64 protein-coding genes and 1 pseudogene (1 of these 65 cut by a window edge) are annotated in these 54,437 nt (G+C 59.2%); 32 read left to right on the forward strand and 33 right to left on the reverse strand.

What is annotated here, in order from left to right; genetic code table 11:
• Positions 1–482: the start of a CDC48 family AAA ATPase gene (locus tag MCUTH_RS04625; protein ID WP_066956199.1), read on the reverse strand. 1,939 nt of this gene lie to the left of the window's left edge; the window shows 482 of its 2,421 coding nt (coding positions 1–482); its start codon is at positions 480–482; the stop codon falls past the left edge of the window.
• Positions 483–528: 46 nt separating this feature from the next.
• Between MCUTH_RS04625 and larC the strand changes: the two genes are divergently transcribed.
• Entirely contained in the window at positions 529–1,722 is a 1,194-nt protein-coding gene (larC, locus tag MCUTH_RS04630) for a nickel pincer cofactor biosynthesis protein LarC (RefSeq protein ID WP_066956202.1), read from the forward strand.
• Positions 1,719–2,396: a DNA repair and recombination protein RadB gene (gene radB / locus MCUTH_RS04635; RefSeq protein WP_066956206.1), complete on the forward strand. Its 678-nt coding sequence runs from the start codon at positions 1,719–1,721 to the stop codon at positions 2,394–2,396. Before larC ends, radB begins: the two co-directional genes overlap by 4 nt.
• Here the strand turns inward: radB and dapF are convergent.
• From dapF to MCUTH_RS04665, 6 genes are all read right to left on the reverse strand, one after another.
• Entirely contained in the window at positions 2,383–3,201 is an 819-nt protein-coding gene (gene dapF / locus MCUTH_RS04640; RefSeq protein ID WP_066956950.1) for a diaminopimelate epimerase, read from the reverse strand. The genes radB and dapF overlap by 14 nt on opposite strands.
• A gap of 293 nt (positions 3,202–3,494) precedes the next feature.
• Positions 3,495–4,052 carry a DUF4367 domain-containing protein gene (locus MCUTH_RS11310; protein ID WP_161937571.1) on the reverse strand — a complete coding sequence of 186 codons (558 nt, stop codon included), beginning with the start codon at positions 4,050–4,052 and terminating at the stop codon, positions 3,495–3,497.
• Between the two features lies 1 nt (position 4,053).
• Entirely contained in the window at positions 4,054–4,569 is a 516-nt protein-coding gene (locus tag MCUTH_RS11555) for a hypothetical protein (protein WP_066956212.1), read from the reverse strand.
• Positions 4,570–5,096: 527 nt separating this feature from the next.
• Positions 5,097–5,276 (reverse strand): hypothetical protein, encoded by a 180-nt coding sequence (locus MCUTH_RS11880; protein WP_066956214.1) that lies wholly within the window; start codon positions 5,274–5,276, stop codon positions 5,097–5,099.
• Between the two features lie 110 nt (positions 5,277–5,386).
• Positions 5,387–6,277 carry a hypothetical protein gene (locus tag MCUTH_RS04660; RefSeq protein WP_066956217.1) on the reverse strand — a complete coding sequence of 297 codons (891 nt, stop codon included), beginning with the start codon at positions 6,275–6,277 and terminating at the stop codon, positions 5,387–5,389.
• A 244-nt stretch (positions 6,278–6,521) separates the two neighbouring features.
• A complete protein-coding gene (locus MCUTH_RS04665) occupies positions 6,522–7,655 on the reverse strand; it encodes a hypothetical protein (RefSeq protein ID WP_066956220.1) in 1,134 nt (377 codons plus the stop codon).
• A gap of 317 nt (positions 7,656–7,972) precedes the next feature.
• Here MCUTH_RS04665 and MCUTH_RS11715 point away from each other — a divergent pair, with 317 nt between their 5' ends.
• The 12 genes from MCUTH_RS11715 to MCUTH_RS04720 all read left to right on the forward strand — a co-directional run bounded on the left by MCUTH_RS11715 (position 7,973) and on the right by MCUTH_RS04720 (position 18,873).
• Positions 7,973–8,134, forward strand: a complete 162-nt coding sequence (locus MCUTH_RS11715) for a hypothetical protein (protein WP_161937572.1) — start codon at positions 7,973–7,975, stop codon at positions 8,132–8,134.
• Positions 8,135–8,252: 118 nt separating this feature from the next.
• Positions 8,253–8,681 carry a pre-peptidase C-terminal domain-containing protein gene (locus MCUTH_RS04670; RefSeq protein WP_224732718.1) on the forward strand — a complete coding sequence of 143 codons (429 nt, stop codon included), beginning with the start codon at positions 8,253–8,255 and terminating at the stop codon, positions 8,679–8,681.
• Positions 8,620–9,450 carry a winged helix-turn-helix transcriptional regulator gene (locus tag MCUTH_RS04675; protein ID WP_083524762.1) on the forward strand — a complete coding sequence of 277 codons (831 nt, stop codon included), beginning with the start codon at positions 8,620–8,622 and terminating at the stop codon, positions 9,448–9,450. Before MCUTH_RS04670 ends, MCUTH_RS04675 begins: the two co-directional genes overlap by 62 nt.
• A 475-nt stretch (positions 9,451–9,925) precedes the next feature.
• Positions 9,926–10,336, forward strand: a complete 411-nt coding sequence (locus MCUTH_RS04680; protein ID WP_150468677.1) for a hypothetical protein — start codon at positions 9,926–9,928, stop codon at positions 10,334–10,336.
• 94 nt (positions 10,337–10,430) lie between these two features.
• Positions 10,431–11,432, forward strand: a complete 1,002-nt coding sequence (locus tag MCUTH_RS04685) for an ABC transporter permease subunit (protein ID WP_066956233.1) — start codon at positions 10,431–10,433, stop codon at positions 11,430–11,432.
• Between the two features lie 7 nt (positions 11,433–11,439).
• Positions 11,440–12,441 carry an ABC transporter permease subunit gene (locus tag MCUTH_RS04690; protein WP_224732719.1) on the forward strand — a complete coding sequence of 334 codons (1,002 nt, stop codon included), beginning with the start codon at positions 11,440–11,442 and terminating at the stop codon, positions 12,439–12,441.
• Between the two features lie 194 nt (positions 12,442–12,635).
• On the forward strand, positions 12,636–13,679 hold the full coding sequence (locus MCUTH_RS04695; RefSeq protein ID WP_083524791.1) for an ABC transporter permease: 1,044 nt from the start codon (positions 12,636–12,638) through the stop codon (positions 13,677–13,679).
• Between the two features lie 372 nt (positions 13,680–14,051).
• The gene (locus tag MCUTH_RS04700) at positions 14,052–14,510 is read left to right on the forward strand and encodes a hypothetical protein (RefSeq protein ID WP_066956242.1); all 459 of its coding nucleotides are present in this window, start codon (positions 14,052–14,054) and stop codon (positions 14,508–14,510) included.
• A gap of 74 nt (positions 14,511–14,584) precedes the next feature.
• On the forward strand, positions 14,585–15,514 hold the full coding sequence (locus tag MCUTH_RS04705; protein WP_066956245.1) for a YcdB/YcdC domain-containing protein: 930 nt from the start codon (positions 14,585–14,587) through the stop codon (positions 15,512–15,514).
• A gap of 9 nt (positions 15,515–15,523) precedes the next feature.
• Positions 15,524–16,540, forward strand: a complete 1,017-nt coding sequence (locus MCUTH_RS04710) for an ABC transporter permease (protein ID WP_066956249.1) — start codon at positions 15,524–15,526, stop codon at positions 16,538–16,540.
• 307 nt (positions 16,541–16,847) lie between these two features.
• Positions 16,848–17,840, forward strand: coding sequence for a YcdB/YcdC domain-containing protein (locus MCUTH_RS04715; protein WP_161937573.1), 993 nt, complete (start codon positions 16,848–16,850; stop codon positions 17,838–17,840).
• A gap of 4 nt (positions 17,841–17,844) precedes the next feature.
• Complete coding sequence (locus MCUTH_RS04720; RefSeq protein ID WP_066956254.1) at positions 17,845–18,873, forward strand: ABC transporter permease; 1,029 nt, start codon at positions 17,845–17,847, stop codon at positions 18,871–18,873.
• 134 nt (positions 18,874–19,007) lie between these two features.
• On the opposite strand, the gene MCUTH_RS04725 is transcribed toward MCUTH_RS04720, so the two are convergent.
• From MCUTH_RS04725 to MCUTH_RS04735, 3 genes are all read right to left on the reverse strand, one after another.
• Positions 19,008–19,280 carry a type II toxin-antitoxin system RelE family toxin gene (locus MCUTH_RS04725; protein ID WP_066956257.1) on the reverse strand — a complete coding sequence of 91 codons (273 nt, stop codon included), beginning with the start codon at positions 19,278–19,280 and terminating at the stop codon, positions 19,008–19,010.
• Complete coding sequence (locus MCUTH_RS04730; RefSeq protein ID WP_066956260.1) at positions 19,277–19,510, reverse strand: DUF7557 family protein; 234 nt, start codon at positions 19,508–19,510, stop codon at positions 19,277–19,279. Before MCUTH_RS04730 ends, MCUTH_RS04725 begins: the two co-directional genes overlap by 4 nt.
• A gap of 116 nt (positions 19,511–19,626) precedes the next feature.
• Positions 19,627–20,556 (reverse strand): ribose 1,5-bisphosphate isomerase, encoded by a 930-nt coding sequence (locus MCUTH_RS04735; protein WP_066956263.1) that lies wholly within the window; start codon positions 20,554–20,556, stop codon positions 19,627–19,629.
• 56 nt (positions 20,557–20,612) lie between these two features.
• Between MCUTH_RS04735 and MCUTH_RS04740 the strand changes: the two genes are divergently transcribed.
• Genes MCUTH_RS04740 through MCUTH_RS04780 form a run of 9 tightly spaced genes read left to right on the forward strand, consistent with a single transcriptional unit; the run spans position 20,613 to position 28,776 of the window.
• Positions 20,613–21,485, forward strand: coding sequence for an HAD family hydrolase (locus MCUTH_RS04740; RefSeq protein ID WP_083524764.1), 873 nt, complete (start codon positions 20,613–20,615; stop codon positions 21,483–21,485).
• Between the two features lie 18 nt (positions 21,486–21,503).
• A complete protein-coding gene (atwA, locus tag MCUTH_RS04745; protein WP_066956266.1) occupies positions 21,504–23,114 on the forward strand; it encodes a methyl coenzyme M reductase system, component A2 in 1,611 nt (536 codons plus the stop codon).
• A gap of 10 nt (positions 23,115–23,124) precedes the next feature.
• On the forward strand, positions 23,125–24,651 hold the full coding sequence (gene mmp3 / locus MCUTH_RS04750) for a methyl-coenzyme M reductase-associated protein Mmp3 (RefSeq protein WP_066956269.1): 1,527 nt from the start codon (positions 23,125–23,127) through the stop codon (positions 24,649–24,651).
• Positions 24,651–25,112 carry a methanogenesis marker 6 protein gene (locus MCUTH_RS04755; RefSeq protein ID WP_066956272.1) on the forward strand — a complete coding sequence of 154 codons (462 nt, stop codon included), beginning with the start codon at positions 24,651–24,653 and terminating at the stop codon, positions 25,110–25,112. Before mmp3 ends, MCUTH_RS04755 begins: the two co-directional genes overlap by 1 nt.
• 4 nt (positions 25,113–25,116) lie before the next feature.
• The gene (locus tag MCUTH_RS04760; RefSeq protein ID WP_066956275.1) at positions 25,117–25,569 is read left to right on the forward strand and encodes a methanogenesis marker 5 protein; all 453 of its coding nucleotides are present in this window, start codon (positions 25,117–25,119) and stop codon (positions 25,567–25,569) included.
• Complete coding sequence (locus MCUTH_RS04765) at positions 25,566–26,804, forward strand: methanogenesis marker 15 protein (RefSeq protein ID WP_066956278.1); 1,239 nt, start codon at positions 25,566–25,568, stop codon at positions 26,802–26,804. Before MCUTH_RS04760 ends, MCUTH_RS04765 begins: the two co-directional genes overlap by 4 nt.
• Positions 26,805–27,389 carry a methanogenesis marker 17 protein gene (locus MCUTH_RS04770; protein ID WP_066956280.1) on the forward strand — a complete coding sequence of 195 codons (585 nt, stop codon included), beginning with the start codon at positions 26,805–26,807 and terminating at the stop codon, positions 27,387–27,389.
• A complete protein-coding gene (locus tag MCUTH_RS04775) occupies positions 27,386–28,327 on the forward strand; it encodes a methanogenesis marker 7 protein (protein ID WP_083524765.1) in 942 nt (313 codons plus the stop codon). The genes MCUTH_RS04770 and MCUTH_RS04775 overlap by 4 nt, the downstream gene beginning before the upstream one ends.
• 2 nt (positions 28,328–28,329) lie before the next feature.
• Positions 28,330–28,776, forward strand: coding sequence for a carboxymuconolactone decarboxylase family protein (locus tag MCUTH_RS04780; protein WP_066956283.1), 447 nt, complete (start codon positions 28,330–28,332; stop codon positions 28,774–28,776).
• Between the two features lie 6 nt (positions 28,777–28,782).
• Here MCUTH_RS04780 and MCUTH_RS04785 read toward each other — a convergent pair whose 3' ends face one another.
• Positions 28,783–29,523 carry a DUF1614 domain-containing protein gene (locus MCUTH_RS04785; RefSeq protein ID WP_224732720.1) on the reverse strand — a complete coding sequence of 247 codons (741 nt, stop codon included), beginning with the start codon at positions 29,521–29,523 and terminating at the stop codon, positions 28,783–28,785.
• 356 nt (positions 29,524–29,879) lie between these two features.
• Here MCUTH_RS04785 and MCUTH_RS04790 point away from each other — a divergent pair, with 356 nt between their 5' ends.
• Positions 29,880–30,599 carry an ATP-binding cassette domain-containing protein gene (locus tag MCUTH_RS04790; RefSeq protein WP_066956286.1) on the forward strand — a complete coding sequence of 240 codons (720 nt, stop codon included), beginning with the start codon at positions 29,880–29,882 and terminating at the stop codon, positions 30,597–30,599.
• A 75-nt stretch (positions 30,600–30,674) separates the two neighbouring features.
• Complete coding sequence (locus tag MCUTH_RS04795) at positions 30,675–31,109, forward strand: rhodanese-like domain-containing protein (protein ID WP_066956289.1); 435 nt, start codon at positions 30,675–30,677, stop codon at positions 31,107–31,109.
• A 63-nt stretch (positions 31,110–31,172) separates the two neighbouring features.
• Here MCUTH_RS04795 and groL read toward each other — a convergent pair whose 3' ends face one another.
• Both groL and groES read right to left on the reverse strand, forming a co-directional pair.
• Positions 31,173–32,786, reverse strand: a complete 1,614-nt coding sequence (groL, locus tag MCUTH_RS04800; protein ID WP_066956292.1) for a chaperonin GroEL — start codon at positions 32,784–32,786, stop codon at positions 31,173–31,175.
• Positions 32,787–32,797: 11 nt separating this feature from the next.
• Positions 32,798–33,070: a co-chaperone GroES gene (groES, locus tag MCUTH_RS04805; protein ID WP_066956295.1), complete on the reverse strand. Its 273-nt coding sequence runs from the start codon at positions 33,068–33,070 to the stop codon at positions 32,798–32,800.
• A 147-nt stretch (positions 33,071–33,217) separates the two neighbouring features.
• Here groES and MCUTH_RS04810 point away from each other — a divergent pair, with 147 nt between their 5' ends.
• A complete protein-coding gene (locus MCUTH_RS04810) occupies positions 33,218–33,622 on the forward strand; it encodes a winged helix-turn-helix transcriptional regulator (RefSeq protein WP_066956298.1) in 405 nt (134 codons plus the stop codon).
• A 23-nt stretch (positions 33,623–33,645) separates the two neighbouring features.
• Here the strand turns inward: MCUTH_RS04810 and MCUTH_RS04815 are convergent, their stop codons facing one another.
• The 10 genes from MCUTH_RS04815 to MCUTH_RS04855 all read right to left on the reverse strand — a co-directional run bounded on the left by MCUTH_RS04815 (position 33,646) and on the right by MCUTH_RS04855 (position 40,052).
• Positions 33,646–34,098 carry an RDD family protein gene (locus tag MCUTH_RS04815; RefSeq protein WP_066956300.1) on the reverse strand — a complete coding sequence of 151 codons (453 nt, stop codon included), beginning with the start codon at positions 34,096–34,098 and terminating at the stop codon, positions 33,646–33,648.
• Positions 34,099–34,216: 118 nt separating this feature from the next.
• Positions 34,217–34,963 carry a proteasome assembly chaperone family protein gene (locus tag MCUTH_RS04820; protein WP_066956303.1) on the reverse strand — a complete coding sequence of 249 codons (747 nt, stop codon included), beginning with the start codon at positions 34,961–34,963 and terminating at the stop codon, positions 34,217–34,219.
• On the reverse strand, positions 34,945–35,112 hold the full coding sequence (locus MCUTH_RS11315) for an RNA-protein complex protein Nop10 (protein WP_083524767.1): 168 nt from the start codon (positions 35,110–35,112) through the stop codon (positions 34,945–34,947). Before MCUTH_RS11315 ends, MCUTH_RS04820 begins: the two co-directional genes overlap by 19 nt.
• A 6-nt stretch (positions 35,113–35,118) precedes the next feature.
• Entirely contained in the window at positions 35,119–35,898 is a 780-nt protein-coding gene (locus tag MCUTH_RS04825) for a translation initiation factor IF-2 subunit alpha (protein WP_066956306.1), read from the reverse strand.
• A 7-nt stretch (positions 35,899–35,905) separates the two neighbouring features.
• On the reverse strand, positions 35,906–36,094 hold the full coding sequence (locus MCUTH_RS04830; protein ID WP_066956309.1) for a 30S ribosomal protein S27e: 189 nt from the start codon (positions 36,092–36,094) through the stop codon (positions 35,906–35,908).
• A 6-nt stretch (positions 36,095–36,100) separates the two neighbouring features.
• Positions 36,101–36,379, reverse strand: a complete 279-nt coding sequence (locus MCUTH_RS04835; RefSeq protein ID WP_066956312.1) for a 50S ribosomal protein L44e — start codon at positions 36,377–36,379, stop codon at positions 36,101–36,103.
• A 38-nt stretch (positions 36,380–36,417) separates the two neighbouring features.
• Entirely contained in the window at positions 36,418–37,083 is a 666-nt protein-coding gene (locus tag MCUTH_RS04840) for a hypothetical protein (RefSeq protein ID WP_066956315.1), read from the reverse strand.
• A gap of 3 nt (positions 37,084–37,086) precedes the next feature.
• Complete coding sequence (locus MCUTH_RS04845; RefSeq protein WP_066956318.1) at positions 37,087–38,211, reverse strand: DNA primase small subunit domain-containing protein; 1,125 nt, start codon at positions 38,209–38,211, stop codon at positions 37,087–37,089.
• Positions 38,208–39,782, reverse strand: a complete 1,575-nt coding sequence (locus MCUTH_RS04850) for a tRNA uridine(34) 5-carboxymethylaminomethyl modification radical SAM/GNAT enzyme Elp3 (protein ID WP_066956961.1) — start codon at positions 39,780–39,782, stop codon at positions 38,208–38,210. The genes MCUTH_RS04845 and MCUTH_RS04850 overlap by 4 nt, the downstream gene beginning before the upstream one ends.
• A gap of 3 nt (positions 39,783–39,785) precedes the next feature.
• The gene (locus tag MCUTH_RS04855; protein WP_083524768.1) at positions 39,786–40,052 is read right to left on the reverse strand and encodes a UPF0058 family protein; all 267 of its coding nucleotides are present in this window, start codon (positions 40,050–40,052) and stop codon (positions 39,786–39,788) included.
• A 67-nt stretch (positions 40,053–40,119) separates the two neighbouring features.
• Here MCUTH_RS04855 and MCUTH_RS04860 point away from each other — a divergent pair, with 67 nt between their 5' ends.
• Complete coding sequence (locus tag MCUTH_RS04860) at positions 40,120–40,992, forward strand: ADP-ribosylglycohydrolase family protein (RefSeq protein ID WP_066956321.1); 873 nt, start codon at positions 40,120–40,122, stop codon at positions 40,990–40,992.
• Positions 40,993–40,994: 2 nt separating this feature from the next.
• Here the strand turns inward: MCUTH_RS04860 and MCUTH_RS04865 are convergent, their stop codons facing one another.
• A complete protein-coding gene (locus tag MCUTH_RS04865; protein ID WP_066956324.1) occupies positions 40,995–41,447 on the reverse strand; it encodes a UPF0179 family protein in 453 nt (150 codons plus the stop codon).
• Between the two features lie 4 nt (positions 41,448–41,451).
• Positions 41,452–42,534, reverse strand: coding sequence for an NAD(P)-dependent glycerol-1-phosphate dehydrogenase (locus MCUTH_RS04870; protein WP_066956327.1), 1,083 nt, complete (start codon positions 42,532–42,534; stop codon positions 41,452–41,454).
• Positions 42,535–42,545: 11 nt separating this feature from the next.
• Here MCUTH_RS04870 and MCUTH_RS04875 point away from each other — a divergent pair, with 11 nt between their 5' ends.
• From MCUTH_RS04875 to proS, 3 genes are read left to right on the forward strand one after another with little or no spacing between them, the layout of a single operon-like run.
• A complete protein-coding gene (locus tag MCUTH_RS04875) occupies positions 42,546–43,391 on the forward strand; it encodes a DUF63 family protein (RefSeq protein WP_066956331.1) in 846 nt (281 codons plus the stop codon).
• The gene (locus MCUTH_RS04880; protein WP_066956334.1) at positions 43,384–43,950 is read left to right on the forward strand and encodes a stage II sporulation protein M; all 567 of its coding nucleotides are present in this window, start codon (positions 43,384–43,386) and stop codon (positions 43,948–43,950) included. The genes MCUTH_RS04875 and MCUTH_RS04880 overlap by 8 nt, the downstream gene beginning before the upstream one ends.
• A gap of 35 nt (positions 43,951–43,985) precedes the next feature.
• Complete coding sequence (gene proS / locus MCUTH_RS04885) at positions 43,986–45,419, forward strand: proline--tRNA ligase (protein WP_066956336.1); 1,434 nt, start codon at positions 43,986–43,988, stop codon at positions 45,417–45,419.
• Here proS and MCUTH_RS04890 read toward each other — a convergent pair.
• On the reverse strand, positions 45,413–45,874 hold the full coding sequence (locus MCUTH_RS04890) for a hypothetical protein (protein ID WP_066956339.1): 462 nt from the start codon (positions 45,872–45,874) through the stop codon (positions 45,413–45,415). The two genes, proS and MCUTH_RS04890, sit on opposite strands and share 7 nt — an antisense overlap.
• Before the next feature lie 398 nt (positions 45,875–46,272).
• On the opposite strand from MCUTH_RS04890, the gene MCUTH_RS04895 reads away from it, so the two are divergent.
• Entirely contained in the window at positions 46,273–47,193 is a 921-nt protein-coding gene (locus tag MCUTH_RS04895) for a DUF362 domain-containing protein (RefSeq protein ID WP_066956342.1), read from the forward strand.
• Between the two features lie 3 nt (positions 47,194–47,196).
• Here MCUTH_RS04895 and MCUTH_RS04900 read toward each other — a convergent pair whose 3' ends face one another.
• The gene (locus tag MCUTH_RS04900) at positions 47,197–47,757 is read right to left on the reverse strand and encodes a manganese efflux pump MntP (protein ID WP_066956345.1); all 561 of its coding nucleotides are present in this window, start codon (positions 47,755–47,757) and stop codon (positions 47,197–47,199) included.
• A gap of 96 nt (positions 47,758–47,853) precedes the next feature.
• Here MCUTH_RS04900 and MCUTH_RS11320 point away from each other — a divergent pair, with 96 nt between their 5' ends.
• Positions 47,854–49,791: an agmatine deiminase family protein gene (locus tag MCUTH_RS11320; RefSeq protein WP_083524792.1), complete on the forward strand. Its 1,938-nt coding sequence runs from the start codon at positions 47,854–47,856 to the stop codon at positions 49,789–49,791.
• On the opposite strand, the gene MCUTH_RS04910 is transcribed toward MCUTH_RS11320, so the two are convergent.
• From MCUTH_RS04910 to MCUTH_RS04930, 6 genes and pseudogenes are all read right to left on the reverse strand, one after another.
• Positions 49,751–50,377 carry a TMEM175 family protein gene (locus tag MCUTH_RS04910; RefSeq protein ID WP_083524769.1) on the reverse strand — a complete coding sequence of 209 codons (627 nt, stop codon included), beginning with the start codon at positions 50,375–50,377 and terminating at the stop codon, positions 49,751–49,753. The genes MCUTH_RS11320 and MCUTH_RS04910 overlap by 41 nt on opposite strands.
• Before the next feature lie 48 nt (positions 50,378–50,425).
• On the reverse strand, positions 50,426–50,971 hold the full coding sequence (locus tag MCUTH_RS04915) for a nitroreductase family protein (protein ID WP_224732721.1): 546 nt from the start codon (positions 50,969–50,971) through the stop codon (positions 50,426–50,428).
• Positions 50,964–51,437, reverse strand: a pseudogene (locus MCUTH_RS11935) (SagB/ThcOx family dehydrogenase); the annotation flags it as partial. The pseudogene MCUTH_RS11935 and the gene MCUTH_RS04915, both read right to left, overlap by 8 nt.
• 117 nt (positions 51,438–51,554) lie before the next feature.
• Positions 51,555–51,704, reverse strand: coding sequence for a hypothetical protein (locus tag MCUTH_RS11940; protein ID WP_224732722.1), 150 nt, complete (start codon positions 51,702–51,704; stop codon positions 51,555–51,557).
• A gap of 45 nt (positions 51,705–51,749) precedes the next feature.
• Entirely contained in the window at positions 51,750–53,246 is a 1,497-nt protein-coding gene (locus tag MCUTH_RS04925) for an MFS transporter (RefSeq protein ID WP_066956350.1), read from the reverse strand.
• Positions 53,247–53,521: 275 nt separating this feature from the next.
• Entirely contained in the window at positions 53,522–54,334 is an 813-nt protein-coding gene (locus tag MCUTH_RS04930; RefSeq protein ID WP_066956355.1) for a glucose 1-dehydrogenase, read from the reverse strand.
• Positions 54,335–54,437 lie beyond the last annotated feature (103 nt).

A 54,437-nucleotide genomic window follows, 5' to 3' on the forward strand; every position in this document is an offset into this window, starting at 1 on the left:
TTGGTGATGATCACGGCGTTCTCCGGCTCGACCACCACGGCCTTGAATGCAACCAGCTGGGGCTGCATGAACGGGAGCCCGGCCTGGATCGGCACGGAGTCGTTCTTGACGATCGGGAAGTCGATCAGCTTGTTGACGACGCTGCTGTAGTTGATGGGAAGCTGCTTTGGGAGGTCCTCAGGAGGTGCAAGCACGACCCGTTTCGCCTCGACCTCTTCGTCCAGCGTTTTTACCTTTACGCGGTCTCCGATGCTAGCACCGGTGTTGAGCCGTGTAAAATTATCGATGCGGACCTTACCCTGGTGCCAGTCGTTCACCATGGCACGCCAGACTTTGGCCACAGTGCGACGCTTACCCTCAATAGCGACGAGGTCTCCGGGGCTGAGCCGGAGCTGCAGCATGGTGTCTGGGTCAAGACGTGCCTTGCCCGCCCCCTGATCCTCCGGATACGCGCTATCCACCTTCAAGTATATCTCGGGCATTACCTCTAGTTCTTATATTTCGGGGATTTATAAGTACTGGAGGCGCATGAAAGTACTTCTCTTCGACCCGTTCAACGGAGCCGCGGGCGACATGATCATCGGTTCTCTCCTCGATCTGGGGGCGGACGAGGGGTTTGTTCGGGCGGCGATGCGCTCCGTCGTCGGAGAGCCGACAATCGAGCGGGTGGACCGCTCCGGTATCCAGGCCATCCAGGTGAGGACGAACGCACCGGTGCAGCATCGATCGCTTGACGAGGTGCTCGATATCGTGGCAGGAAGCGACGCCCCTGCGGCCGCACGCGAGATGGCCCGCCGGGTCTTCCTCCGGATACACCGGGCCGAGGAGAGCATCCACGGAGAGGGCGCGCACTTTCATGAGGTGGGTGCGGACGACGCGATCGCCGATGTTCTCGGGGCCTGCACCGCACTCCACTCCCTCGGCGTCGAGAAGGTCGCCGTTCACCCGGTGGCCCTCGGCCGGGGTTTTGCGGTAGGTGCACACGGGACCTTCCCCATTCCGGCCCCTGCAACCGTGGCCATCCTCGCGGAGTCCAATCTCGCGACCGTTCCGGGGAACGAGGAGCGTGAACTCTGCACCCCGACGGGGGCCGCACTCCTTGCCGAATTCTCGACGACCCGGTCACAGGATCTCGGCCCTGCGGCAATCCGGGCGGTCGGCTACGGGGCGGGGAGCAGGAACCCCCCGGGGAGGCCCAACGTCCTGCGCTCGATGATCCTTGAGACGGAGGAAAAGGGCCACGGCGACCGGGTGGATATTCTCGAGACGAACGTGGACGACGTCACCGGGGAGGCCCTCGCCTATACGCTCGGCCGTCTGATGGAGGAGGGGGCTAGGGATGCAAGCGCAAGCCCCATCGTGATGAAGAAGGGCCGGAGCGGACACCTCGTCCGTGTCATCTGCCGTCCCGAAGCGACCGATCGCCTCGTCGGCGTGATGGCCGCAGAACTAGGGACGCTCGGGATACGCTGCATACCGATGGTTCACCGCTCCGTCGCCGAGCGGACCGTCGAGCGAATCACGGTCAGCTTGCGCGGGCAAGAGATCGCGGTAGACGTCAAGTGCGGTTGGTCGGGAGGAAAGATCACCTCCTTCAAGGCGGAGTACGAGCAGGCGGCAGCATACGCGAGGGATCTCGGGATTCCGCTCCGGGAGGTCACGGGAACGGTTGAGGCGGCTGCACGCCGGATCTTTCTCGAGCGGGGTGTGCTTGACCCATGAAGTCCGAGCGTGTCAGCACGGGGTGCCGGCCCCTCGACGACCTGCTGGGCGGCGGGCTCGAGCGGCGGGCCATCACCCAGATCTACGGCGAACCGGCGAGCGGAAAGAGCACCCTCTGTCAGATGGCCACGGTGGCCTCTCTCCGGGCCGGGAACTCGGTCGTCTACATCGATACTGAGGGGTTCTCGGTCGAGCGCTTCTCGCAGATTGCCGGAGCGGATGCAGGGACACTTGCGGACCGGCTCTACCTCTTTGAACCGTTCGATTTTGCCCAGCAGGGGGTGATGATCGCCGATGCGGAAGGGCTGCTCAAGAGAGACGGTCACGCCCCCGTCGACCTCATCGTGATGGACTCGGCGACCGCACTCTACCGGACCGAGCTCGATCTTGGGCGGGAAGCACTGCGCAAACTCCTGCGCCATATCATAAAACTCCTCGGGCTTGCGAAGAAGTACGATATCCCGGTCCTGATCACCAACCAGATCTACGTGGACGTGGAGCGGGAACGGGTGGCGGGTCTTGGGGGGACGGCGCTTGAGCACATCTCAAAGGCCATCGTGAAGCTCGAGAAGAAGGATGGTTCCCGGCGGGCGATGCTTGCAAAGCACCGGTCCCGGCCGGAAGGGCTCTCGTTCGATTTTGTGATCACCGAAGACGGGATCAGAACGATATAACGCCGGTAAAGACCGTCTCGGCGGGGCCTTCCATCGTGACGGTCTCGCCAAACCGGATGACGAGCGGGCCGCCTTTTGTCTCGACCCGCACCGTATCACCGGTCTTTCCGAGGTGGCGGGCGACGGCGGCGGACGCCGTGGCCCCTGTCCCGCAGCTGAACGTCTCGTCCTCGACGCCGCGCTCGAACGTCCGGATCCGGAGCGAGCCGTCGCCCGCCTCTTCGACGAAGTTGACGTTCGCACCCTCAGGGAAGGTGGGGTGGTTCCGGATGACCGGGCCGACGGCGGCGATATCGACGGCGCCGATCTCCTTTACAAAGATGACGGCGTGGGGGACGCCGGTGTTTGCGGCATACACGGTGAAGTTCAGGATCTCCTCTTTATATTCGCCGTCCCCGACGGCGGGGATGGCGCTCCGCTCGAAGGCCGGCGTCGGCATCGTGATCGTCGCCGTGAACTCGTCGTCGGTATAACCCATTTTCACCGGGACTATCCCGGCCCCGGTCTCGACCGAGCAGGACTCTTTGACGTAGCCGGCATCGTAGGCGTACTTCGCGAGGCACCGGATGCCGTTCCCGCACATCGCGGCCTCGCTCTCGTCGGGCTGAAAGAGCCGCATCCTGATATCGGCGGCATCGGATGCCTGGAGGAAGAGGACGCCGTCCCCGCCGATGCCGAACCTGCGGTCGCAGAAGAGCGCTGCAAACGCTCCCTTCATCTCCTCGGGGATGGCTTCCTGTTCGAATTCGTCAATCAGAATAAAGTCGTTGCCGTTTCCCTGCAGTTTGGTAAATCCGATCTCCATCTCCATAGTGTAGCCTCTCTATTGTAGGTATTGGGAGCGGCGGGTGATAAACGGTGGTGCCCGGGTGGAGGATGGGGGATCTTTGAGATGGTCCTCTGCCTTCCCGGCATGAGTGCATCTACGATGTCGGAACAGATGATCGGTTCCTACTCCTCCATGTGCCTCTCGGATATAATGAAACAGCGGACAGCAGAATCAACCCGGAGACCAGGTAACGGATGCCTCTTGCATGGGGCATTCCACAGACCGAAGGTAGCAGGAGAGGTCGAAGGCAAAAAGGGGGACGGCGATGATCAGGCCGATCTTCCAGAACCATCCACCGATGCTGCAATCGCCACCATCTCATCCATCTCCTGTGTGCCGGAAAGGCAGTATGCATAGCGGCTATCACTCCAACGAAGCATGTTTTCCCCATCTCCGGGAGTAAACGTTCCGTTTGTCCCGTCGATCGTCACCCCAACAGAACCTGTGGTTTTCTGCCCCGGGCAGGGGTTGCCCGGGACAGGCACCTGCGTGATACGAAGTTCATCCTCGCCTTTCGCGTAGATCAAGGATATTCGGTTGTCCGGTTCGCCATGCTGTAATGCATACGAAAAAGAGTAGCCACCTGGCAGATACGATGGTACCGGGAGATCCGTACCAAACTTTTCATGCACCTCTTTTAGCGTATACACGATGACGGGTGTTATCGCAAGTGGTGGAGCGGTTGGATCGGTTGTAGGGCCGATAATAGATCCGTTGCTGCCGGAATCGGATTTTTGAGGCTCTTCCCCGTAATCGAGGCATCCTGCAGCAACCAATCCCACAACCAGTAGTACAAAGGTTACTAGAGTAAGCATTTTTGGGTTCATGTCAACTCCTCTTCTCCTGTAAATCATTGTACAACTGATCAATACTTGGATAAAACGTGAAGAAATCAGCAGGACAATCAATTGTAAGTTCATCAGGGCGCTTATTGAACAACGCTAACATTTTTTTGGGCACACGAAGAACCACGATGCCTTCATCATCTCTGATTTCTGAAGGGGAATAGAATGTTGTTATTTCGGCGTCGCATCCTTGATGTGCCGTTAAACTTGATTTCTCAGCCGTTAATTTGACTAGCCGGGGATCAGTGCTTTCGTTATTCTCTAGTATCCACGATTCGGAAAAAACCAGAGTGATCAACTCTGATTCATCAAGGGGATCTGCAATTTTAATGTCGTCGGTGATATAGTCAGGGGTGACGGCGTATCTTGAAGGCTCTGGCCCCTCTACAAGGGAAGTTGTTCGGTTTTCACCTGCACTTACAACAGACACCATCATCACACTCACCAGCAGCACGGCGAGGAGCATGGAAAATGCCTGCATTCCAATTTTTCCGTTCATTTCACATTCCTCCAGGGATTTCCCGGAGGCAGGAGAGGCATACCTTCAAGTACGGGAAGCGCACACATTCCCTTTGCCTCCGGGCGCGCGGGACGTTCACCCATCCGATTCGTTACTGGCCGGGTGAACCTCCGCACCGTTGCAGGCGCCGCCTGCGGCACTCATGATTGAAAACTTAACGTTCCTCCTATATCCCTTTTCTGTCACGATCATCTACACGTCGGGGCATTGCATCCATTTGGCTCTCTTAAATATGCCGCAGCCGTCAAGGACCTGTGCTGAGATGATCGATAGGAGAGACCTGATGCCAGGAGGTCACGCCAGCCGGTATTTGGCGGGTCCGGGGCAGTGTCTCTCCCCGGGGACCTCCTTCATGACCACGTCGTCAGCACCACGTAATACACACTCTCGTACTCTATGAGCGGGTACTGCCCGGTCTCCCGGTCGGGGCCGTAGGCATCGCGGAGCGCCTTGCTCTCTGCGTACGAGACTTGAGCGCCTCCGATGACGCGCTGGTCCCGCGAGCCTCACTCCCACGCCGACGGGTTGTGCTCTTCGCCCCGGATCACTGCATCGAGCGCGGGGTGCTGCTTTAAGTCCTGGTCGGTCAGGTGGATGACGGATGCATTCTCCGGGGGAGCAGCTGGGACCCTCATGACGGGCGGGCATACCAAGAGGGCGGTGCCTCCTGTGTAGGTCTGCTTCATGCCGTTTTTCCTCCAAGTTTTCGTCTTCGGATAACGGGGCGGAACGTGGACAAACTCCAGACCACAGGACCCACGCCGAAGGGGAGGAGCCGCCGCCTGACCCTCCGGCATCAGGCCGCTCCCGTTGCTTTACGGATGAAGACGAGGTGACCCCAGGGGGAGGACGACGCCGGTTGCTCCCCGGGCCGTGACCAGCCGGGTTCCGTATCGATCTTGATACCCGCCAGAACGTGCCACGCGGTGTCGTTCGCGGCGGGCTGTATTCCCACGACCTTCGAAACAGGTGTCAGGTTGAGCGAACCGGTGGCACCCTGGGTAAAGTATCCGCACCCGGTAGTCCAGGCGACGCCTGTCGTGTCGTGAGCGTGAAACCCGACCGGGCGGCCGAACAACCCGGAGAATATGCCGAAGATATCGAAGGTGTTCAGGAGTTTTCCGACAACGTCTCCTGGGGACATCGGGTATCGCGGGGAGGTCTGGGGGCTGGATTGGCTGAAGAATCCACCAAAAGGCTTTAGAGAGTAATATGCCGTGTCCAGGTCATAACTTACGCAAAATCCCGAGTTTCTCCAGCCCTCCTCCGGCGTCATAGCGATGTAAGACCCGAGGCAGAAATACTCGTGACCCGGATCACTGTCGTTAGAGTGCTGCTGGTAAAGTACCGTTGTTGCGATCATCTGTCCGGCGCCCGGGGATACCCGGACGGTCGTGTGGCGTGCGACCTCGACATACTCGTCGGACAAACCGGCCGCATCACGGAGATATTCACGCACCACCAGGGCTTCCTTGCCGGATATCCAGTCCTCCGCCCGGGCCGCAAAACCGTCCGGTGCCGAGGTCGCTCTATCAGTCACCTCGGCGTAGGATACCGTGGCACCGTCGGGGAGGACACAAGTGTAGTATCCGGCGAGCTCTGCGTCAGGGGGGATATTCGGGAAGAAGACCGCTTCATACCGGAAAGACCGATCTATGTTGGAAAGGACGGAGGAAATACCGGGCACGCGGTCTCTCCAGTCAGTTACCTCACGCGGCGAGAGGTTTTCATGAGATAGGTAGAGCGAATCCGTATTCGAACTATTGAAACCGTCATAAGATGAGTTCCCGGGAAGCGCACAGGCTACATCGATCGCTGCAATGCAGACACAAAGTAGCACTATGAAAGACAAGCATTCGATCCGGGTCTGTTCCTTCGGTTCAGACGTCAAAAAAAGAAAAGTTGGTGATGTTGACATAGACTATCCATGGTTAGGTCTGAACGTATCCCCCGCTCCACTTAACCTTACAGAGATGACCCCAGGCGTTCGTTCCGGAAGGAGCGAAATATACGATACCATCAACAATCTTTTCCCAACCGTTTGAGACATCGGCCATCGCTCGGGAGATAACATATGTGCTACCATCTCGCGCGGATGACTGCGAACAGTATGACTGCTGGCCTGGAGTGAATTCGAATGTAGTAGCTGCGCAACTGGCCCACAAGTTAAACTCCTCGTCCCAGTTATACGTGTTGCCATACGGGTGGTGAAGTTCAACACGTGTGTCAGGAATGGCGGTTGACCACTGAAGCACACAACCCCCGGTACCAAGAGAGAGGCCGACTGTCGTATACCCCGTCGTAGTCTGTGGATTATTCTGGCTTACATAAACACCCGGCAAGTGCTGATAATAACCCGGGACGGAATAGTCAGAATCTATTTCCACATTAAACTGGTAGTTTCTATACGGCTCGTAACCAGATATATCAATGCCCGGATCAGTTCTCAAGGTCGTCTTTGTGAAGAAATAATCCTGATTCGAGTTAGTTTCTTGATTATCCCAGTACCATGTCGTTGTAAGGTACGCACGCCCGACACCAGTGTAGGTTCTACTTATCGTCGCGGTATGAATTGGAGTCGGTCCGTATGAAAGAAGCCCAAAACTGCCCTCTTTGAGAGACTCGGCTGTTTTACTCTTCAGCGGCCCATCAATCCAAGCATCTGCATGAGAAGATATTTCCTCCAACGAGGGGTTATCTTCGGATGAAACTACCTCTGCATAGGATACGCTCTCTCCATTTGGAAGAACCCGAAACACGTAAGCAACTACTTTCTCACCTTCAGATATATCAACTTCAGCTGTGCCGATATACCTCGGGGGGACATTCTTAAATTCTTCTTCAAAGGAACTCATTGCTGTTTGAGTCCTAGCGCTGATCAATTCCTTGGGTATTTCAGAATCAACAAGACGTACAGTGTACTTTTCCATGTCATACTGCACATTTTGTTCGGTACCCTGAGACTGCCACACCTCTTCGACGGCCATGACCGGCACCAGCATCGCACTCATCAGCATTACTGCCAGGAGTGTAGAAAATGCCCGCATTCCAATTTTTTCATTCATTTCGTTTTCCTCCGATAGTGTCCCGGAGGCCGGAGAGGCATACCTTCAAGTACGGGAAGAGCACACGTTCCCTTTGCCTCCGGGCGCGCGGGACGTTCACCCATCCGATTCGCTACTGGTCGGGTGGACCTCCGCACTGGTGCAGGCGCCGCCTGCGGCACCTACAAGTGTTCACTGGTCAGTTTTGAGATATACCTTTTCTGGGACAAACACCAACTCGACGTGCGGCTTTTCTGGAAAAGAGCAGGGCTAGCACCCCGGGATCGCTATAGGCAACACCGCCGGCAACGGACCCTTTCCGGGAGGAACCCCGCCCGATGACAAAAGCAGCGCCCGAAGGAGCAGAGATGTTCCAACTGATCCGGTGCAGGGACGCTCTCGGCGTTCACCGCGCGCAGGCCGCCCCGGTACGCCCGTACTGCATCAATCTCTTCGGATATGGCAGCTCCAGGCACGATACGGTCTTGTTAGTCCTCTAACACGTTCGTCTCCGGGAAAAGTGAGCGCAGAGGCGAGAATAGAATTGGTGTTTGTCCCATAAAACTCATAAAACGCGGATCACAATCCTTCTTCATGGCATCAGCAAAGAGAAAACGCATGGCATTTGTCCTGCTGCTCGTCGTTGCCTTCCTTGCCGTGCCTCCCGTGTCGGCAACGGAAGGTGACGGGTACACGATTCGCCCTTCGACGTCGGACGACCCTGTGACGACCCTGCGGCTCTCCGACACCGTCAGTCAGGGCGAGACCAACAGGCACCAGTTCTACGTCGGAAGCGGCGTCGCATATCTCGAAGTGTACCTGAACTGGGGATCGACCTCCGACTCACTGGCGTTGACCGTCTACGCCCCTTCGGGTAGTAAGATCGGCACGTTCCGCGACAACGCCGATGGCGCTGTAAATGGAAAAATTCATATCGACATTGACCCGGATAGTGGTTATATAAGTCAGGGGACCTGGACCTTCGATGTATACGGCGAGAAAGTATCCTCTCAGAGATCATACACCCTCAACCTCTACCAGCACTAGATCGGGCAGGCTTCTCCGGCTGCTCACCCTCTCGGTCCTCTTTTTGGTGCTGCTGGTGTCTGTCGCCGATGCCACTGAATACACGGTCCGGCCCTCGAGAAATGTCGGACAAGAGCCCGGTACCTCTATGTCGGGCGAGAAGGTGCAGGAGATCGACCCCATCCCGCTCTGGCTCTTCCTGTTGCTGTGCATATTTCCCCAGTTGACGGCGGCCCCGATCGAAGCTCTTCTCCCCCTGAAGGCTGTCGGATACTTCGGGTACAGAAGGGTCTGTAGAGAAAATGCTCTGGACAACCCACGGAGGCTTGAGATCCTCAGTTTCATCAAGGCAAACCCGGGGCTGCATTTCAGGGAACTATTGAGGACTATGTCCGTAGCGAGAGGGACGCTTGATTACCACGTCAGGGTAATGGTATCCGGGGGCCTTTTGAAGGCAGTGCCGGAGAAAGGAAGAATTCATTATTTCCCCGCAGATTCACGTTACTCGGCCGAGGAAGAGACCCTTATCATCGCGATGGAGAACGACAGCCTGAGGAGGATCATACTACAGATCCACCTGAATCAGGGTGCACGCACCGAAGAACTCGCAGAGGAGTCGGGCCTCTCCAGGGCTACGATATATACGCACGTCAAGCATCTGGAAGATCTGGGAATTGTACGATCGGAAAGGGCGGGACGGTCCGTGCGGTATGCCCTCACCGACGATTATTCCCGCGTATTGATGATCCACCAGAACAGCAGTCCCGAACCCGCCCGGGTTTCGGTGTAACATGTCGATGGATGGGCCCTCCCGAATGAGTTCGGAGTCCTGAGAGTTGCGGTTGACATGTCTTCTCCACAAGATGCTTTCAGACACTTTTGCCTTCTCGGTTCTGATGAACGAGGCTACAATGCTCGACTTCCGCTGGTGACGGGTAGGTGCGCGCGCTTTGCATGCAACCGGCATCCGGGTACGGCGCCGGAGTAACGGGCTCCGATACCTGTAGGCCCACTTGTTTTTCATGTCTGGGGCCGTCGGGTGCTCGGTTGAGCTGATGATTGTCCTAGAAATAGTATATGGGAGAACGGCGAATCCTCCATCGGTGATACCGCACGCGGTATCCCGCGGGGCCGGGAAACTCGATTGGCGTCGTGCCCCGGCTCCCACAGCGTGCCCGGAGGGCGATAGGGCTATTGGTGCTCGGAAGAGATAGCCATTGTGGTCCTGTGTTCCTTTGGGTACCTTCTAAAACCGAGGAACGAAGATGACACAGAAAAAAGGTCCTTATATCAGGCCTGTACTCATGGCCCTGTTACTCGTGGCCATGGTTGCCGTGCCTGCGGTGAGTGCATATCAGGCGTCAGACTATGCGACGTCTTACAAAGAGACGTTGCCAACCCGGATCCAGTACTACGCTGAAACCGACGTGACCGAGGTAATGGATGAGATCTATATCCAGGCAAGCCTCTGGCATACTGACAGCTCGTCAACCACCAGGGAAGTCAGTATTACTCCTATGGAGGTCTATTACAATGTGGATGACGCCGGTGCATATGGGGTGTATTCCAATCCTGCGCCGGGCGACTACCAGGCCCGAGGATACCGTGCGCTGGTCGAGAACGGTGTCGTATCGAAGAGCTGGTTTAATCAGAACGGCTGGACCCAGGTGAGATAGCCTGACCTCATGCTTCTGGCCTTGGGACCGTTGTTTCCTGTAAACAGCGGTCCCTTTGCCCCTTTGAATGTGAGCATATGAGCGGTGATACCCCATGCACGTAATCCGGAACAACTCCTTGACCGGAGGTGGCCTGCTGACGGTGGTGCGCAAGGAGTTTGCCGACCACCTGACGAACCGGACGTCCCTCGTCCTCGCTGTCCTGCTCCTCGTGGTCTGCGTCCTCCCGTTCCAGCAGGGCCTTGCCGGATATCGATACGCCCAGGAGGCGTACGCCGATCCTGTCATCGACGAATGGGGTTTTCACGAGCCGATGCTTGGCTTGCCGAATGCCGCCGACGTCTACTTCCCCCTCCCGGAGGCCATATCGACCGCCGGGGCGATCCTGGCGATCGCCATGGGGTTCGACCTCGTCTCGCGGGAGCGGCAGACCGGCTCACTGAAGATGCTCCTCGTCCGGCCGATCTTCCGGGACGAGGTCATCACCGGCAAGGCGCTCGGAGGCCTCCTTGCTCTGACGGCGATCATCGCCGCCGGGATTGCCGCCTCGGTGGCGGTCCTCCTCCTTGAAGGGATCGTGCCCGGCCCGGATGATCTGGTCTCGATCCTGCTCTTTTCACTTGCAACGGTTGCGTTTCTGGCGTTCTACTTCGGCCTTGCCCTGGCAATCTCGACGGTGGTTCCGCGGACGGGGAAAGCCTTTTTGTATGCACTGATTGCGTTCTTCATCTTTTCAGCCGTAATTCCGGCGGTGGGGGAGGTTACGAAGGACACCTTTGCCGGGGCTCATCCTCTCCCGGGAGCAAGCCCCTCCGAACGAGAGGAGCATCAGGCCCGGCTCGATCTGATCGAGAGTGTCGTGACGGTCTTTTCTCCGCAGTGGAACTACAAGCTGGTTGCAGCAAGCGCCCTTGAACCACGGCTCACCGCCTATTCATTCCTCGGGGGTTCCTGGGTGTTTCTCCCGGACGACGGGAGCACCCGGCCGATGGATGCCCTCGCGTGGTTCTGGCAGAACGCGCTGGTGCTCTTTCTGGCGCCGCTCGCGCTCTTTGTGCTCGCCTATATAGCGTTCCAGAGGATGGATGTCCGGTGATGCCCCGATGAGAATCGATCTTTCCCGTGTCGCGATCATCGCGCGAAAGGAGTTTGCCGACCACCTCACCGACCGGACGTTCCTCCTGGTGCTCGCGCTCTTCGGCATCCTGACCGTCCTTGCCCTGCATGACGGACTTGCCAGTTACGCGAGTTCATTGCAGTGGTATGCACTTCAGCTGGAGGCGATGAAGGCCGCCGTTCCCCCGTCGATACCGCCAAATTCCCCTTATATCCCGTCGACCATGTATATCCTCCTGGCCCCCAGGGAGAATTTTCTCCTCTTCGGCCCGGTTCTCGCGATCGCCGTGGGGTTCGACCTCATCTCCGGGGAGCGGACGACCCGCTCGCTCCGGATGCTCCTCGTCCGGCCGGTCTTCCGGGACGAGGTCATCACTGGCAAGGCCGTGGGCGGCGCCGCCGTGCTGGCGCTCGCATCCGCCGTGCCGTTCATCCTGGCGCTGGGCGCGATGCTCGTCGCCGGGTTCACCGTCACGCCTTACGCGGCGGTGATGGTGGTGCTCTTCTGGGGGGCCACGGTCCTCTACCTGCTGGCATATTTTGCCGTCGCCGTCGCGTTCTCCGGGTTTGCCGAAGACGGCGGCCGGGCGCTTGCCTGGGCGATGGCGGTCTTCATCCTCTTCTCGACGGCCGTTCCCACCGCGGCCGGGTATGCAGCCGGTCTGGCCGCCGGCCCCCTCCCCGAACCGCTCCCGGAGGACGCCCTGCCGGAGGGGATGCAGAGCTACCTGGAGGAGCAGAGCAGGTACTACGGGACGTACAACGGTGTTAGAAACGCAGTCCTGGCGCTCAGCCCAAACAGCAACTATGAAGGGATGTATGAGACGGTGGTGGAGGTTCTGGTTGACTATCATGGCGAGGACGCGGTGACTCACGCCCCCGGAGAACTGCTGGACCGGCTCTGGCAGAATGTCGTTGCCCTCGTTGCGTTCCCGGCGATCTTCCTTGCCGTAGCCTATGTGCGGTTCATGCGGATCGATCTGCGATGATAATCGGATTTTGGGTGAAAAATGACAGATATCAAACATTCTCCGATAAAGAGATGGTTTATTCGGACGAACTGGTCTCGGTTGCCCGGATTGAGATGCCCGGATGATGGTGCAGCGATCTCGATGCAGACCTCCAGTCCGCGGCGGTGCAGGACTATTACGCTCTCGTCGCTCGCTGCCAGGGGTGGCTTTCCGTGACTTCAGGCTTGTTCGTCGTGCTGCAGAAAGAGTTTGTCGACCAGTTAACCAACCGACGCTTCCTCACTATATTTGCATTGTTCCTGATCATATCCGTGATCGGCGTACACGATGGGGCAGACCAATACAACAATATGCTCGCATCGTACGCACAGCGGATGCAGTCCATCTCTTCCGATACCCAGATACCGGGATATATGCCAGAAATACCCTCGTCCCTGATAATTTTTACAAAGATGACCGATTACTTTGTGATGTTCGGGGTCTTCCTGGGCATCGCCATGGGCTTTGACCTTATATCGAAGGAAAAGGAGACACGATCACTCAGAACTCTTCTCTCCCACCCGGTGTTCAGGGATGAGATTGTGAACGGAAAAGCAATCGCCAGCGCCCTGGTACTGGCGATCGCCCTCGGTGCGACGATAGCAGTATCGGTTGCCATCCTCCTCATTATGGGCATTATTCCGACCGCCGACGAACTCTGTGCAATCCTGCTGTTCGCTGGTATATCTACGATGTTCGTCCTGACCTACTTCTCGCTTGCTCTCATGATGTCCACCGTCGCGCCGGACAGCGGAACAGCCCTCATATCCACCCTTGCAATCTTTCTGCTCCTCTCATCAGCCGTACCAATCTTAGGCTGGACGGCCGCCGAGATGATTGCCGGTTCGCCACCCACTCTTCCTGCCGATGCCCAGGGCTCTCATTACATCTCTAAAAACATCGATTCCAGTGAATTTGAGCAGTATGAGCGAGAAATGCAGTCTTACTGGGAGGGACGGGCTGCCGCATCATCTCTGATCAATTTGCTCTCTCCGAACGTCAATTACCAAAAAACTGCACTTGCTGTTACCGATCCGAAGATTGCCGTGACCATGGATAACAATCCATACTCCTTCGTTGAAGGGCCTCCGGAGACACAACCCGGCCTGGATGAAATTCTCGACAGGATCTGGGCAAATGTTGTTGCACTCATTGCTCTGCCATGTGTATTCTTCTCTGCCGCGTATGTTACGTTCATGCGGATGGACATCCGGTGACGGCAGAGATGGGCCCAACCTAGGATGCGCGCACCTCGCCTACCGCCGGTCTCCGGAGGGGATGCCGGAGCACCAGACTTCGTTGCCGGGAGAGCCATCCTTTTTTCCGATCCGAAACCTTCGGGTGCCCCGACGTTCTGATGATTGTCCTAGAAATGGTATATAGGATAACGGCTAAGTCTCCATCGGCGATACCGCATGCGGTGTCCCGCCGGGGGCCGGGAACCCCGATCGCCATCGTATCCCGGCTCCCAAAAGCGTGCCCAGAGGGCAAAAGCGTGCCCAGAGGGCAATAGGGCTGTTAGCGCTCGAAAGAGATAGCCGTTACGGTTCCGTGGTCCTCCCGGGTATGCACAAAGGAGGAATGGAACCATGAAAACGAAATCTCTTTCCGGAATCAGCGCCCTCATCGTGGCGCTGCTGGTCGTCGGCGCGATCTTCGTGCCGGCGGTGAGTGCAACGACTTCGGAGAACGCACAGGATGGCACTGCTGATACAACTACCCTGAATCAGGTTGACAGGAGAGGCGATGATTTCCTGGACTGTTATGGATGGCTCACCAAGGAGACAAACTGGATCCGATATGGTGGATGGGCGTGGTGCAGTTATCCGGCAGAGCGCCTAAACATCAAGGTCTCTCTCCGTGACCGGGCCACTGATCAGGATCTGGGCTACACCGCTTACTCGGGCGCTAACCTTGATTACATCGAAGCGCAGGATAATCTTGAAGTGCAACCACCTGCCGGAAGTTATTATACCCACACCCGGGCATGGAGTGCAGGGCCGTCTCACGACGTATTACATAACTCTCCCACAATCACCTGGCCATGAGGGAGCATGCTTATGAAAGAGACGGCCAATCTCCCCTTTTTTCTCAGGCCATTCCGCAGCTCAGGAGTTCTACCATGACAAACAAACTCACAGGCATTCTTCTCATTCTCTGCATAACGGGGGTTCTCATCGTCGCTGGTGTCTGGTTTTCCGTGACCGCCGCCGACCCTCTGCCGCCGGAACCGCCGCTCTCCCCCACCCCCGGGACGACGCCGACCGGTGACGGCATCACCGAGGCGGAAGCAAAGACGATCGCCGCTGCCGCCCTCCCTGATATCGTCCGGGCGGAGACCGCGAGGGTCCGGCTCGAACGCGGCCTCTTCGACGTCTCCGACTCCAACGCCACCCGGCAGGCCCAGGTCCGGGTCGATGCCCGGACCGGAGAGATAACCGGCTTTGTCGTCCACGTTCCGGCCCTGGCAGGCCGACCGGCCGAGCCAGTCCTCACGATGGAGGAAACGTACGGGATCGCGGAGGAGTTCCTCGCCGACCGGGGCGAGACTGCCGACCTCGCGGCCGCGGTCGGAAAGTACTACACCCCCCACAAAAACGAGCGAACCGGCGAAACGGTGGCCGGGTACTACGGTGTCGCCCTCCATCGCTCCATCAGGGGTATCCCCTGTGCCTGGAATGGCTGTTGGATTGACGTTGACGCGGTCACCGGCGAGATCCGCCGTTACGATCGGTTCTGGGACCTCGACGCGGCGCGGTGTACGGCCGATACCGAACCCGCGATCACCGCAGAGGAGGCGGAGGAGAGTGCCAGGGGCTACATCCAGGACACGTACGGGGAGCTTTCCGGACTTACCTTCCGCTCCGCGACGCTCGTCTGGGCCGACAACTCCGCCCCGGCGACGGGTGAGGTCCCGCTCGCGTGGAAGGTCTCGTTCGACGACGACTACTACCGGTCGCTGGGAACGCTGCTCACCGCCGCTGTCTTCGTCGACGCCCGGACCGGGGAAGTCCTTTCCTGCGACTACTACCGCCGCCCCGGGGCTGCCTGAGGAGGGAGCATGGAAGTCGGGCGCATCTTCACCATCGCCGGGAAGGAGTTTGCCGATGCCCTGCGGGGCAGAAAGTTCCTCCTCATCTTGGGCATCTTCCTCGCCATCGCGTTTGTCGGGGCGATGCTGGGACTTCAGAATTACGCCTCGAATCTTGAGATCTACACGAAGGCTTTGAGGCTGGGAGCCGATTTCTCGCCTCACTGGAGTATCCGGCCGACGATCCTCTACGTCTTCATGCGGATGGGAGAGACTGTCTCGATCCTTGGTGCAGTGCTCGGGATCGCCATGGGGTTCGACCTCATCTCCGGTGAGCGGGAGGAAGGATCCTTAAAGGTGCTCCTCGCCCGGCCGGTCTTCCGGGACGAGATCATCACCGGCAAGGTCCTCGGCGGCGCGATGATCCTTGCGCTTGCGACCGGCCTTGCCCTCACGATCACCCTCGCCCTCCTCCTCATGGCCGGCCACCTGCCGCTCCTCAGGGAGTTCTGGCTGATCCTCGTCTTTGGGGCGGTCACGTTCCTTTACCTGTTCGGCTGCTTCGGGATCGGGCTTGCGATGTCGGCCGTCTCCCGCCGGAGCGGGGAAGCACTCCTCTTCTCCCTCTCGGCCTTCTTCATCCTCTCGCTCGTCGTTCCGGCCGCCGGAGCGGCCGTCGCCGATCTGGTCGTCGGGAAGACTCCGGAAGCGCCGCAGATCGTCGACGAGAAAGACCTGGATCTCTGGTATGCCTACCAGGAAGAATTCGATCAGCACTTCACCCTGCGAGCGAGTATCGTCCAGGTGGCAAACCTCTTCTCACCGGAGTGGAATTACAAGGAGATCACGCAAGCGGTCACCAAACCCAACTTCTACCTGATCACGCACGGCCCTGCCGACGACTCCTTCTACTACCCGGCCGACGCGGAGCCGGAGTTCGGTGTGATCCTCGGCTACCTCTGGACCAGTATCGTCGCCCTCCTGCTCATCCCTGTTCTTTTCCTCGGTTTTGCCTATGCCAGGTTCCTCCGAATCGACCTCCGATGATCTCGATCCGCGGGCTTCCCAGGAACCCGGCAAACCGCCGGGTTCTGTGACCTCCGGGGCTTGTTGGACTTTCTGCACGCGCTGGCAAACTTTCATCTACTACTCCGGCTGCAGGCGACCGGGTACGCGCACTCTGCCTGCAGCCGGTTACCCGGCTTGGATGTCGAAGCAGCGCGCTCCGATGACAGATGAGCTCGTTCTTTCCCTGGGCCGAGAGCCTTCGAATGCCCGGATAAATCGGTGTTTGTCACAGAAAAGGTATATGAGAGAACGTCGACGCCTCGATTAGGAAAAGTGCATGAGTAACATGACTCTCAACAAAACCAGTTGCACCCTCGTGACGGTGCTTCTCCTCCTGGCCTGTGCGGCAGCATCGGCGGGGTGTACCGGGACGAATGCGGATGAAAACGGATCGGCTGCACCGACGTCGCCGGAAGCGACAGCGTCACCCGGGGCGACACCGGCCCAACCGTCGTCAGGCGGCTTGCTCGGTGAGGAAGAAGCGCGTTCGCTTGCCGTGGCCGCACTGGAGCGGGAGATGCCCGGCATCCGGATCGAACGGATGGTTGCCGAACCGTACGATGTGCAGACCTATGGCGACGTCTGGCGGTTCCGGGTGAAAGCGGAAGACGACCCCGACCTGGAAGGCGATATCAGTGTATGGATCGATGCCGCCGACGGGGAGATGGTGTACTTCCTGGATGGCCGTGACTATTATCGGCCTGCCGATCCCTCAGTCACGATCGAGGCGGCGGAGGAGATTGCCAATGCGTATCTCCGGGAGCGAAAAGAGAGTTCGGACGTCGTGAAGACCGTCGCTGTACTCTCTACGGTAGATACACCGCTGGGTTCGCGAAACGGTCCGTACCATTTCGTGTATCAGCGCTCGATCGACGGCGTCCTCTGCCTGTACGATGGGGTTACCCTTGATATTGATTCGATCGACGGCCGCGTTGTTTCCTATCATAAAGCCTGGAGAGTATCGGACAACGACACTACGGCCGATCCGGACCCTTCGATCACCGAGGACGCGGCGCAAGAGCGGGTTCTGGCGTATCTCAATGACACGTACGGCACGGATCCCGGCGAGATCGTTATCCGGGCGACCGAGTTGCGATGGTACGATCTGGCTGCACGGCAACGCCGGTCGCAGGAACCGGTCTCGGTACCTCTTGCCTGGCGCATCGAGTTCGACGACGAACGGTACCGGTCGCAGGACCCACCGCGAACCACCACGGTATGGATCGACGCGCATTCGGGGGAAATTCTCAGTGCTGCATATGACAACCTGAGGAGGTAGTCTGGTGGAACACGACGGGACGGCAGACCGGGTATCCGTTCCGCACCGCCTGCTCTTCGTGGCAGGGAAAGAGTTTGCCGACCACCTGTCGAGCCGGCGGTTCATCCTTGTCCTTCTTCTCTTCCTGATCCTCTGCTCCGTCTCCCTCTTTGAGGGCATCGAGGTATACAGCGCGAGGCTTGCGGCATACTCGGGCGCTACGGGCGGCTGGGTGTCGCCGGTGAAGCCCTCCATCCTTGATGTCTTCCGCAGCCTCTCCTCGCAGATCAGGAACTACGGACCGCTGCTGGCGATCGCGATCGGGTTCGACTTGGTCACGCGGGAACGCTGGTCGGGTTCGCTCAAAACCCTTCTCACCCGTCCGGTCTTTCGGGACGAGATCATCACCGGGAAAGCGATTGGGGGATTCGCCGCCCTGGCACTGGCGATGAGCATCGCGGTTCTCATCGCGCTCGCCCTGCTCCTGCTCTCTGCAATCGTCCCTTCGCCTGACGAACTCGGTGCGATCCTGGTCTTCTGGCTCGTTTCGCTGGTGTACCTCTTCACGTTCTTCTCGGCCGCTCTCCTCGCCTCGTCGGTCGTTGCCGAGAGTGGGAGCGCTCTTGTCTGGTCGCTGGTCGCTATCTTCGTCTTCTCCTCCGTCGTACCGATGGCCGGTGGCATTCTTACCGATGCGACTGCCGGAACGCCTCCGGCTGCGGTGAATACGAGCGACCCGCACTTCACCGAGGAGGTGTGGCTGCAGTACCGGGAAGAGCTGCGATCCTTCGAAGAGCACCGGAACCGTATCGCAATGACCGTCAATCTGCTCTCGCCGCAAAGGAATTACCAGGAGCTCTCGATAGCGATCACCTCCCCATGGATCTCGATGTGGGTCATCCCTGATCCTTTCGCCTTGCGGACAGAGGTCCCGCTCCCCGATCTTCCCGGCCTGATCGCTCTCGTCTGGCAGCCGATCGTGACCATGCTTGCGTTTCCGGCGGTCTTCTTCGGAGCGGCATACGCCCGGTTCCTGCGGATAGACCTGCGGTGACGACAACGGCTCCAGATATGCCCCTGTGCAGCGAGCTGCGGCACCCCTGTCTGGATGGAACCGGTATCCGGGAAGGGTACTGAAGCCTCCCTGCGCCCTGAGCAGCCCGCCGCCCTCCTGCAGAGAGCCCTCGCTTAGAACCTTCGATAAACCCTGCTCCGATGTCCGACCGTGATAACATGGATCACCAGGAGGTCATCTATGATCGAGAGGATCGCCCGGTAATCCCCGAGCCGGAGAGAGTAGAGTGGGGGGCTATTCGGGCTCTTCAGTTTTTTTAAATGCTTCTTCGGGTCGGTCTCGCCGGCGAGCGATGCAAGTTCCTCGCCTATCTGGACTGCTATGGGTCGTGGAATGCTCTTGAAATCATGACGGGCCGCCGCGGTGATGACCACACGGTAGGTCATTCCTCCTTCAGCTCCGCCATGACCTCCTCAAGGGTGTAGACTCTCCCGGCCCTGATATCCTCAAGCGATCGCTCGATCTGGCGGATCGTCTCCTCACTGAGCGGCTCCTCGTCGACTGCCATATCTGCCAGGCGCTCGATAACCTCGTTATATGATTCCCGGGGATGGACTTTCAAGGCGTTGAGCCTGTCCCTGAGTTCTACGTCGATCTTGATGGTGGTGCTCGTCATACCCAGGTATACTCAAGTTTACCCAATGAAGGTTTGCATGGGCGGCTGTCATGCGGCTCCCTGGAGGAGCGTTTGGGGGTGCCGGGATTGTTACCGAGGGGGCGATGTGGTCTCCCTCACCGCAGCTCCTCGACCTTCCACCCCAGGTAATCCCGGATCACCGTGAACGCGAGCTCCGGCGGGATCGCCCCCTGCTCGGTCACGATCAGGTCGATGTAGTCCGCGGGCGTCACGTCGAAAGCAGGGTTTCGGACCCGAACAAACGGGAGTTTCTCCGCCACCTCCCTGGGGAGCACCTCGGCAGGATCGCGTTCCTCGATCTCGATCAGTTCCCCGAGGATCGTCCGCGGCGCGAACTTATAGGTCTCCGCCGCCACGATGACGTTCGTCCGGGCCTCGTGTGCGGCAAGCGCGATCTGGGCGGTCCCGATCTTGTTCACCACCGCGCCGTTCGCCGCGATCGCGTCGGCGCCGACGAAGACCAGGTCGACATCGTTGATGAAGTAGCGGACCGCCGAGTCGACGATATAGTTCGTGCGGATCCCGGCGTCGTTTAGGGTCTTGATCGTGAGGAGCCCCTGGCCCCGCGGCCGGACCTCCGTCGCGTAGACCTCGATATCCTTTCCCTGGCGGTGTGCTTCGAGGATGCACCCGAGCGCCGCCTCCGAGTTGCAGTGGGTCATGAGGACGTCGCCGTCGGAGATGTGGCGTGCCCCGATCTCGGCTATCCGCTCGATTGCGTGCTCCGAGTGCTCGATGAACTCCGCAGCCCGGGCAAGAACCGCCGCCCGCCCCTCTTCCACGGACCCAAATGAGTCGAGCGCCCGCATTACGCTCTTTACAGCGTTCGGCAGCGAAACGGCCGTCGGACGGGTCGCTATGAGGATCCCGGCCGCCTTCTGCATCTCGCTCTTGAACGTCTCCGGGTCGGATATGTTGAGATTTTTCGCGTAATCGGCGAGCGCCTCCACCGCGGCCCGGGCGATCCTGCCGGCGCCCCGAATCTCCATATTCTTTATGCTTGCTGCGGTCTCACTCAGTAACATAGTTCTTCATTCAAGAGACGACCAGAGACTACATAGACTTAATCGACGTGAGATGTATGTCGGTAGCCGTTGTTTTTGATAGTGCAGGCACACTTCTCCGGACCTATCGTGTAGCGCGTGACGTCCTCCACGACGAGATGCTGATCGACGTCGAGACCACGACCCTCACCTTCGGTGCCGAGGGGAGGGTGCTCGTTGTCCTCCATCTCCATTCACGGGACGTCATGGGGGCACCGCCCGACCAGCTCCTCTCCGAGTTCTTCCATGAAAGGTCGGTCGGGTTCGGAGTGGCCTGTTCCCGGCGTGTCATCCCCGCCGAGGATGTCGCGGAAATCCTCTACAGCGATAAGACCGCCCAGGTGAGCGATCTCCAGGCCTGCATCAGGGAGGTCTGGAGTTGCTGCAAGAGAGAGTCGATCGTCACAATGAACAGCGGCGTGATCCTGAACATGGACCTCTCCGGCATCGAGTTTACGGTCACCACCGGGGGGAGGCCCTTTAGCGGTGCAAAAGAGACCATCAGCACGCTGCACCGGATGGGTGTCCCCGTATACATAGCGTCCGGTGACCGTGTCGCGAAACTCGAACGGATGGGCGACTATCTGGGTATTCCCCGGGAGCGGGTCTATGGCGTCGCCACACCCTCGATGAAGGCCCGGATCGTGGAAGACCTTAAAGAGCGGTACAGTAAGGTCGTCATGGTAGGGGATGCCATCAACGATCTGAACGCCTTCCGGAAGGCCGACCTTGCACTGCTGACCGAGCAGCAGTCCGACCGGAAACCCGAGATCCTGTATTCAAGCGTCGATATGGTGATCCGCAACGTCAGCGAGGTGCCCGGTATCGTGGCCGAACTCCTTAAGGATATCGCGGCGGCCGAGAAAAAGTGCAATAATATAAACTCTAATATGATCCCACGAGAAGATTAGTTTAGCGAGGAGCTCAAGATGACCCCACTTATTACTGTAAAGGACCTCTGCATGGAGTTCGACGGGACCGTTGTGCTCAAGAATATTAATTTTGAGGTGGCAGAGGGGGAAACAGTCGGCATTATCGGAAGGAGCGGGGCCGGCAAGACAGTTCTTATGCACCTTATGCGGGGAGTGGATCAGCCCCCGTCGGGGGGCTCGATCGTCTATCACGTTGTCACCTGTGAGGGTTGCGACTACATCGGCGTGCCGAGTGAGGCCGGGAAACAGTGCCCCGTCTGCGGCGGCGAATTAAAACCGCTCGATGTCGACTTCTGGGCGGAGGAGAACGCCCAGATGAAGCGGCGGATCATGCGCAGAACCGCCATCATGTTCCAGCGGACGTTTGCACTCTATGGCGACGATCGGGTGATCGAGAACGTCCTGCGGGCGCTTGACGATATCGGCTACCCTCCGGAGAAAGCGGTCAGCAGGGCCGCTGACCTCATCGATCAGGTCCGGCTCTCCCACCGGATGATGCACATCGCCCGCGATCTCTCCGGCGGCGAGAAGCAGCGGGTGGTACTCGCCCGACAACTTGCAAAGAACCCGTTCCTGCTCTTTGCGGATGAGCCGACCGGGACGCTCGATCCGGAGACCGCCACCCTTGTCCACCGGATGCTCATCGAGAGCGCCGAGGCGAACGATATGGCGATGGTGATCACGTCGCACTTCTCAAGCGTCATAAGAGACGTCGCAGATCGTGCAATATTCCTTGAGAATGGGGAGATTAAGGCCATCGGTGCTCCTGATGATATTATCGGCCGGTTCATGGAGAACTACAGCGACGCCGAGCAGCACGAGATCGGAGAGGTCGGCGAGAAGATCCTGGTCGCTCGAGACGTCGTCAAGCGTTATCTCTCGGTCGACCGCGGCGTGGTTCGGGCAGTCAACGGTGTCTCCTTCGACGTCAATGAGAAGGAGATCTTCGGGATCATCGGCAAGAGCGGTGCGGGCAAGACGACTCTCTCGCGGATCATATCAGGGATCCTTGAGCCCACGAGCGGCGAGATGAACATCCGGATCGGCGACGACTGGATCGATATGACCAAACCCGGGATAGCGAACCGCGGCCGGGCAAAAGGCTATATCGGTCTCCTCCATCAGGAGTACGATCTCTACCCGCACAGGACGGTCCTTGACAACCTGACCGACGCAATAGGCCTAGAGTTCCCAAAAGAACTCGCGATGAGAAAGGCGATCATCACCCTCGGGATGGCCGGCTTCACTCCCGAAAAGAGCAAAGAGATCCTGGACCGATACCCCGATCAGCTCTCCCAGGGTGAGAAACACCGGGTGGCTCTCGCACAGGTTCTCATCCGTGAGCCCCTGCTGGTCGTCCTCGACGAACCGACCGGCACGATGGACCCCATCACGAAGATCGACGTGAAACACTCGATCTTGCATGCCCGTGAGGAGATGGACGAGACATTTATCGTGATCTCGCACGATATGGAGTTTGTGCGAGACATCTGTGACCGCGTGGCTCTCATGCGGGGAGGCAAAATCATCAAGATGGGTCCGACGGAGGAGGTGCTTGCCCACCTCACCGAGGATGAGCGAAAAGTGATGGGGGCAGGTGCTCCCTGAGGTGCAGGTAATGGAGATCCTCCTGGACGGTGAACGTAGAGAGGTGCCGACCGGGTCCCGGCTCGGAGATCTCCTCCCCGAACGGGACGAGCGGTTCAGCGTCGCAGTCATCCGGCCGGCGCTTGAAGAGGATGTGGCGGAGTCCCAGGAAGTCCGGTTCGTCACCTCCGCGGGCGATATGGTCGTCGAGATGGCGGACCCGGCGTTTACCGCCCGGCTCTTTCGCCCCGGGCTTGCCGAAGACCTTCGCCTGCACTGGCAGGACCGCTACGCCGCTGCGTTTGGGCCGTTTGAATCCAGCATCCGGCCGGCCCGGACCCCTGGCCGATACGAGCGGGGTGACGTGATCCTGGGGTGCGGCGGCTACGACCCGTCAAACTCCTACCTTATCTTTGCGCGCATGCGGCATTCCGCAGATTATGGCGCCCCGGCGGACGGCGGCGTCATCGGCAGAGTCATCAGCGGCCGGGGGCTGCTTGACCGTCTCGGTGAAGGCGACCGGGTCATCAAGGTTGAGCGCATCCTCCGGCGTGCCGACCGGTCGCACGTGATTGTCACCCGCGATGCAGAGTTTCCGCTTGAGGACGGGATGCAGATCATCTCCTATGTGGAGGCGGAAGTGCAGGGCTTCGGGGCGGACGGGATCGATACAAATACCGCTCGAAGCGTCGAGCACTTCCTTCTCTCCATCAAGGACGGCCGGTTCCGTGTGGACCGTTCGAGCAGCACCCATATTCTTGATACTCACCTGGTTCCGGCGAAGGTCCCGATGGAGTTCTCGGGCCCGAGGCTTGAGGGGACCATCACGGCGAGAACCTCTGGGAAAGCCTCGGGAGCCATCTACATCTACACGCAGGGAGTCTCGGCAAGCCCGGCCCATACTGTCGTCGGAAGGGTCGTCCACGGGCTTGAACTTGTCCGGTTTGCGGGCAAGGACGACCTCATTGCCATCCGTGCCGACCCGGAGCGGTTCGACCTCGTCGGACTTGCGCTCCCCGAAGCCGAAGCGGTCGCCGCCCGGCGCGGCGTCACGCTCGTTGCCGATGCGACCGACGGTGATCGCGTGGTGGTCGACCAGACCCCGGCGACGACACTTGAGGTGCTCGCCGCGGGAGAGGTTCGGGTCGCAACGCAGCCCGCCGAGAACGTCATCACCATCAAGCTTGATGAGGCGGCTGCGCCACGTACGGTTACGATCTTTCGCGAGGTGACCGGACTTAAGCATCGCGCTGTCGGGAAGATGCCGCTCGTCTTCATGTTCGAGGATGTCTTCCTCTTCAAACCAAAGATTGCAAAGGGCGTCGGGATCATCCCGGAGAATACACCCACGGGCGAGGTTCCGGCCTATACCCTCGCGATGACGAACGACTCACGGCGGGGGGCCGGCATGGTGGGTATCCGGACGACACCAAACGCGGAGTTCGGCCCGACGTCTGAGCCGCTCACGGGAACGAACGTCATCGGGAAGGTGATCGATGCTGGAAACCTTGCCGGGATGCGCGAAGGGGCAACAGTCTATGTTAGGGAGGTGAAGTGATGGCTGAGTATATCCCGGAGTACGTGGGTACGGTGACCAAATACGTCTTCGTCGAGTCCCCGACCCTGACCCCCGGCGAGCTCGCACTCAAGGCCTACGAGGCCTCCGAGGGCGTCCTGATCAAGGAGACCTGTTTTGGGCTGCAGGTGACGGGCGAACCAGAAGCCGTCGACCGCCTCATCGAGGTGATACGTGCGTTTGATCCCGCTCATATCTTCGTCAAGGACCGGGGCTTCCCGCCGGGCGACCCGCGGCGGTGCCGGGCAAACCTCGGCGGGGCGAGGCCCGGTTACCTGGGCCATGAACGGGAGGTGCGTATCCTCCGCTACATCACCCGCGGCCTTGAGGTACTCGAGCGACGGGAGACTGAGGCCCCGGATGAGGTGCCCGCGGCGCCCAAGAAGAAACCAAAACTCGATATAAAGCGATTACAAGAACTGATTGAGAAAGAGGAGTCCTGAATATATGGCAAAGGTGTTTATTTACCCTGCAACGAGCCTCATCCTCTCCGACCTGGTGGCCCGGTTCGGACATAAGCCGCTCGGTTCGGCCCTCGGTATCCGGGAACGGATACAGACCGCCGGGGTTGACTCCCCGCCCCTGCAGATCACGCCCGAAGAGCCAAAGCGCGGCTTAAAGTATGCGGCAGTCGAGGTGCCGTCCGGCGTCCGGGGGCGGATGGCGATCTACGGTCCGCTCATTGAGGAGGCCGAGGCCGCGGTCATCGTCACTGATGCCGATCTCGCGTTTGGGTGTATGGGCTGCGCCCGCACCGATGAGTTGATCCTCTTTTCCCTGAGGCAGAAAGGTATCCCGATCCTCGAACTGAAATACCCCACAAATGAGGAAGAAGGCGTGCAGTTCGTCGCCGCCATCAAAAACTTCCTCGCAGGACTTCCAAAGGAGAGTGAGGAATGAGCCAGAAAGTGCGGATTGCGCAACTCTCCTGCGGCCCGGAATACAGCGGCGTTCAGAAGGAGATCTACGACGCCGCCAAGGCGGTGGATGCAGAGATCTTCTTCCCCGATATCGCGCTCGCCGATGTCGAGCGGGCGGTCGCTTCTTTCGGGCTTGATGTCAAGAGCGCCGACTTGAAACTGATGATCGCCCGGGCCATGGCCCTGGTGGAGGGGAAGGTGGATGCGGACGGGGTCTTCATCAGCACCTGTTTCAGGTGCGCCGAGGCGGCGATCGTCCGAAACGAACTTCGCCGGTACATTCCCGAGCACTCCAGACTTCCGGTGGTGAGTTACTCCTTCACCGAGCGGACGACCGCAGGCACACTTCTCACCCGGATGGAAGCCCTGACCACCATCGCCCGCCGGAGAGCGCTCCTTGCACGTGAGGTGCAGACCGGGATCACGCTGGGCGTCGATTCGGGGTCGAGCACCACAAAAGCCGTTGTGATGAAGGATAACGAGATCGTCGGCACCGGCTGGCTCCCGACGACCGAGGTGATCAAGAGCGCCGACGGGGCGATCGCCCAGGCGCTCGAGATGGCCGGTCTTACACGCGATGATATCCAGGCGATCGGGACCACCGGGTATGGCCGGTTCCTGATCGGGAAGCACCTCGGCGCCGACCTCATTCAGGAAGAGTTGACGGTGAACTCGAAGGGTGCGGTCTACCTCGCCGATCACCAGCGGGGTGCCGCGACCGTCATCGATATCGGCGGCATGGACAACAAGGCGATCAGTGTCATCGACGGCATCCCCGGGACGTTCACGATGGGCGGGATCTGCGCCGGTGCAAGCGGCCGGTTCCTGGAGATGACCGCAAAGAGGCTCGGTGTGGATATCACCGAACTCGGCCCCCTCGCGATGAAGGGGATGGCGAAGAACGTCCCGATGAACAGTTACTGTATCGTCTTTGGAACACAGAGCCTGGTGAACGCGCTTGCGGCAGGCTCCTCGCCGGAGGACGTAGCAGCTGCGGCCTGTCACAGCGTCGCTGAGCAGGTCTTTGAGCAGCAACTGCAGGAGGTCGACATCAAGGAGCCGGTGATCATGGTCGGCGGCACCTCGCTCATCGAGGGGCTGGTCTATGCAATGGGCCAACTCCTGCAGACCAAGGTCGTCGTTCCGCGCTACTCGCAGTACATCGGTGCGGTCGGGTCGGCCCTGCTTGCGTCCGGGTTTATCCAGGGAGAGTAGATGCCCCCATTAAACTACTTCGTGGTGGAGTCCCCAGACGAGGTCGGGAAAGAGGCGTATGAGCGGATTGCGGCCGATGTCCTCCAGGACCTCGACCTCATCAAAGTGATCGACCGGCTGCACATCTACGTCGATCCAAAGGTGCCGATCTTTGTGGCTGCCGGGGTCCTGCGCCATATGCCGCGGACGATCCGTGTTAGCGATTTTGCAAACGTCAACCCCGGCGAGAAGGAGATCGTCCTCGATATCGCCGACGAGACATACCTTGCGCCGCTGCTTCAGAAACTCTGGGCGCGTTTCGGGAAGGAGAACGTCGAGCAGCCGGACAGGTTCACCGTCGTCCTCCCGGCAGGAATCGTCGGGAGGGAAGACCTTGAACAGATGGTGGTGGCCGACCCGAGCGAGACGCTCTATAAAGACATCATCTACGCGCTCCAGTATATCGCACCCGAGGGGTTCAAGGTCCGCCGCCAGTACATCCGGGACGGGAGGTTTTACTACGTGGCCAGTGAAGATACCCTCCCGGGCGATATCGTGGAGCGGGTTGTTGCGCCGATATTCGAGAAGATGGGGGAGAGACTGTGACGACGCTTGTACCGGTGACCTACAAGGGCGGTGTCTACCGGCACGATGAGATTATGGACCTGATCGACGATCTTGGCGGCTATATCGTGCAGAAACACGTCATGGCCCAGGACGTCGTGCTCCAGTCGTTCGTTCCGCGGGACGACATCGACCTGATACGGGAGATCTCAAAACCGCTTGCCGGCGAGGTTACTGAAGCGCCCCTCGTCGGGACCGAGATCGCTGTTGTGAGCCCGAGCCTCGAGATCCATCACCTCCCCCACATCGCATGCGATATCGCCGAGTACCTTCGACGGGTTGGCGCAAAGACCAACATGGTCGGGCTTGCGAGAGGGTTCGGGAAGCGGATCGCAAACCTCAACGACGAGGAGCGGGACGTCATCAACGAGCACGATCTGGCCGTCTATGTGCTGGGAAGTTTCGAGGAGTGCATCCGGCAGAAGTTTCCGGCGCTCCGGCGCGGGATCCATGTCCCGATTGTGGTGACCGGCTCTCCGGACCGTGAGACCCTGATGCGGATCATTGACCCGCCTGTCGAGGGTTACGTCGGCGGCGTCGGCCGGATCATGCACCGGCTCAAGCGTCCCGAGGAACTTGCGAAACTCGATGAACTGGTCGACGAGGTCTCGAGAACCCTGGACGCCCGACGGGATGACCTCGCGCGGGACCCGCTCTCCGTCTTCCCGCCCCGGCTGATGGCGATCATCGAGGAGCATATCCACGAGGTCAGTATGCTGACGCACCCCACACCGGTGACCGTTCAGATGGAAGGACTGCGGGTGAAACTTCCTTTCGATCTCTATGCCCCCGAGATTCGGGCACTCGAGGTCACGGACGGGGTGACCATCGGGGATATCGCCGATGTCACACCGTCGCGGATGCGCAATTACATATTGATCCGGATTAAACCTTTCTCGGAGACTAAGATACTGGTGTAGCGATGGACTTTGAGAAGATACTTGCAAGGGTCGCTGAGCGCGGATCGGATGCGATCGCGAAGGAGTTCCTCCGGGAGATTGAGGCGGAATACGGAAGAGTCCCTCTAATTTTTGAGCGGATGGCGGAGCGGCCGGAGATCCTCATCTCGCACCTGCTCTATAAGGGTTCGGTTGTCGAGACCAGCCAGCTCGATCCAAAGACTATCGAGCTCATAAGCCTCGCGGTGGGTGCCGCGCTCAAGTGCAGCCACTGTATCGAGTACCACATGCAGGCGGCGATGGCGAAGGGCGCAACCCGGGCCGAGATCCTCGAGGTGATCCTGATCGCAGGGATGCTCGCGAATGCCGCGGTCCTCGCTGACGCCTACCGGGTGGTGAACGGTTCGGATCCCTGCCCCTCCTGCGACATCAACGGAATGGGTCTCAAAAAGACCTGTTCGGATGAGTGACCCCATCTATTTGGGCCATATACCCCCCAAGCCTCGGTCTTCCCTCTCTTTTGGACAGACTCCTGCATTCTTTCGCAGATTTCTTCCAGCGTACGCCGCAAGCAGAACCGAGAGGACGCCGGTGATAAAGATACCGTCGAATATTCCCGCTCCCCCGATGGAGAGGATGGTCGGCTGGTCCCCGGCAAGTGCGGCAAGTATGGCAGGGTTTGCGAGTTTGAGGATATCGGCACCGAGCAGGGTGCCCATCGTTCCCCCGGCGTAGGCAAGCCCTGCTGCCGTCTGGCAGCCGCGAGCGAGGAGAAGCCCTGCAGCCGCCCCTGCGATGGGTGCGATGTAGAAAGGCATGGTGATCCCGAGACCTGGGACGGGTGTTGCGAAGACATAAGCGATGAGCGATACGGCGATGATGGCGGCGAGGGTCTTTGGGCGTGAGATCCGGCCCCTTGCGATCATCTCGAGACTCACGATGAGTGGAATTATCGCTCCCCCGACGTTGGCCGCGATGGTGGCACCGCCGAGGGTTACCAGCGGGATGTCGATCAGGCTGCCGATGAGGGCTCCTACGGTTACCAGCACAGCCTGGTAGAACCGGAGCCCTATAGATTCGAACGTCCCTTCGGCAATAAGGAGCAGATTGAAGATGACGAGAGCGGGTATGAGAATGGCGAGGGCGATAAGAATCTGATCCGGACTGAAGAGGAACGGTAGAATCGTGATCGTCGGCAGCTCAGTCTCTATGGCCATACACTGGATGAGCCTCTGTCTTAAATATTTTAATCTGCTCTCCCCGATTGGCACTCAGAGGTGGATTAGGTGGAAATGGGTTTCTGCAGATATATGAATATTCCAAATTCAATGAAATATAGTCGATACTATATAGAAATGATTATAAGTCGATAGTTGGGATAAGTTTATCCAGCAAATATCTCCCGGATCAAGCAACAGGGGATTGTCCGCATCTTGCTGTGCGGGAGATTGCTCCTCTGTTGATATAATACGAATCTCGACTTTGTTCATCGTGATAGATCTGTATATGCCAAGGTGTGGGTGTTTGAAGACGGTTTCATTCTATCCAATAAGTTGCAGTTGTGCGGAGGTGCATGACGGCCATTACAGCTGAGGACCTGATCCGGCGCCTGGAGCGATTTCAGGCGTGTGGCCCGATTCCACTCGATGTGAAGAGGGGGGAGATCATGGGTATCCTCTGCAGCGGTGACCGAAGTCGAGAGACGCTGGCTGCAATCATCTCAACGGTTCTTTTTCCGGTTCCCGCGTTTGCGGAACGCTCGCCGCTTGCAATCCTCGGGAACCTCGGGGATGTGCGGCGGAGCATGGGCATCGTGTTCCCGGAGCCGGTGCTTGACCCGGCTCTGACCGTCAGGGAGAACCTGAATTTTCATGCACAACTGCAGGGGATGAGCAATGAGGTCCGAAGAAGACGGATCCTCGATCTTGCGAGACTCTTCGGGCTCTCTGATAGTCTTGACGTCGCGGTTGGGACCTGCTCCCCTACCATGGTACGGCACCTTGAGATCGCCCGGGCGTTCCTTGCATATCCCGGTGTCCTCTTCCTTGCTGAGCCGACGAAGGGGCTGGACGACTCCGGCCGAGAGGAGACCTGGAAACTGCTGCAGCGGTTGAACCGGGAACGGGGGGTGACGGTCATCTTTACGACTCAGGATCTTGTTGAAGCGGAGGCAATCTGCACCAGGGTTGCCGTGATTGATGGCGGGGAGATTGTGGCACTCGATACGCCGGAGACCTTCCGTGCGATCATGACCGTCAGTAGTGCATCGATGAAGTTTGACGACATCGTGTGAGATGGTTCGTCTCTGATACCACTGGGGATATCAGAGATCGGAACAACTATATGACGTTGGGCCTGATGTGGGCCCATGGTTTCCCCTCACCTTTCGTTTGTCTTCCTGCTCGCCGCCGGAAGTATCGTTGCGGCGACCCTCGCCGGCGGCTGTCTGAGTGATGCCCCGGCTCCTGATAACCAGGTTATCCGGACCATACCTCCGGATCAGGCATCCGCCCTGATCGAAGAGAACAGAGAGAATCCGAATTTTGTCATCGTGGATGTGAGAGGACCGGATGAGTTTGCTGCCGGTCATATCCCCGGTGCAGTCAATATCAATTCGGCGAATTTTGAGGAGCATATAGGAAGTCTTGACCCCGAGGCGGTCTACCTCATATGCTGCCAGAAGGGAGGTCGGAGCGCCGGTGTCCGGGAGATGATGCGGGAGGCCGGGTTTTCGGAGGTCTATGAGATCGAGGGCGGAATGAGCGCCTGGACGGCCGCGGGCCTCCCTGTGGTGCGAGACTGAACTACCCCGAACGAGCGGAGATGGAGTGGAAAAAGGGGAGTGGAGGTTCTATTTCCCCTTGCCTTAGATGATGATAGCCGCGCTCTTTGTATCCTTCTCGTCATCGAAATCGGTGATGGCGACCTCTGTTGAGAGGATAAGGCCTGCGATGGATGCGGCATTCTGGAGTCCGAGCCTCACCACCTTTGCGGGATCGATGACGCCGTGCTCAACAAGGTTTTCGTAACTGCCGGTCTTTGCGTTGTAGCCGAACGCGGGATCATTGCTTCCTTTTATCGTCGCGATGACTTCTGCCCCCTCGACGCCGGCGTTTCTTGCGATCTGCCGGATGGGCTCCTCCAGTGCCCGGCGCACGATGGATACGCCAACGTTACGGTCGTCGTCGAACTTCAACTTCTCAAGTGCGCCAATTGCCCTAAAGAGGGTGACTCCGCCTCCGGCAACCACGCCCTCCTCGACCGCCGCCTTTGTGGCGTTCAGGGCATCGTCGATCCGCATCTTCTTCTCTTTCAACTCGGTCTCGGTCGCCGCCCCGACCTTGATGACCGCGACGCCTCCCCCGAGGTTTCCGAGCCTCTTGCGGAGTTCGTCCTTCTTCCGCTCCGAGTCGGCTATATTGATCTGGGACTCGATGAGGCGCATCCGCTCTTCCAGGGCCTTGCGGTCGCCTTTCCCTCCGACGATCAGGGTCTTATCTCTGTCGACCTTGATTGTATGGGCTGTGCCGAAGACCTGCCGGGAAACATTCTCCAGTTTCATTCCTCTATCTTCGGAGATCACCGTCGCGCCCGTGAGAATAGCAATGTCCTCGAGGATTGCCTTGCGTTCGTCGCCAAAGCCGGGTGCTTTGACCGCACAGACTTTGAGAGCGCCGCGTATGATGTTTAAGACGAGAGCCGCCTGAGCCTCGCCCTCGACATCCTCGGCGATGATCAGGAGCGGTCGGCCCTCCTGGGCGGCCGTCTCGAGGATCGGGATCATCTGTTTGAGCGAGGTGATCTTTTTGTCGGTGACCAGGATGTAGGGGTCTTCATACTCGCAGACCATCTTCTCGGGGTCCGTGATCATATAGGGCGAGACATACCCCCGGTCGAACTGCATCCCCTTGACCACGTCAAGCCCGGTCTCGAGGCTCTTTGAATCCTCGACCGTGATGAGGCCCCCGGATCCGACCTTATCCATCGCCTCGGCGATGAGTTTGCCGATCTCCTCATCGTTGTTTGCGGAGATTGTGGCAACCTGGAGGATCTTGTCTCTGTCCTTGACCGGGACGCTCGTTGATCTTATATATTCCACGGTTGCCGCAACTGCGGCATCGATGCCCCGCTTGACCTCGATCGGGTTTGCCCCGGCGGAGACGTTCTTTAACCCCTCGTTGAGGATGGCCTGGGCGAGGAGCGTTGCCGTCGTCGTCCCGTCGCCGGTCCGATCCTGGGTCTTCTGGGCAACTTCCTTGACAAGTTTTGCACCGATGTTCTCGAACTTGTCGTGAAGTGAGATCTCTTTTGCAATCGTCACGCCGTCGTTCGTCACGACAGGGTTTGTCGATTTATCGATCACGACGTACCTGCCTTTTGGACCGAGCGTGATCTTAACGGTGTCGGCAACCTTATTGACGCCGGCAAGGAGTGCTCTGCGGGCATCTTCGTTGAAGATCAACTGCTTGGATACTGCCATGGACTCCCTCCTCACTCAATCTTTGCCAGGATGTCCTTGAACGGGACAAAGATATACGTCTCTGAATCGATCTCGAACTTATCCGCGCTGTAGCCCCCGTACAGAACATGGTCCCCCGGTTTGAGGGGAAGCTTGGTACCATCGTCGCGCTCACCCACTGCAACGACGATTCCCTCTTTTTTTCCTTCCTGCGCGGATTCAGGAATATAGATACCGCTCTTCGTAACTTCCTCTTTTTTTGTGGGTTTCAGTAGAACCCGTTCGCCAATCGGAATAATCTCCATGAGCCTATCACTTCCAGAGATTATTTGCGTCCTTCTCTTTGGACGCTCAAATATTTATATCTTATCAAAGTTGTAGATATCATTTCGACTTTATTGATAACTTTTATATTTCATCCAATCCATATCCATCACCAACCCATGGCGCCAATGGCAAGACAGATAATATTTCGGCAGATCGAGAGGCCGCGAGGTGGACAGGGGTATGACGACCTTGAGTGGTTCTTCAAGAGCCTCGGCATTGGAGAGGGGAGGGATATCGAACAGATCGCTCAGCGGATCGTCATCACCCTCCTTGAGCACCAGTTGCCCGGGACCGGAGTGTCGGTGGAGCGGATATCCCAGGACCTTGAGATCTCCAGTTCACGCGTCAACCACCATATCCGAAACCTTATCGATGCCGGTGTCGTTTACCGTCACAAAAGGCAGATCTACCTTCGGGGGAACTCTCTCCAGTCGATGGTGCGGGAACTGCGCAAAGACGCCCTCAGGGTCCTCGACGATCTTGAGGCCGCGGCTGTGGAGATCGACCGGAAGTTCGGCATCGACGAGTGAGCCCGGCCCCGGAGGACTGTCTCTCACTCATCATGCTTTATGCAGGTGACCCCCTCCGGCTCTTCGCTCTCCCGGGTCTCGATCACGATGGTATCCGAGATCCGGTTAAAGAGCCTCTGTTTTGAGCCGGGCATGGCAAGCCACCCAATCAGGCAGTCGGGAACCAAAAAGAAGGCTTTTCCGAAACTCTCAAGGGCAGCGGCACCAAGCCCGATCTCTTCGCCGGCACGGCCGGTGACACGGATCTTCAACGCCATCTTGCCGATGGACTGACCCCGGTACCCCTCGAGCAGCGTCCAGTAGACGAAGAGGGCAAGAGAGGAGAGGCTGAAGGAGAGGAGACCGGGGTCGATCGTGATCCGCCATGCCGGCGGCAGCCAATCGGAGAGCGCCCAGAACGGCAGCCCGATCACGATGATATCGACCAACCAGGCCCAGAGCCGCGTCTCCCACCTGGCGAGGTAGAGGGGGACCATACTCTTCTTTTTATCGATCTTTGCGGGCCTTAAGGATTGGTATCGCCGGTTCGCGGGTGGTCGGTGCAGGGGACCGCATCCCTCAAAACGGTTCACCCATGCAAAAATGCGGAGGCTACTAACCGATGTAACTCAGTTCTTCGCGACCCCGGGCCTCTTCGGTCTCCTGGATCTTTGCTATGATCTGCTCCATGGCCTCAGCGCGCTGCTGCAGGCTGGTCGGGTCGACATCGATCCCGATCAGGCGTGAGAGGACCGCAAGAAGGCTGTCGGCACTCCTTGGGTCGACGATATATCCGCTTGTCTCGCCCATCAGGCAGATCCCCTCGATCCCCCGCATCTTGCCGAGGCCGAGCAGGAGTCCTGATGCTCCCATGATCATGCCGCCGCCTTCGGCGTTCTCAAACGACCCTCCGGCCGCCTCCACTTCCGGCCGGAGATGCTCCATGTTGACCGAACAGAGTACTCTTGGGTGTTCGACCAGGTGCCCGACACCGTATCCGCCGAGTGTATAGATCCGCCGGACACCGAGGCTCTCAGCAATATCCAGATAATGCTCGGTCAGAATATAGTGGCCTTCGGCCGAGTTGCTCTGGAAGTCGCCCACTAAAAAGAGGGCTGCCTTCCCGTCTTTCTCGCAGCGGTAGATCTCGTTGTTGACCAGGTGCGTGACGCCATGCCCATCGACGATCACCTGCGGCGGGAAATAGATCGAATAGATCTCTGCTATCTTCTCGGCTGCCAGTTCGGAGATCATGTGATCGGCAACGAGTTTCCCGACGTGCCCGATGCCGGGCAGGCCCTCGATCAGGATCGGAGCGTCGATGTCTTCTTCCCGAAGAAAGTTTACTCTGACGTCTTCCATCTGCGTGCCGCTCTCCTGTAACTACAGTATCTATCCTCCGGTGAAAAGCGTGCCGGATGGGCCGGCCGGGACGGTCGGCCGCAGACCGGGCATACCGGAGAGAGTGTATATCTTCCGTCCTGTGGACAACGGCGAATACGACTGCTCATACCGTTTTATCCGGCCTTCTGCTTCCGGATAAACTTGCCGGATCCGCCTGCCCGCTCGACTACACCGACGGCGGCATTTGCTGCCTTCTCGATAGCTTTTTCCGCCGACTTATAATCTGGCGCAGTAACTTTTATCCGGTAATTTGGAGCCCCAATGTAGATCAGGTCGATCTCGATATCCTCGATCTTCGGCTGTGCGCTCCGGAGCGCCCGCCGGATCACATTGACGCCATCAGGTCGCGGGGATGTCAGGACGAGGTTTCCTGTGATCGTAACCCGTGGAACTTTTACGTTCTCGTGCGCAAGGGCAATGAGTGATTCTTTGACAGATTTGTCGAGTTTCAGTTTCTCTACAGCCTCGCCGCCGGTGGTGACGATATCCTCGAAGGCCGGGTACAACTGGCCGTATTCATGATATATGGCATCCTCGATTACCCTGCGGTCCACGCCCGTCGCCTCGGACGCGAACCCGATCCATTTCGTGGCCTTCTGTTCGTTCTTCCACTCGTGGATCTTCTCGCGCCGCTGGTGCTCGTTGACATCCTTTAACGAGAGATCGATGTGGCCACGATCTGGATCCACACCCAGGACTTTGCAGACGACTTTCTGTCCCTCCCGTATGTAATCCCGGATGTACTTAATCCAGCCCCGCGCTATCTCGGATATCGGTATGAGCCCTTTTCGCTCGTTGTACTCATCCAGGGTCACGAACGCCGCAAAGTCCTTCACGTCCACGACCGTGCAGACGACGAGTTCTCCTTCTTCGGGCCACTCTCTCTCGTGCATGAAATAATCACTCGAGTACTGCCAGTATCTCAGCCTTTATATCAGCTTTCCCACCGCGGGGTTCTGCAAGAATACGCCCGCAGACGTTGCACTCCACAACGGTGCTTGCTTTCTCAAAGACTACCTGTTCGTTCTCACAGTCGGGGCACTTTACCCGGAGGAATGTGCTCCTGTTCTCTCTGTTCATCCGGACCATAATATCTTACTCCGTAAGCTCAAATTTGCCGAGCCTGAACCCCGGCCGGAGGTGCGCTTTTCCACAGACCGTGCACCGGTATTTGACGTTGATCCTCTTTGTCGGCTTGTCGCCGCCGGGCACCTTGCTGAACTTGCCCATGTTGCCCACCGTGCTCCTGCGCCCCTTCTGGCGGTCGATCCAGTTGAAGTGGCGCACTTTGCCCTTCTTTACCTTTACGACCTCGTGGATCTGGTGATTCCTGCAGAATGGGCAGTACGTCTTGAACTTTGATGGCATTTTCATAATAATAGCCTCTATTTGATTGATTTCGAGTACCTATATTACTTGTTAAGCCTAATATTTAAGGCTATGTCGTGCTCGCAGAGCACATCCGCATTGCTTTCCGGCAGGGTGACGATATCACCCTTCTTTAAGATATAGACTCTGCCGTCTACTCCCATGAACGACTCTATATCGGTGCGTATATGCACAAGAGCGTAGGGGGATGGGGCCGGGCGGGGGGCAGCGGCTGTCTCTTCCTCCGGTTCGTCGGCCATCGCCGTCTCTTCGACTTTATCGAGGTCTCTTGCGGCGGTTGTGGATCTCTCGCCAAGCGACGTCTCTTCTCCGTGGATGAGCGCCTCCCGGCAAGCCTCGATAGCGTCGACGATCTGCTCGTACATCACCCGCTCCTGCGGGAGCATCTTTCGGGCCTCGTCCTTGTCGAAGTACTGCCCCTCGATCTGCTGGAACGCAAGGTCGAGGATCTGCCTGGTCCGGATGGAGAAGATCTCCTGCACCGTCTCGGTGACGCTCCCGATCTCCTCGATGATCAGGCTTCCCATCCTGCTCTCCAGGGGGTTCTGCAGGCTGTAATAGTCGGCCTTCAGCTTCTCGATATGCGCCCGGGCCTCCTCGTAGAGACTGGGCTCAATCTCGGAGAGCCCTCCCGAGTGGTGCATGTCAAGCAGCGCCTGGCGGAGTCGTTCAAGAGGATCGGCAGCCATCGGTTACCTCACACCTCCGGCTATCTCCGCCATGTTCCGGCAGCAGAGGAAGACCGCGAGTGCCTCGGGGACGCTTACCGTACCCGTCTTCAACGTGTAGGTATTTCCGAGCAGAGATGTGGTGATGTTTGCCTTCACGTCAATCCGCACCTCCCGCTCGCCGAAGACCACCGCGTCCACGAGCGGGTCGAAGTCCGCGAGATCGCAGATCTCGAGCGGCACGACCCGCATGCCGCTCCCGCCATGGAGGGACCCGGGCGCCCGGATCAGCCGTTTGATGTCGGTCGTGACCGGTTCATCCGCACGTGCCCCTACATCCCTGATCCGGCCCTCAAACTCGGGTGCGGCCACGAGTGCCCGGACGACGCGGTTTTGCAGGAGGTCACTTGGGGCCTTCTTGAGATGTGCATCCAGATGTGCGACGAACTCCGAGGCCGTTCGTTTGCTGATACCATCAAGTCCTGCAAGATACGCTATCGCCTCGGCAGGTGGAAGGCCGGAAAGCCAGGAGAGGTGGGTGCGGAGCGCCTCACCATAGCGCCACCGCCATCCGGGCCGGGTGCTCCTGTCTCCCGGTGCAAGCATCGCGTCCGGGTCAAGCCCTATGCCGCAGACATAATCGACGATCTCACGCCGTTCCGGGCTTCCCCATCCCCGGACGGCGATATCGGTGACGTGAACGTGGTAGCCCCGTCCTCCGGAGAAGGCAATCCTGATCTGGTTTTTGGAAAATCCGAGTTCATCGGTCAGAATCCCGATCAATTTCTCGGTCTCCTCCTTGACCCGTGCAAGCATTACCGGGTAGGGGCCGCGGACGATCTGGTCGGCATCGAGATCGAAGATCAGGTCAGCGCCGGCCCAGTGCTTCTCGCTCATCGTCGGCGCTGATGGTGTCTGGTAGTAGGCCGTTGAGTAGTAGGCGTGAGCGGGCACCAGACTCCTCACGTACGCGTTGAGTTCTTCGCGGTCCACAAATGCCATGTGCCGCCGCATCCGGATCTCTGCCGCGGCATCAAAGAAGACAAATCCCCACTCGCGCTGCTCAAGGGACGACGGAGCGGCGATGTTCTGCCTCTGGTAATACTCGCCAAACCTCTGCTTGACAAACTCGAGCGTCGCGGGCTTCATGGAAGCGTCTTGATCATATATGGGCCCACTCGTTCATATCCCTGTTTCCTGTAGTAGGGCCGCACCCCGACACCGCTCATCACCGCGAGCCGCCGATAGCCGTGATCGCGAGCCTCCTCTTCCGTCTCGGAGAGGAGTTCGCTGCCGTAACTGCGGTGCTGCCAATCTCTGGCGGTCGCCGGGGTGCTCAAGGGGACCATGCTCCCGTAGACATGGAGCTCGCGCAGGAGTGCTGCATCAGCGAGCTCCTCGCGGAATGGCCGGTATGGGAACCGGAGTCGGGCGAACCCGACGAGGGTGTCTACCGAACCCGCCTGGATGAACCGCTCCTCCCCACCGCAGGCCTGGTAGGTGTAGGTCGAGATCGCGACTTCCTCCGGCGCAGGCGTTCTGCCCACCTCGCGGCACCGGATGCACCGGCAGCGGAGCCCCTGCTCCCGGAGCCGCGCCCCTGCAAGCTGGCGGAAGTTGCTGTGCCGCGAGCCCGCGACGATCAGTTTTGCCGGAATGTCCCGCTGGATTCGCTGGAGGCGGACGTACTCCGGGAGGAGAGATTTTGCGTAGGCGACAAGATCGATCAGCTCCTCCTCGGTGTAGGGCCGGTACTCCCCCCGCTCCCAGAGGGCCTCGATCTCGGATCCCGGAGTAACCAGGGTCGGGTAGATCTTTAAGAAGTCCGGCCGGAACCGCGGATCAGCGAAGAGCTCCTGAAACATCCGCCGGTCGTCCTCCATACTCGCGCCGGGGAGGTTCGGCATCACGTGGAACCCTACCTTCAACCCGGCATCCCGAAGGAGGCAGTTTGCCTCGACAGAGTCCGCGACCGCGTGGCCCCGGCGGTTGTACTCGAGGATCCGGTCGTCCAGGTGCTGGACGCCAAGTTCCACCTTGGTCACGCCCATCCTAAGCATCCGGTTGATATGCTCCTTTCGGCACCAGTCCGGCCTTGTCTCGAAGGTTGTCGCGACGCACCTGACTCGCGCTGACTCGTTTGCGGCAAATATCGCCTCCAGGTCGGGCAAGGCCGGCGCCATCCCGACCCGGGGGTAATCGTTCATCGCCTGCACGGCGGCCCCGACGAACCACTCCTGGTACTCGAGAGGTCGGGCGGTCATCGTTCCGCCCATCACGATCATCTCCGCCTTGTCGACGTGGTGCCCGAGCGCCTCGAACTGTCCAAGTCGAGCCTGGACCTGCTTGTAGGGATCATACTCGTGCTCCCGGGCGCGGAGCGCCGCCGGCTCCTCACCTGTGTAACTCTGGGGAGAAGCAAAGGGGTGTTCCGGTCCGCCGGGGCAGGGGAGACACTTCCCATGGGGGCATGGGTGCGGGGAGGTCATCACCGCGACCGGCGCCACCCCCGAGAGGGTCCGCGTGGGTTTGACGAGGAGGAGCGGCCGGAGCACTTTGCGTTCCTCTGGTGTCGCGGCGGCAAGAATTGCGGAACTCTTGGGCATATTGGCGCTATACTCCCTGCAGACGTCGAGTTTGATCTTCTGGACATCAACAGGGCCGGGCCCGGCAGAAAGGATGCGGGAGATGATCTCCCGGGAGATATCGGTATCGTTCATCATCTAATGTTCGGTTGCAATCTGTTCGGACTGAAAATCGGCGTGGTATTCGATGTATGGGTTGTGATGAGTTCTAATGTGCTGGACGATCTCTTTTCCCAACGTGAGAATAGCCTTTTTATGTGAGACTTTATTCTTATGGATATGGACGGGTGAGATGTGGAGAGCGTCGTACTGATCGGTCGGAATCACTTCCCCGGTTGTGCTTTCATAATACTTTTTAATGTGAACTAGCAGCATGTGTAAGTGGAGCAGCTCTTCTTTTTGCACAATATCACCTTTCCTCGAAGAATACTACTGTCCGCGGGTAGATATAATTTGTTGGTGATCTTTTTATATGCACAAGCCGCGCGCACTTGGGGCGTTCATAGGGCTTGCAATCGGCGATGCTCTAGGCGCGCCCCTGGAAGGCCTTCCCCCGCGTCCGATTGCCGTAACGGAGATGGAGGGAGGCGGAATTCATGACACCCTTCCGGGGGAGTATACCGACGATACCCTGCAGGCCACAGCCCTGGCAGAGAGCCTTGTCGAGTGTGGGGAGTTCGATCCCGATGACTTTGCCCGACGCCTGGTTTTGGTATACCGCGCCCATCCGAAGTTCTTTGGGCCGACGTCAGGAGCCGTCCTCGACTTGATCGAGAGGGGGGTCGCCCCGGAGGATGCCGCAAGGAGGGTGCATGAGGCACGCGGGGGGAGCAGGAGCAACGGAAGCGTAATGCGCGGGATCCCGATCGGCATCTTCTACCCGCCAGAGGAGGTATGGGAGGTGAGCCTTGCCGCGTCCCGCGTCACCCACCACGACTCGACCGCCGGTGAGGCCTCGGCATTCGTCAACCGGATGGTCAGCGGGATGTGCCGGGGAGAGACGGCCGATACGGCATTCAGCCGGGCCCTCGATCTCTCTAGAGATCCGGAACTCAGGGGACTGCTCGAGGATTACCGGGCCCACGCGCCCGAGCCATCGCTTGATGCCGTCATCTGCACTCACTGCGCCGTTAGGATCTTTATGGAGGCGTCGTCTTTTCGCGATGCGGTCGTTTGGGCGGTCAACCTCGGTGGCGACGCCGATACCGTCGGCGCGATCGTCGGCGGCCTTGCCGGGGCGCACTTCGGGATCGAGTCAATCCCGGCGTCGTGGCTCTCGGCGCTCCGTGACCGAAAAGACCTTCTTAGCCTTGCACAGCGGCTCTTTGCAGAGAGCAGACCGTAATATCAGACCGGCCGAAGTTCCACAAGTTTTAAGGAGCGGCCCCGCTCGCAGATCTCGGGCGCGTTGCCGAGGACCTCTCCGACAATATACTTTCCCTTCTCGATGATGCCGTCGGGATGGCAGAGCGAGTAACTCCGACAGTCCGTGCGTGAGCAGGAGGACTCATATCGCACCTGCGAGTTCGCTATAGCCATATCAGCGCTGATGAGCGCAACGACGGGGGCCTCGGCAACATCAACCGCGACTGCCGCTTCGTGGTGGACCGGACACTCGTGTCGGGTATTTGAGCGGATCCCCATGATCCGATACTTCTTCCCGGGTTGCAGGTTATGGCAGACCTTGCTCACCTTGCAGTTTTCACATTCCGGGCACGTGGTGCCTTCGTATACGAATTCAAGCCCTTGCTTTGCGAGTGCTGCGCCGATGAGGGTCACTTTTGTCTTCTCGTTTGCCATAACCTCACTCCCGGTAGAGCATCTTCACGAGTTCGCGTGCCGATTCTTGCGTCAGCCCCATATCCAGTATCGTGAACCGCTCCGGACGGATCGTCCGGGCGGCAAGCAGCGCTTCTACTGCCGTCTCGTCATCGATCCCGATCTCGGCCGGGGTGGTCGGTGCGCCGATCTTTCGCAGGGAGTCGCGGATACCCTCCCAGTCGCCGCCATGGAGGTACATCGTGATGATCGCCCCGATTCCGCATTTCTCGCCGTGGAGGCCCTTTCCAGGTGCGAGTTTATCCAGCGCGTGGGAGAACTTGTGCTCTCCGCCGCTGCCGGGGCGGGACGACCCCGCGATGCTCATCGCAACCCCGGACGAGACCAGCGCCTTCGTCACGATCCAGGCGCTCTCCTCGGAATGGGGTTTAATGAGGTCGGCATTCTTAAAGAGGATCTCGGCGGTCATCCGCGAGAGGGTCAGCGCGTATTCGGAGAGCTGTTCGCCCCGGAGGCGGTGGGCGAGTTCCCAGTCGAGGACCGCGGTGCAGTTTGCCATGATATCTGCACACCCCGATGCCAGCAGGCGGTGGGGTGCCGATGCGATGATCTCGGTATCGGCAACGACCGCGATGGGGGGTTCGGCGGAGAGCGAGACATTCCCGTCGGCGGTCGGGACCGAGGCCCTTGACGAGGCGATGCCGTCGTGAGAAGCGGCGGTGGGTACGCTGATGAAGTGGCGGTCGGTGTTGTAGGAGGCGATCTTTGCCGTATCGATGACCCGGCCCCCGCCGACGCCGATGACAAACCCGACCTCGGCCGATGCCGCCTCGGCCTTCTTGATCGTATCGAGGTAGTCGGTGCCGCTTGTAGTAAATATAGTGGTATCATACGACCCGGAAAGGAGCGCCTCGACTCTCTTTCCGGCGACATCTTTGGTCTGATCCCCGGATATGATGAGCACAGAGTCACCGAGATCAAGGTCTTCGCAGATGGCCGGGAGCTGCTCGATGACGCCGTGTCCGATGACGACGTCCCGAGGGAGCTGCATCCACTTGGACTTGTCAAAAACCTTGGTTCTGAGTAGGTTTATCCGGTCTGCGCTCATTTAGATCAGTAATGATTAGGGAGTTCATCTACAAATATTACATAGATCCCATTCGCTACGGTGAGGCGTATACCCTCGTCGATACATTGACCTATGCCCTGATCCTCATTGCAGCCGTCTATCTCGTTTATCGGGGGCTCCGGCGGTACAAGATTGCCGTCGACGACGAACTGGTGCTTGCGACCCTGCCGTTTGTTGTCCTGGGCGGGCTTCTTAGGGTTGTTGAGGATACCGGGATGATCACGTCCGATCTACGGTTTCTCCTGATCACGCCCCTGATCTTCTTTGTGATCTTTGTGATTGCGGTGGTGGCTCTCTTTGCGGGAAAGTTTGCTGAGAATGCCGGGTTGATCTCCCGCTACAGCTGGTTCTACGGTGGGGCAGGGGTCGTCGCCTGCCTCGCCGCCGGTGCGGCCCTGATCTGGTTCGGCCTTACTGAGACGCAAATCGCGCTTAATGTACTCGCTGTCATCCTCACTCTTGCCGCCGTAACGTCGCTTGCGCTCTGGGCGTTTCTGGTCTATGTGCTCAAGTGGGATTATGCCTCGAATATTCTCTATAAACTTCTCATCTTCGGGCACATGCTGGATGCGAGCGCAACAAGTTACGGGATCGACCTGCATCCCATCCACTATGTTGAGCAGCATGTCGTGGGCTCGAACCTGATTGAGATTACCGGCACCGCATTCTCGATGTTTCTCCTCAAGATCGCGGTACTCATCCCTGCGATATACGTCCTTGAGTTGTATCGGCGGGAAGGAAATCCCGATCTCTGGCACCTCATCCTGCTTGCGATGATCGTCGTCGGCATGGCCCCGGGGATCCGGGATCTGGTGCGGATGGTGCTCTATGTCTGAAGTGTTCCCTCTCCGGGCCACGATCCTTGCGGCCGTCTTCTTTGCCGTCTCGGTAGGTCTAGGAGCCGTCACCGTGGTCAGCGATCCGGCGGTCGGCGAAGAACTTATGGCCCTCTTTGCCGAGCAGGTGGCAGGTCAGATCCTATCGGACTCTCCGGCAATCCTTGCCTGGAACCTGTTCTTGAATAACCTCTCCACCTGTCTCCTCCTCTTCCTCGGCGGAGCTTCGTTTGGTGTGGTTACGTTGCTGATCCTCTCGGTCAACGGTCTCCTGATCGGTGCGGTGACCGAACTTGTGCGCGAGCAGCAGGGTCTTGCCTTCATCGCGGCGGCGCTTGTGCCGCATGGCATCTTTGAGATCCCCGCCTTCCTCATAGCGGGTGGCCTCGGTCTCCTCCTCGGGCAGGAACTCCTCGCGGAGTGGCGGGGTGGTGGTGATGCCGCCGCCCGGGCAGCGAATCTTTCCCGCCTATTCCTCCGGATCGTCGTCCCGCTTCTTGCGGTTGCAGCGGTCGTGGAGGCATTTATTACGCCGGCAATCCTAAGTATGATCGCTTAATGAGCCAGATCAATAGTTTTTGAGGTACGAGTTGGATGGAAGAATCTACAGGCGCACTCCCCCGGAAAGATGATTTTTCCCAGTGGTATAATGAGATCCTCTGGCGAGCTGAGATCATGGACGTCCGCTACCCGGTCAAGGGGCTGTACGTCTGGTATCCCTATGGGTTCGGCATACGGAAGCGTGCATATGGCATACTCCGCGACCTGATGGATCGCGATCATGAAGAGACGCTCTTCCCTCTCCTGATCCCCAAGACCGAGTTCATGAAGGAGGCCGAGCACATCAAGGGCTTCGAGGACGAGGTCTACTGGGTCACTCACGGCGGCACGAGCGAGCTCGATGTGCCGCTTGCCCTCCGGCCGACGAGCGAGACCGCAATCTACCCGATGTACTCCCTCTGGATCCGGTCGCACACGGACCTGCCGTTGAAACTCTATCAGATCGTCAATACGTTCCGTTACGAGACGAAGCATACCCGTCCGCTCATCCGTCTCCGGGAGATCACATCTTTTAAGGAGGCACATACCGTCCATGCAACCCGCGAGGAGGCCGAAGAACAGGTCGAAGCCGCTCTTGCCCTCTACAAGGAGTTTTACGACGCTCTCTGCGTCCCGGTGATCCTCTCCCGCCGTCCGAGCTGGGACAAGTTCCCGGGTGCCGACTACACCGTCGCGGTCGATACCATCATGCCTGACGGCAAGACGCTCCAGATCGGCACGGTGCACATGCTCGGCGATCACTTCTCCCGCACCTACGATATCACCTACGAGGATGCAAACGGAGACCAGCAGTACGCCTATCAGACCTGCTACGGGATATCCGAGCGGTCGATTGCCGCCGTGATCAGCGTCCACGGTGATGACAAAGGGCTCGTCCTGCCGTCGGCGGTCGCCCCGATCGAGGTCGTCATCGTCCCGGTCATCGTCGGGACGCGGCGCGATGAGGTGCTCTCGGCCGCTGCAGAGCTTGAATCGGAACTCAAAGGCGCCGGATTCACCGTGAAACTGGACGACCGGGATATGCGCCCGGGAGCGAAGTACTACCACTGGGAGATGCGTGGTGTACCGCTCCGACTCGAGATCGGGCCGCGGGATATCGACTCGAACACGGTCGTTGCCGTCACGCGCACGGGGCGGAAGGTCAAACTCGATCGTCGGGGCGTTGTTGAAGGGATCTCCTCGATCTTTGCAGAATTTAGAGGAGAACTCTTCGAGGCTGCAAAGCAGGCGATGGCCGACCGGATCACCGTCGTCGCGACCCTCGAGGAGGCCGCCAGTGCGGTGAAAAGCGGCGTTGCGGTCGCTCACTGGTGCGGCTCACAGGAGTGTGCAGAAAAGATTGAGGCGGCGACGGATGCGAGCATCCTCGGGTCCGATATCCGGTCGGACCTGGTCACCGTCTCGGACGGCCCATGCATCGCCTGTGGCGGCAAAGGCACGTCAACTCTGATTGCGCGGACTTACTGACAGCAGGATGGGCAGATATACGTTTTTGGATGCTCAGGGGCCGAGAGGTCTCCTGAGATTACCGCTTTTCCGCCGGTGAAGAATATTCTGCCGCATTTTGCGCACCGCTTCGGGAGCAGCCGCTCCCAGCGGCTCATCGGAACTTCCAGAGTGAATTGCATCTTCTCTGCGTCGGCGGGGTTGCACTGGGCGAGTTCCTCGTACCGTGAGAGGATCTGCATGACCTGGAACGGGTTTGCTCCCCTGCTGCAGAACCGATTGAAGACAAATAATTGAAAGATCATCCACCCTAGGTCGGAGCGCTCAAGGGTCTCCTCATATTCGCTGCAGGTACCGTCGTCATCATCGAGGGAGTACCCGCAGAGGGGGCAGCGCCCACCCACGAGTTCATCCAGGAAGACCTCTTCGTGGCAACTGGGACAGGTGGTGTGGGGGGTATGCATTCTGGAAGTCATGGTTGTACTGGCCTCATTCCTTTTGCTCTTTCAGAGACTTGCGACCTCACTTTATGCCTCTTTGAGGCGTTTCTGGCGGGATTCGCGGTCTCCGAGATAGCCTGAGGTTTTATTACGTATTGCGCTGGGGGTACTCTTATACATGTCGAATGAGGCCGCTGGATTTAACCCCCAAAGTGCAGGGCATGGCTCTCCTGCGGAGATGATGAACGAGTCTTTCGGGGTTGGACGGCTCTCGATAAGCGTTTTGCTCTCACTCTTCTTGCCGGGCAGAAAGTGTCTGGCTGGAGGCCATGGAGACCAACTTCTCCTACAGCGCATATCCCATGGTACCGGTCATGTTTTGGAAAAGAGGGCTGCACGGAGGATATTTATACATCGGGGGGTAATCTGCGCGCATGGCATCCCCAGCAGCATCTCAAGTCTATATCATCGATGCATCGGATCGCGATCACGCCATCGAGACCCTCTGGCGCGAGACTGGTTCCCCAATGCTACGCGGAAAGACTGTTGCTGTCAAGGCGAACTTCAATAGTGATGACCCGTTCCCTGCAACGACCCATCCTGATACGCTGGAGGCGATCTTTAGGCAGATCAGGAACGCAGGTGCCCGGTCGATCATGCTGGGGGAGCGGAGCGGGATGGGAGAGACAAGAACCGTCTTGAAGAATCGGGGGATCATCGATCTCGCGGAGCGGGCTGGAGCGGAGGTGGTGGTGCTCGACGTTCTCGAATCCGACGGCTGGAAGGCTGTGCCGCCAGATGGTCTCCATTGGAAGCGGGGATTTCTGATCGCCCGGACCTTCTCTGAAGCGGATGCGGTGGTCCAAACCTGCTGCTTGAAGACTCACCGATTTGGGGGCCACGTCTCCCTCTCGCTCAAGAACCTGGTGGGGACCGTGGCGGAACGGGACCCTAGAGACGGTTACAACTACATGGCGGAACTGCACTCCTCGCCGCACCAGCGCCGGATGATCGCCGAGATCAGCCGGTTCTGCCCCTGTGATGTCGCCATCATGGATGCAACGCAAGGTTTCTCGACCGGTGGGCCAGAGCGGGGCGACGTCATTGCGCCGAACGTCATCCTTGCCAGCACCGACCGTGTCGCCCTTGATGCTGCCGGGATCGCCTTGCTCCGTCTTTACAACTCGACGCCGGAGGTGATGGAGGGCCGGATCTTTGAAATGGAGACCATCGCCCGCGCTGCCGAGCTCGGTCTCGGCGTCCGGTCGGCGGAGGACCTCCGGCTTGTCGCGCTCGACTCGGAGAGCAAAGAGCTCGTCCTCGATATGCGGAGGATTCTGGACGAGTCCGCCTGATTATTAGAAGAGGAGATGGTCGAGCAGGATCCGGAGACCGATCCCGATAAGGATCACCCCACCGAGGATCTCGACCTTCCTTCCGAAGATCCGGCCGAACGAACTTCCCACGAGCACGCCGGCGGCGGAGAGAGCAAAGGTTACAAGACCGATCGTGACCACGGGCCAGAGTATTGGGGTATCGAGAACGGCAAATGTGATGCCGACGGCGAGGGCGTCGATGCTCGTTGCGATGGCGAGCAGTAGAAGCGTCGCGATGCCTCCTGTGGTAAACTGAACGCTTTCGCCCTTCTCCAGCACCGCCTCGATGACCATCCGCCCGCCGATCAGGGCAAGCAGGATGAAGGCGATCCAGGGAGCGTATGCCCCGACAAACGAGGCGAGGTTCACCCCGCCGAGCCAGCCAAGCACCGGCATCGCGGCCTGAAACCCACCGAAGAGTCCTCCGATAATGAGAGCCCACCGGACCCGGTCTTCCCGAACAGTGGTGCCTCCGCTGATCGAGACGGCAAACGCGTCCATTGCAAGCCCGGCTGCTATGAGGAGGACCGTCACAAATTCCATTTATACGAGGTTCGACGCGGGGCGGGATAATGCTATGGCCGTTTGCGGATGCTATAAGATGCCCTAGAGCCCTACCAATACGGAGTGATGGAAAAGATGAGCACACTGACGATCGGCCTTATCCAGACGGCGGTGGGGATGGACCCCGACCGCAACCTGGCTCACACACTTGATATGGCGAGAACGGCGATCGCCAGGGGCGCCCGGATTCTCTGCCTGCAGGAACTCTTCCGGGTCCCCTATTTCCCGCAGTACGAGGATGCAGACGCCTCGGACTACGCGGAGACCATACCGGGTCCTTCGACCGATGCGTTCTCGGCGCTTGCCCGGGAGCATAACGTGGTGGTCATCGTGCCGGTCTACGAACGGACCGCGTCCGGCGAGCATTACAACACCGCGGTGGTGATCGATGCCGACGGGCGGCTCCTCCTCCCGGCCTACCGGAAGGTGCATATCCCCTACGATCCCCTCTTCTACGAAAAGACCTACTTCCGGCCTGGAGACCGATATCGAGTTTATGATACTCAATACGGCCGGATTGCCGTGCTCATCTGCTATGACCAATGGTTCCCGGAGGCCGCAAGAGCTGTCGCGCTGCAGGGTGCGGAGATCATCTTCTACCCGACCGCCATCGGCAGGATTGCCGGGGAGGAGCCACCTGAAGGCGACTGGCGTGATGCGTGGGAGACGGTTCAGCGGGGCCATGCGATAGCAAACAGTGTTCACGTCGCTGCCGTCAACCGGGTGGGCACTGAAGGGGATCTCCAGTTCTTCGGGAGTTCCTTTGTTGCCGATGCGTTCGGGAACGTCCTTGCCCGGGCAAGCGAGACCTCCGAGGAGGTCATTGTCGTGGAGGTCGACCTCGCGGAGAACGAGACCATCCGGGATGGCTGGGGTTTCTTCCGGAACCGGCGGCCGGAGACCTACCGGCCGCTTACCCGCCGGCTCCCCCCGGGGAAGACCCCTGTGAGTTTAGGCTACCGCATGCCGGCGGAATGGGAGCCGCACGATGCCGTCTGGCTCTCCTGGCCCCATGACCGGGAGACGTTTCCCGATCTTGCCAGCGTAGAGCGGACCTACATCGAGATCATCGCGGCTCTGCGCGGGTCCGAGACCATCAACCTCCTCGTCACGAGCGAAGCGATGCGCACCCGGGTTGAGGCGATGCTTGAGGAGGTAGGCCTCGATACACGGGGCATCAGGTTCCACATTGTAGATTATGCCGACGTCTGGTTCCGGGACTACGGGCCGACGTTCGTCCTCAATCAAAAGAGTAAGAGCCTTGCGATGGTGGACTGGACCTTCAACGCCTGGGGGGAGAAGTACCAGGAACTTATGGAGGATACCCGGATCCCGCTCATCATGAACCGCGAACTGGATCTTCCCGTCTTCACCCCCGGTATTGTTCTTGAGGGGGGAGCGATCGATGTGAACGGGTGCGGCACGGTGCTCACGACGGAGTCCTGCCTCTTAAACCCGAACAGGAACCCGCACCTCTCCAGGGAGGAGATCGAGGCCTACCTGGAGGCCTACCTCGGCGCAGGAAACGTCATCTGGCTAAAGCAGGGGATCGCCGGCGACGACACCGACGGCCATATCGACGATATCGCCCGGTTCGTGGGGCCGACGACCGTCGTCTGCGCCCTAGAGGAGAACGAGGACGACGAGAACTACGCGATCCTGCAGGAGAATTATGAGATCCTTACGGCGTCGACCGACCAGGACGGGAACCCTCTGACAGTCATCCCGCTCCCGATGCCGGGAAGGGTCGGGGGCGCGAAGCGGTTGCCGGCAAGTTACGCGAACTTCTACATTGGAAACCGTGTCGTGCTGGTGCCGGTCTTTAAGCATCCAAACGACGAGATTGCCATAGCCCGACTCAGGCAGGTCTTCCCCGACCGTGAGGTCGTCGGGATCGACTGCACGGCGATGGTTGCTGGTCTTGGCGCGATCCACTGCATCAGCCAGCAGCAGCCGTCGGTCGTGCCGTCCCTCACCTGCTCGGGGGCAGAAAGCGCATCACGAGGGGAATGAGCGCGTAGATCACGGTGCTCCACGTCCAGCCGGCGAGGGCGAGCAGGATCGCGATGGCCGAGACGATGGGGACAACCATCCCCCGTCTGCTTCCGCGCCATAGATCGGTGCCGGGATGAACGAGGCGGCCGCTGTGTGTGGCGTAGAACCACTGCGCGGCAAACAGCAGGCCGATGGCGAGGAGGTTTGCCTCGAAGATGACCGCCGCGAAGATCTCGTCCGGGTAGTCGCCGATAAGGGAGACGGAGAACGGCACGAGCGCAACAAACATGAGCGCCGTGATGTTGATCCAGAGGAAGCGGCGGTCGATAACCTTGAGATGGTCTACCTGGGCGTGATGGGCTATCCAGAAGGCGGCAAGGATGAAGAAGGCGAGGAAGTAGTGGTAGAGGTCGGGGAGGTAACCGGCGAGCATTGCCATGAGGGCGGCGTCCGAGAGGTCGTGGGCCCCCTCCGGAACGTCAAGGCTGATGACGAGGAGGGTCATGGCGAAGGCGAATATGCCGTCGGTGAGTGCCTCCATCCTGTTCTTCGGAAAGCCGGCTGGTGCTCCGGCATCTCTGCCAGTTTCGTCTTCTCGGGCCATCTCGAATGATCCCTGATAAGGAATGAGGGTCCGTTCCAGCGGGTTCTCTCACCATGCGTTCTGGTGCACTCTATCCTCGCGGTAGCGGTCAACCGGCGGGGGGCGTGCGGCCGGGTGGCCAAGTGTGACGAGGGCGAAGGGAAGAACGGAGTCCGGGAGCGAGAAGAGGTTTGCAAACCCGAGCACCCGATCGGGGTCCGGGTAGATGGCAGTCCAGACCGCGCCGAGCCCGAGCGCGTGAGCAGCGAGGAGGATGTTTTGGGTCGCCGCGGCGCAGCCCTGCACCGAGATGTCGCGGTCTTCCGGGTGGCTTAAGTCCGCACAGACGAGGATCGCGAGCGGTGGAGGTGGGCGGATCTTGGCATACGGGCTGACGGCAGGAATTCTAGCGAGAATATCCGGGTCGTCGATGGCGATAAAGTGCCAGGGCGGCTCGCTCCCGGAGAACGGTGCCTGCATCGCGGCGGCGAGGAGGCTTTTCGCCGTCTCCGGAGCGACCGGACGATCGGTGTACTCCCGTACGCTTCGCCGGGTCAGAATTGCTTCGAGGGCGTCCATGATGGACCCCTGTGGACGGTTCTTGACTTCAAACATTCCCCGGGATCCCTCTCCCCACCGGCATAAGGTAGAGCGGCACCGTCTCCTCCGAAAGCTTGAGGACCTCGCGAACCGCGGCATCGTCGAACGCCCCCATGGCAACGGTAGCAAGATTCATCGTCTCTGCCTGGAGGTAGACATTCTGGGCAGCATGCCCGGTCTCCATGTATACGAACTGCATCCCCCGTTCTTCGCCGTATTTTGCGATCGTTCGCTCGGGGTCCGCGGCGATGACGAGCGTTGCCGGGGCGTCGCCGACCTGAGTCTGGTTGCGCGCCGCAACCTTGAGGGCCTCCCGCAGGTCCCCTCTCTCGAGGCGGACGAGTTGATGCCCCGCGGGATCGTAGTGGTAGGTCCCCGGCTCGAGATCGGTGACGCTTCCCGCGACGAGGTAGACCTCCAGGGGGTAAAGTGCGCCGGCGGAAGGTGCGGTCCGGTGGCCCGTGCTGTCCGTGATCCCTTGCGCTGCCCAGAGGACCTACCCGATCTCGGCGAGCGTGAGCGGCGTTTCGGCATAGACCCGGACCGACCGCCGGTTGCTGAGTGCCTGCTCTACGGAGATGCCGCTCTAGGTCCTTGGTTAGGGGTGGGTGATGACACTCTCTTCCTGTGGTGTCGACGTGCTGTTCTCACCCGGTGTCTGGAGTGTACCGATACATCCTGCGGCAAGAACTGCCATTGCGAGCAGCGCACTGATGATGATGCCTGCGTGCAGATATCTCCGATTCATAATATCGAAGTGAAATTCCTGGGCTATGATGGTTACCGATTCATCTTATCGTTTCTTCATTATCTTCTCCCGCCCCTTTCTGCGGTATCTGACCAATGAGAAGGGGAACTTCACGAGGTCGCGAAGACCACCTGCCGACGAGAAGTTTTGCATATCGCGCCTGACCCCGGCGAGAAGTTCGTCGACGACCTCCTGCTCCTTTGCCTCGCCTTCTTCCTGCACAGACGTCAGGCGATGAATTGAGTACAGCCCGAGGATGAAGGCGAAGAGGAAGAAGAACTCCCACTGCTGAAGATCGAGTGTGACAAAGACGAGTTCGCGTGCCGGGTCCCTCCAGATCAGAGTCCAGATGAGCTCACGCTCGGCAAAGAAGTCCACAAGAAGCCCGCCGAGGATCGGAGCCACCCCGGCGGCGACCGAATTGGCGAACGTGCTCGCTGCAAGGTAACTGGTTGCCTGGCCCTTTGGAGCCAGTTTCAGGCCGATGTTCCCCGAGGCAAGCGAGACCCCCGCAAGCGAGATCCCCATTAGGATGTGAATGAGGATGAGGAGGGGATAGGTCAGGATGTAGACATCGGGGAGGGTGACGAACATCCATGCAAAGATCGCGAGCATATAGAGCGGTCCGCTCACTGCGAGGACAGATTTGTTGGAGTACCGGTCGGCAACACCTCCCCATGACCGGTAGAAGGCGATATTCATGATCTGGCTGAGGACGCTGAGACCGACGACGAGCGAGACGTCAAGACCAATCCTCTGGAGCATATAGACCGTGAAGAATGGGGAGGCGAGGTTGACGGCAAAGTTCCACGAGGCAAGGAAGATGATGAGGTTCTTGAAGTTGAGATCCGCAAACGGCTTTTTGATCGCGGCAAAGAGGCCGTCCTCCTCGTATTCGACGACCATCCTGGGTTCTGGCGTGCGGGCGAGGAACGTGATCCCGATAAGGCCCGCGATGAGTCCTAGGGCAAAGAGGACGGAGTAGCCGTAGGTCGGGAGGTCAGGGAAGGCGATCTCCCACGAATCGATGAAGAACCCGGCAACGAGGCTGACGACGAGTGCAAGCGCTGTGGAGAGCGTGAGTCTGTTGGAGAAGAATGCGCCAAGCCGGTCCTGCGGTATCAGGTCACGCATCCAGGAGTTCCAGCCGCAGTGAGAGATTGCCGAGAATGCTGAGTACAGGACAATCGATGCGATGAGCACGAATATCCCCTGCCCGGGCGAGAGGAAGAACGGTATCAGAATGATAGGGACCCAGCAGAGGCGTGCCACGAGGGAGGCCGTAACAACGATCAGTCTCCGCTTCCGTATGCGGTCGACGACGTAGATGGACGGGATCTGCAGGAGTTCTGCAAGGGGCGAGATGGCGGAGAGCAGGCCGATCACGGTGTTCGAGGCCCCGAGTTGCAGGGCGAAGGCTACAAGGAAGATGCCGCCGGTCAACGTCACCATCGCTTGGGTGGCAAGGCCGTCCCAGATGACGAGTTTCAAGCCGTGGCCGATCTCTTCGTCTGTTAGCCCCTCTTTTGTCTCAAAGACCATACGTTGTCCGGTCTCCGTTTACGATGCTCAGGGATGCTCTTTGCTGCGCTGAGCCGCCCGGTGGCAGGCAGGCCTGCTCTACAGTGAATACTCCACAGCGGGCCCTGTTCCGGACAGCCGGTTTCGGGACCTACTGTATAAAAATAGGATTATATTAAGATGTTTAAACAAGTCACCTGGTTCGATTGAGTTTTCAGGTAGCCATCCGGGACTGATCCCGGCTGTTCACCGGCAGGAACTCTTTGAGCCTATCGTTTACTTTAATCTCGTCACTCTTAACTTCCCAACGACCACGGCGTTCTGAAATCGTTACAGAGGGTCAACCCGCCGTCAACGTAGATCGTCTGCCCGGTGATGTAAGCGGCTTCATCCGATGCAAGGAAGGCGAAGACCGCGGCGATCTCCTCCGGCTCCCCGGCGCGGCCGAGTGGAATATGCCCCTCGACGAGGGCTTTCTTCTCCGGGTCTTCCGCCCATTCACGGTTGATCGGGGTTCTAATCGCGCCCGGAGCGACCGTGTTGACCCGGATACCCTGTCCGGCATACTCGAGTGCAAGAGTCTTCCCGAGAGCTCCAAGTCCCGCTTTGCTTGCGGCGTATGGGGCATACTGGGGTTTTGGCATGGTCTCGTGGACCGAGGTGTTGTTGAGGATCACGCCCCCGCCGCCCCGGTCGAGGAAGTGCCTGATCGCTTCCCGTGAGCAGAGGAACGCGCCCCGGAGGTTCACCGCGAGGACCCGATCGTAGGCGTCCATACTCATCTCGTGGGTTGGGCTTGCGGCCTGGATACCGGCGTTGTTGATCAGGACATCAATCCTCCCCCAGGCCTTGAGAACCTCATCGAAGATGCGCTTGACGTCCTCTTCGTTTGCGACGTCCCCCTGGACAAGCATCCCCTTGCACCCCCTCTCGCGGATGAGGCTGCAGGCACCTTGAGCCTCCCCAAGCGTGATCTCCGCCTCCGTCTCGCTTGCATGGTAGTTGATCGCGACGTTTGCGCCTTCATCCGCAAACCTGATCGCCGTCGATCGGCCGATGCCGGTCGAGCCGCCGGTAATCAGGACGTTCTTTCCTTCCAGTCGCTTCATCTCACCTCACCTCCAGGTGGTCCGGGCACCCTGTGGAGTGTGTAGTTTATGAAATCTTGGGTGTGGGCGGGGGCCGCGGTGAAGAACCGAAAGACCGTTAATA

The sequence above is a fragment of the Methanoculleus thermophilus genome (genome assembly GCF_001571405.1).
In the GTDB taxonomy this organism is placed as follows: domain Archaea; phylum Halobacteriota; class Methanomicrobia; order Methanomicrobiales; family Methanoculleaceae; genus Methanoculleus; species Methanoculleus thermophilus.

Bases quoted from the DNA above. Each gene is read 5' to 3' on its own strand.
- MCUTH_RS04735 (WP_066956263.1), bottom strand. From the start codon at position 20,556: ATGTTACTGAGTGAGACCGCAGCAAGCATAAAGAATATGGAGATTCGG.
- MCUTH_RS04770 (WP_066956280.1), top strand. From the start codon at position 26,805: ATGCCCCCATTAAACTACTTCGTGGTGGAGTCCCCAGACGAGGTCGGG.
- MCUTH_RS04910 (WP_083524769.1), bottom strand. From the start codon at position 50,377: ATGGCCCGAGAAGACGAAACTGGCAGAGATGCCGGAGCACCAGCCGGC.
- MCUTH_RS04875 (WP_066956331.1), top strand. From the start codon at position 42,546: ATGATTAGGGAGTTCATCTACAAATATTACATAGATCCCATTCGCTAC.
- MCUTH_RS04890 (WP_066956339.1), bottom strand. From the start codon at position 45,874: ATGACTTCCAGAATGCATACCCCCCACACCACCTGTCCCAGTTGCCAC.
- MCUTH_RS11715 (WP_161937572.1), top strand. From the start codon at position 7,973: ATGACAAAAGCAGCGCCCGAAGGAGCAGAGATGTTCCAACTGATCCGG.
- MCUTH_RS04690 (WP_224732719.1), top strand. From the start codon at position 11,440: ATGAGAATCGATCTTTCCCGTGTCGCGATCATCGCGCGAAAGGAGTTT.
- MCUTH_RS04795 (WP_066956289.1), top strand. From the start codon at position 30,675: ATGGTTTCCCCTCACCTTTCGTTTGTCTTCCTGCTCGCCGCCGGAAGT.
- MCUTH_RS04820 (WP_066956303.1), bottom strand. From the start codon at position 34,963: ATGGAAGACGTCAGAGTAAACTTTCTTCGGGAAGAAGACATCGACGCT.
- MCUTH_RS04740 (WP_083524764.1), top strand. From the start codon at position 20,613: ATGTCGGTAGCCGTTGTTTTTGATAGTGCAGGCACACTTCTCCGGACC.
- MCUTH_RS04835 (WP_066956312.1), bottom strand. From the start codon at position 36,379: ATGAAAATGCCATCAAAGTTCAAGACGTACTGCCCATTCTGCAGGAAT.
- MCUTH_RS04880 (WP_066956334.1), top strand. From the start codon at position 43,384: ATGTCTGAAGTGTTCCCTCTCCGGGCCACGATCCTTGCGGCCGTCTTC.
- MCUTH_RS04810 (WP_066956298.1), top strand. From the start codon at position 33,218: ATGGCAAGACAGATAATATTTCGGCAGATCGAGAGGCCGCGAGGTGGA.
- MCUTH_RS04755 (WP_066956272.1), top strand. From the start codon at position 24,651: ATGGCTGAGTATATCCCGGAGTACGTGGGTACGGTGACCAAATACGTC.
- MCUTH_RS04925 (WP_066956350.1), bottom strand. From the start codon at position 53,246: ATGGTCTTTGAGACAAAAGAGGGGCTAACAGACGAAGAGATCGGCCAC.
- mmp3 (WP_066956269.1), top strand. From the start codon at position 23,125: ATGGAGATCCTCCTGGACGGTGAACGTAGAGAGGTGCCGACCGGGTCC.
- groL (WP_066956292.1), bottom strand. From the start codon at position 32,786: ATGGCAGTATCCAAGCAGTTGATCTTCAACGAAGATGCCCGCAGAGCA.
- MCUTH_RS11315 (WP_083524767.1), bottom strand. From the start codon at position 35,112: ATGAGCAGTCGTATTCGCCGTTGTCCACAGGACGGAAGATATACACTC.
- MCUTH_RS04815 (WP_066956300.1), bottom strand. From the start codon at position 34,098: ATGGTCCCCCTCTACCTCGCCAGGTGGGAGACGCGGCTCTGGGCCTGG.
- MCUTH_RS04680 (WP_150468677.1), top strand. From the start codon at position 9,926: ATGACACAGAAAAAAGGTCCTTATATCAGGCCTGTACTCATGGCCCTG.
- MCUTH_RS04845 (WP_066956318.1), bottom strand. From the start codon at position 38,211: ATGAAGCCCGCGACGCTCGAGTTTGTCAAGCAGAGGTTTGGCGAGTAT.
- MCUTH_RS11310 (WP_161937571.1), bottom strand. From the start codon at position 4,052: ATGAACCCAAAAATGCTTACTCTAGTAACCTTTGTACTACTGGTTGTG.
- MCUTH_RS04850 (WP_066956961.1), bottom strand. From the start codon at position 39,782: ATGAACGATACCGATATCTCCCGGGAGATCATCTCCCGCATCCTTTCT.
- groES (WP_066956295.1), bottom strand. From the start codon at position 33,070: ATGGAGATTATTCCGATTGGCGAACGGGTTCTACTGAAACCCACAAAA.
- MCUTH_RS04785 (WP_224732720.1), bottom strand. From the start codon at position 29,523: ATGGCCATAGAGACTGAGCTGCCGACGATCACGATTCTACCGTTCCTC.
- MCUTH_RS11320 (WP_083524792.1), top strand. From the start codon at position 47,854: ATGAGCACACTGACGATCGGCCTTATCCAGACGGCGGTGGGGATGGAC.
- MCUTH_RS04730 (WP_066956260.1), bottom strand. From the start codon at position 19,510: ATGACGAGCACCACCATCAAGATCGACGTAGAACTCAGGGACAGGCTC.
- MCUTH_RS04765 (WP_066956278.1), top strand. From the start codon at position 25,566: ATGAGCCAGAAAGTGCGGATTGCGCAACTCTCCTGCGGCCCGGAATAC.
- MCUTH_RS11880 (WP_066956214.1), bottom strand. From the start codon at position 5,276: ATGAAGCAGACCTACACAGGAGGCACCGCCCTCTTGGTATGCCCGCCC.
- MCUTH_RS04725 (WP_066956257.1), bottom strand. From the start codon at position 19,280: ATGACCTACCGTGTGGTCATCACCGCGGCGGCCCGTCATGATTTCAAG.
- MCUTH_RS04865 (WP_066956324.1), bottom strand. From the start codon at position 41,447: ATGGCAAACGAGAAGACAAAAGTGACCCTCATCGGCGCAGCACTCGCA.
- MCUTH_RS04780 (WP_066956283.1), top strand. From the start codon at position 28,330: ATGGACTTTGAGAAGATACTTGCAAGGGTCGCTGAGCGCGGATCGGAT.
- MCUTH_RS04705 (WP_066956245.1), top strand. From the start codon at position 14,585: ATGACAAACAAACTCACAGGCATTCTTCTCATTCTCTGCATAACGGGG.
- MCUTH_RS04715 (WP_161937573.1), top strand. From the start codon at position 16,848: ATGACTCTCAACAAAACCAGTTGCACCCTCGTGACGGTGCTTCTCCTC.
- atwA (WP_066956266.1), top strand. From the start codon at position 21,504: ATGACCCCACTTATTACTGTAAAGGACCTCTGCATGGAGTTCGACGGG.
- MCUTH_RS04665 (WP_066956220.1), bottom strand. From the start codon at position 7,655: ATGAATGAAAAAATTGGAATGCGGGCATTTTCTACACTCCTGGCAGTA.
- MCUTH_RS04790 (WP_066956286.1), top strand. From the start codon at position 29,880: ATGACGGCCATTACAGCTGAGGACCTGATCCGGCGCCTGGAGCGATTT.
- MCUTH_RS04900 (WP_066956345.1), bottom strand. From the start codon at position 47,757: ATGGAATTTGTGACGGTCCTCCTCATAGCAGCCGGGCTTGCAATGGAC.
- MCUTH_RS04895 (WP_066956342.1), top strand. From the start codon at position 46,273: ATGGCATCCCCAGCAGCATCTCAAGTCTATATCATCGATGCATCGGAT.
- dapF (WP_066956950.1), bottom strand. From the start codon at position 3,201: ATGGAGATCGGATTTACCAAACTGCAGGGAAACGGCAACGACTTTATT.
- MCUTH_RS04860 (WP_066956321.1), top strand. From the start codon at position 40,120: ATGCACAAGCCGCGCGCACTTGGGGCGTTCATAGGGCTTGCAATCGGC.
- MCUTH_RS11555 (WP_066956212.1), bottom strand. From the start codon at position 4,569: ATGAACGGAAAAATTGGAATGCAGGCATTTTCCATGCTCCTCGCCGTG.
- MCUTH_RS04710 (WP_066956249.1), top strand. From the start codon at position 15,524: ATGGAAGTCGGGCGCATCTTCACCATCGCCGGGAAGGAGTTTGCCGAT.
- MCUTH_RS04670 (WP_224732718.1), top strand. From the start codon at position 8,253: ATGGCATTTGTCCTGCTGCTCGTCGTTGCCTTCCTTGCCGTGCCTCCC.
- MCUTH_RS04760 (WP_066956275.1), top strand. From the start codon at position 25,117: ATGGCAAAGGTGTTTATTTACCCTGCAACGAGCCTCATCCTCTCCGAC.
- proS (WP_066956336.1), top strand. From the start codon at position 43,986: ATGGAAGAATCTACAGGCGCACTCCCCCGGAAAGATGATTTTTCCCAG.
- MCUTH_RS04825 (WP_066956306.1), bottom strand. From the start codon at position 35,898: ATGCACGAGAGAGAGTGGCCCGAAGAAGGAGAACTCGTCGTCTGCACG.
- MCUTH_RS11940 (WP_224732722.1), bottom strand. From the start codon at position 51,704: ATGAATCGGAGATATCTGCACGCAGGCATCATCATCAGTGCGCTGCTC.
- radB (WP_066956206.1), top strand. From the start codon at position 1,719: ATGAAGTCCGAGCGTGTCAGCACGGGGTGCCGGCCCCTCGACGACCTG.
- MCUTH_RS04685 (WP_066956233.1), top strand. From the start codon at position 10,431: ATGCACGTAATCCGGAACAACTCCTTGACCGGAGGTGGCCTGCTGACG.
- larC (WP_066956202.1), top strand. From the start codon at position 529: ATGAAAGTACTTCTCTTCGACCCGTTCAACGGAGCCGCGGGCGACATG.
- MCUTH_RS04930 (WP_066956355.1), bottom strand. From the start codon at position 54,334: ATGAAGCGACTGGAAGGAAAGAACGTCCTGATTACCGGCGGCTCGACC.
- MCUTH_RS04870 (WP_066956327.1), bottom strand. From the start codon at position 42,534: ATGAGCGCAGACCGGATAAACCTACTCAGAACCAAGGTTTTTGACAAG.
- MCUTH_RS04830 (WP_066956309.1), bottom strand. From the start codon at position 36,094: ATGGTCCGGATGAACAGAGAGAACAGGAGCACATTCCTCCGGGTAAAG.
- MCUTH_RS04840 (WP_066956315.1), bottom strand. From the start codon at position 37,083: ATGGCTGCCGATCCTCTTGAACGACTCCGCCAGGCGCTGCTTGACATG.
- MCUTH_RS04915 (WP_224732721.1), bottom strand. From the start codon at position 50,971: ATGTTTGAAGTCAAGAACCGTCCACAGGGGTCCATCATGGACGCCCTC.
- MCUTH_RS04700 (WP_066956242.1), top strand. From the start codon at position 14,052: ATGAAAACGAAATCTCTTTCCGGAATCAGCGCCCTCATCGTGGCGCTG.
- MCUTH_RS04675 (WP_083524762.1), top strand. From the start codon at position 8,620: ATGTATACGGCGAGAAAGTATCCTCTCAGAGATCATACACCCTCAACC.